Origin of the sequence: Mobiluncus porci (assembly GCF_009695935.1) — a bacterium.
Lineage (GTDB): Bacteria > Actinomycetota > Actinomycetes > Actinomycetales > Actinomycetaceae > Mobiluncus > Mobiluncus porci.
The window spans coordinates 1-57,671 of record NZ_VUMY01000003.1 but is presented as its reverse complement, the minus strand read 5'-3'; the positions used below and the strand labels follow the sequence as shown (position 1 = coordinate 57,671).

The window sequence follows — 57,671 nt, the reverse complement described above, 5'->3', positions numbered from 1 at the left end:
GAGCGGGTGGAAACCAACAACATTCCCGTTGCCGTTCACGAAGACATTGAGGATGGACGTCAGACCGTCTACTCCCCAGAAATCAAGACCACACTCGTTGACGAAGACGGCGACAAATATGTCACCGCTGGTGCCAACGCGAAGGTCGTTGATACCGTGACCTACTCGGGTCTAGACCCGAATAAGTCCTATCTGCTCAAAGGCAAGCTCAATACGGTCAAGGACGGCAAGGCGACCGGTATGGCTGCAGAAGTCGGCCCGATCCCTGTGAAGGCCGGAGAGATCTGGACTATGCCATTCACCTTCAAGGCGGAGACCGGGGTTAGCTATGTCGCTTTCGAGTACCTTTACGAGGACACCAACAAAGACGGCAAAGTTGACGACGGTTCGAAGCCTGTCGCTTCCCACGAAGACCCGACTGATCCGGCCCAGACCGTCTACACCGGCAAGGTCACCACTGACGCCACTGAACAGGGCGACAAGTATGTTGACGACGTGACGGCAGGCTTTACGGTTGACGACTTCGTCACCATCACCGGTTTGAAGCCGAACACGGAATACGACGTCACCGGCGAACTGTATCGCCAAGGCGAGAACGGTGAAGAGATCGCGACCGGAGTCAAACCCGCCTCCGGGCATGTCTCCAACGCAGACCAGGCGCTGCTGTCTGAACTGGCAGTGACTGACGGTGTCGCCAAGGTGACGACCGACGCTGAAGGCAACGCATACGCGATCCTGCACTTCCCGGTCAGCCCCGAGATTGCCGCGACCCTCGTCAACCAGCCGGTTGTCGTCTTCGAAGATGTTTTGCAAGACGGCAAGACTGTAGCCGTCCACCATGACATCAATGACGACAAGCAGACTGTCTACAACGGCAGCATGGCGACGACGGCGGTTGATGCCGGAGACGAGAACCAGACGATGGTTCCGGGTCAGGAAAACGCCGAGATCAAGGACACGGTCGTGTTCACCGGCAAGTTCGAGCGTGAACACACCTACACGCTGGTGGGTGAACTCCACTACGTGACTGTCGGAGCCGATGGCTCTAAGACCGATGGCGGCAAAGTTCCCGGCGCGACCGCGCAACCCGTCACCGTCAAGTCCGATGCCTCCGGCGTGATCGCCGATCAGGTCATGGTCTTCACCGTCCCGGCGGACTCCATCGAGGCTGGTAAAGACATGGTTGTGTTCGAGTCTCTGCATGACGGCGACGCGGACGGCAAGGTTGTGGTGGAACACCGCGACCCCGCTGACCCGGCGCAGACCGTCACCGTGACTCCGGTTGAAATCACCACCACCGCCTACGACGGCGCCTCCGGTGATACAGACGACAAGAACCTCGATTCGTCCAACGACAAGGTGTCGATCTTCGACCTGGTGGATTACAACGGCCTCCAGCCGGGCAACACCTACACGGTCACCGGCACCCTGCACTACCAGGCTGACGCGGTTCTCGCTGACGGCACCCAGGTCAAGCGCGGCGACGCGATTGACGCCAAGTACGTCACGGTCACCCCGGTCACCTTCAAAGCCAATAAGGCTAACTCGACCGACCCCGATGCCTATCAGGTCATCGTGAAGTTCGAGGTTGACAAGGCTGGACTCGCGACCGCTCCGGTCGTCGTGTTCGAAGACCTGCTGCAGGGCGAAACCCCGGTGGCTTCTCACCACGACATCGACGACAAGAACCAGGTTGTTTACAACCCGTCGCTCGAAACCACCGCGACCGTTGGCGGAGCGAAACTGATTCAGCTCCAGAAGGATCAGACCGAAGTCACGGTTGATGACGATGTCACGATCACGAACGCTGCTCCCGGAACCTACACGTTGAAGGGCACTTTGATGGCTGCTGACGGAAAGACCGTCGTCGCCACGAAGAACCTCGAAAACGTCACCGTCGCTGGCGCCAGCCAGGTCGAGAAGGTGCAGTTCCAGGTTCCGGCCGAGAAGATCGCCAAGGGCGCGAAGTTCGTCGTCTTTGAAGAACTGGTTGACGCCAATGGCGAAACCGTTGCGGAACACAAGGACATGCTGTCTGAGGCACAAACCGTTCGGGTTGGGTCTCTCGACACTACCGCAACCGATGCGGCTGACGGAGATCACACTGCTAACAACGTAGGCACCGTAGCCACCATCAACGACCGGGTGGATTACTCCGGTCTAGACCTCAACGCCAAGTATGCCGACGGCACCCCGGTGGCCTACCTTGTCAAGGGCGAGTTGATGGATAAGGCAACCAACCAGCCTGCACCAGGGATCGCGCCCGTAGAGCGGGTTATTGGCCCAGCTGGCTCGGTCTATCGCGCTGAGGGTGAAGCGGGTCGTCCGGTTGAAAGTGTTATCACCTCCGGTACCGGTTCGGTTACCTTAACCTTCGAAGTTCCGGCCAACCTGTTGGCTGGAAAGGTGACGGTAGTCTTCGAGACGGTTTACCGCGAAGGTAAGGAATACCTCATCCACCATGACATTAATGATGCTGACCAGAGAGTAAACCTCCCGAAGCTGGAGACTTCGGCTCGCGGTTCCGGCGAACTAGGCCAGGTTCTTGCCGATGCCGATTCAACCGTGAAAGATAGTGTCACCTTCCATGCGATGCTCACCGGAAAGGAATACTACGTTTCCGGCATCCTCATGGATAAGGCCACCGGCGAGCCCGTGAAGACCGCTGAGGGCAAGACCATCACCGCGGTTTCTGAGAAGTTCACTGCAAAGGACGCTGAGTTCACAATGCCTGACCTGATGACCTTCGAGGTTCCGGCTGGAACTCTGAAGGAAGGTGCGGAGCTCGTCGTCTTCGAGACCCTGTGGTTCGCTGATGAGGTGACGGTCAACACCGACACCAAGACAGTTACCCCGAAGGACTCGACCTTCCAAGATGCGACCGGTAGCGACGTCACTAAGCCGTTTGAGCCCGCCGCAACCCACGAGGACATCAACGACGCGAAGCAGACTGTCGGAACCGGTGTCAAGCCCGGATTCCGGACGATTCTCTCCGCTGATGGCGCTCGCACTTGGGCCGAGAACCCGACTATTCCGACCGTCCCGACCGCGTCCAAGACGCTGGTTGACGTGGTCGAATACTGGGGTCTCACTCCGAGCGTGACCTACCGCTTGGATGCGAAGCTGATGGAAATCGGCCTTGACGGCAAGGTTAGCTCCGAGCCGATAGCGGTTGGCACTGCCACGATTGCGGCACCCCACGAGGCTGCGGGCACCCAGAACGTGACTTTCACAGTTGCTGACGGTGCGCTGAAGTCCGGCTACAAGTATGTTGCTTATGAATACTTGACCCGAACCGATAAGCCCGAAGATCCGGTGGCTCCGCCGCATGAGGATCCGAACGATCCGAACCAGACAGTCCAGACCGACAACAACATCGATTTGGTGACCGACCTCGACAAAGACGGCGCGAAGGTCTTTGGACTCGGTCAAGACGTGACCTTGACCGATACCATCACGGTAACGGGAACGGGTCTCATCCCCGGAAAGCAGTACCAGGCATACTCCCAGTTGAGGTATCTGGGCGGCCCCGGAGATGCCCCCCAGGTGGTTTCTGCTGGAGTTTCCGACCCCTTCACCGCGAAGGGCGGAGCGAATGAAACCACCAAGGTGACGTTCAACTTGACCAAGGAGCAACTCGCAATCTGGAGTCAGCAGGCGAAGACCCGCGGCTTGAACCAACTCGCGTTGGTGGCCTACGAGTACCTCGCCCAGGTAGACAACATTGCCAGCGTAAATTCGGGCGATGCATTGAAGAGTCCGGATACGGCTGTGACTTTCCAGGAAGGCAAGACTTGGGACGCGAGGCACGAGGATCCGAATGACGCCCGTCAGACGGTCTCCGCAGTGGAAACCCCGCAGATTGCCACGACCTTGCGCTACAAGGGCGATGCGAATAAGCCCGGTGCCGATGTGGTGTGGGAAGGCAACAATGTTGTCCTGACCGACTACGTGGAGTACTACAACCTTGAGCCGAATAAGGAATACACGGTTGCGGGCAAGCTGATGGCAGTCGATGCGAACGGCAACGCTACCGAGTCCGGTGTAAACGCGACCGCGACCTTCACGACTCCTGCTGCTGAGGGCGGCGCGCTGCGCGTAAGCGGCACCATCAAGGACGGCACCGCTGTTCAGGTGAAGTTCACTGTTCCGCTCTCGGTCTTGAAGGCCAATGACAAGCTCGTCGCCTACGAGACGCTCTACGTGGGCGCCACCGCTACCGGTGAGCCTGCTGCGCCGCCGCACGAGAACCCGAACGACGAAAACCAGACCGTGAACGTGAAGCATCCGGCGGTGACGACCGATGCTTCCGATAAAGCGACCGGTTTGAAGTCGATCGCGGTTTGGGAAGGCGAGAATGCTGCAGGCGAAACTGCTCCCGATACCTACACCGTTACCGACAGGGTGCGCTTGTACAATGTCGAGCTCGGCAAGACCTACGGTTTGGGTGGACAGTTGTTCGACCAGGTGGCCTACCAGGGTGGGGAAACGAACCCGCTCGTGAAGGCAGCGACGACGGTCAAGATCGACGCCGCCATGGCGAAGCTTCCGAACGAAACCGAGAAGGCCAAGTACGGAGCGGACGTAAAGGTTTACGAAACCACGATGGACTTCGTGGTGAGCCGGAGCCAGGTTGTTGAAAACCACACATTGGTGGTCTTTGAACAACTCTGGGCCGAGGGAACCTACGACGGAGTCACCGAAACGGACGTGACCCCGAAGGGCGGTAACGAACCTGTCGCGACCCACAACGACATCACCTCCACGGCTCAGTCCGTCGCAGTCAACGAGTTCAAGTTCGGCTCGCTGACCTTGACCAAGACCGTGACCGGATGGGACTCTGCTTTCGCTACGGTTCAGCAGCAGAATGCGACCTATCTCTTCACCGTTTCCTGCACCGAGAAGGGCTTCACCAAGACCTATCCGGTGAAGGAAGGCGAGAGCGTGACCGTGACCGGCATTCCGCTGGGTGACACCTGCACCATCACCGAGGACGTTCAAAACGCCGTCAACCAGGCCGGATTGAAGGACACTGTGACCTTCACCGAGGCCAATGGCGTGACCGTGGAATCCGCGGAGAACGGCAAGGGTGTAGTCAGGATTGGTGCTACCGGCACAGATGGCACGACTGCGGTGTCTAATGTCACCGTGACCGCGAACAACCTGTTCACTCATGAGCCGGTTATCGGAACCGATACCTCCGCACTGGACGGCAAGAACGCCACCAACGGGGAGACGATTACCGATAACGTTTCCTACAAGCACATGCCGGCTGGCGACTACCTGCTCCACACCTACTTCGTTGAATACGTCAGCGAGGGTGGCCAGATTGTCCCGAAGAAGATTGACTGGCTCGAGTCCTACGCCTCCGACGTGAAGGTGGAAGGAATGGGTTCAGTTGATGGCTACAACGGCGCTTGGCCAGTGAATGTAACCATCCCGAAGAACCTTGTTGAACTCAACAAGAAGGTCGTTATCTGGGAAGACCTCTACCAGGCTCCGGCTCCCGCAGAACGTGAGGCGTTCATCGCCTCGCTCGGCAAGCTGGCGACTGGCCAGACTGGTGAAAACCTCGTCGCTAAGCACCACGAAAACATTTCGACACTTGGCGAGGGCTACCAGTGGTTGAACGTCACCGCGAACTTCGGTGGCTTCCAGGTCAACAAGATAGTGGATGCGGCCGAGGAACTCCCGGCTAATGAAAAGGCTGGACTCCCGACAACCTTCCACTTCAAGTACGATGCGGTGATTCCGGATGGGACGGCCGTGAAAGCTGGAACGGCTTTGACCGACACCTTCGACTTGGTGTGGGATCCTAACGACCCGACCAAGGCTGTTAGCCCGAAGTTCGAAGGTTTCCCGGCTGGAACCACAGTCACCATTACGGAAACTGGTGTGGACGGCGCCTTGCCGACCGGTGTCGCGATGAATACGACCTGGGCCGCTGGCGAGTGGACTAACGCCGTTGCCGGTAACTCGGTGAACATCAAGATTGTGGCACAGGGCGACCTCCAGGTGGCAGCCACGAACCACTTCACCTATAAGACCCCGACCCTGGCGACTGTGGCCTCGGTTGTCGGTGGCGGCAAGATGTTGAAGCCTTCGGAAGACACTCCGGTTCTCGACACTGTGACCTACACCGGCTTGGTAGAAGGACGCGAGTACTGGTTGAAGACCGAACTGGTCTACACCGATAACTCCGCTCCGGTGATCGGACTCGACGGACAGCCACTGGTTCGCTGGACCAAGGTGACCGCGGGCGCTGACAACAGCAAGTGGATTGTGGACGAGAAGAACCCGCTGGTGGTTCCGGCTACCTCCGATGCGACCCGTGACGTGGTCTTCTTCGAGAGCCTCTTCGAGGTTCCGGAAGGTGGCGACACGCCTGGTGACGGCACTCCGCCGGTAGTGGAACACCGCGATCCGAAGGATCCGCCGCAGATTGTCACCCGCCGTCCAGAACTCTCCATGGGCACCGTGGCTACGGTGAAAGACGCGACAACGGTCACCTCCGGTACAGCCGCGACCGTGGTTGACACCGTGACTTACAACGGCTTGAAGGCTGGCGAAACCTACACGCTGGTCGGCAGGTTGATGAAGAAGTCCGACGGCACCCAGGTTGGGGCCACCGTGACGGCTGCAGGCCTGAAAGCGTCGGCAACCGGTTCCGGTGAGTGGACTATGGAGATCCCGTTGACAGCGGCTGAAACCGGCGCCTTGGCTGACGGTACCGAGTTGGTCGTCTTCGAAAGGGCCTATGTCGGTAATCTGCCCGAAGCAGGTGCGGCTCCGGCTGGAACCTTGACGCCGGTCTTAAGCCACGAGGAGATTGGCTCCGCGCCGCAGACTGTGGTTGTGAAGAAGCCGACGACTCCGCCGACGAGCACTCCGCCGACGAGCACTCCGCCGTCAACCCCGCCGAACCCGCCGGTGAGTCCGTCTACCACGACGCCGTTTACGCCGCCGCCTTCAACGAGCACCACGCCTCCGGTTCCTCCGGTAGCGCCGGCTACGACAATACCTCCGATTCGGGCAAAGGTGCCGCCAACCTTGGCTAGGACTGGCGCGCAGGCCGCGATGGTAGGGGCGTTGTCCCTGGCAATGATTGGCGCTGGTGGGTTGATCGGACTCTTGGCCGCAAGGCGCAAGCGTGAGGCTGAGGCCGAGTAAGGCTCAGGCTTGGCTTGAAAGCCGGAGGACCTCAAGGTTCGGCTCGGCTCGAGCTAGACAGGCCCCGAACAAAAGCCCTTGAGGCTGTAGTACTGTTGGCGGCGAGATGCTTGAAGCATCTCGCCGCCAACAGTACTAGGTGTAGGGTATTTCAATTTCAGACGATAGTCTGACTCGGTTAGCTCTGTTATCTTTTACCTCCCGTGAAGATCCAGATTCCTCAGGGGAGCCGCGAATTTGGCATTGCGCGAATCTAGGGGTGTGGGAAGCTCAACGACACTATTGAGAACCTTGGCGGACAGAGCGTAGAACTTGAAGCAGGGAAACTCGATTGTAATTGGAAACTTCACCGATAAGCCTTTCTTAACCTTAAATACTGAAAGTTTCAAAGTATTTCCAGTAAACTGTCTCTGAGCGATGGACTTGGAGTAGGTGCCCAGTCTTGTGGAAATTCGAAGTGGATCACTATGACGAAACAGACAACAACCCTTGCTGAACCGACTGATAGGGTTCCACCCCAGCTAGCTAAATCCGTCGGTTCACCTCCCCCTGACGTATCAGATAAGACACAACGTATCCCGATTTCGGCGAAAATTATTGCCAGCGCCTTGGTGATGTTCATTGTTGTCGCCACTATGGCCGTAGCCTCCATTCGCGTCCTGGTAATGGTCGGGAGCCAATCCTCGCTATCGGATCGACTCAATCAATCCATGAGCCAAACAGGCCAGATGCAAGCCGACTGGGCCGGACTCAAGCTTGCTCAAGCCGATCTCGTTGATGCTATGCTTTCCCCGGAAGTCGCTAGGCTCCAAGACATTGACCCGGTTATACTCGAAAACTTTGAAACCCGACTCGCTGACATGAACGCTCGGGTCGAAATACTTGATCCCGGAACCGATGACAATGCTACTAACCAAGCTTGGGGGGAGGTCAAAGCTGCTCTGAAAAAGTACAACACCTATATTACGAGCCTCCAAGGCGCGGTTAGTGCCGGTAAGGCTCCGCTTCTTGAAATCTTGGCGCAAAATACGGAAACCGAATGGGCCTTCGTTAACCAAGCCGACTCGTTCCTCGTGGCGTTGCACAATGAGGATGCCCAAATCGAGGAGTATCTTGACAGCCAGGTCATGCTGCTCGGAACCTTTATCATAATTCAGCTCGTAATTTCGCTGGTGATTATTTTCATTGTAAACAAGGTGACTGCGAAGTCTATTGTTCCGATGACGAAAGAACTTGCCAGAGGCTTCAATGAGATCGCTGCGGGGAACCTGGACGTGAACGTGAAGCGACTCAACCGCGATGAAATTGGGGGAATGGCGAACACTTTCAACACGAACACGGCAAAACTCGAGCATTCCTTCAATGTCACTATCGATTCGACAGTCGCAGTCGAATCGAAATCGGGGGAAACTCTCGGAGAACTCGTCGCGGTTCGTGATGACATGAACCAAGTCACTGAGGAAATCGGGAAGACTGAAACCGTTGCCACCGAGGTAAACACGAATATCCAAGCTATTGCAACCGGAGCGGCCCAGATGCGGGAATCCATTGAGGAAATCTCCCAAAACGCTAACTCTGCCGCCTCTGTCGCAAGGCGGGCAACCGAGGTTGCGGCCCAAGCCGGGGCAACCGTGGCGCAGCTCGGTGAATCCTCACGCCAAATTGGGGAAGTCATCGAAACTATCAACGAGGTCGCAGAACAAACTAACCTTCTCGCTTTAAACGCTACTATCGAAGCTGCGCGCGCCGGAGATGCAGGTCGTGGGTTTGCCGTAGTGGCCTCGGAAGTGAAGGACCTTGCTTCTGAAACGGCGCGCGCAACCGAGGATGTGGCTGCAAGAGTGGAGGCCATTCAAGGTGACACAACTCACGCGGTTGGAGCCATCGAGGAGATCACGAGGATTATCGGGGACATCAACGCTTCCCAAACTACCATTGCGGCCGCAGTGGAGGAACAGACCGCGACAACCGCAGAGATCTCCTCCTCGATTAATCGCTCAGCTCAGCAGACCGACCAGCTGGCTCACGACATCACCGAGATGGGCGAGCAAACCAGAGAAATCAGGACAATCTTTATGGAATCGGGGGCGAAGATGCGAGAGCTCACTGAGGCCGCCAAAGATCTCCAAGCGATGTTGCAAAACCGCGGGGAAACTAGCGACCCCGAAGGGAAGGGGGCCAGTCATGAATGAGATGGATCAAACCCGAACCGCTGGAGACAACACTGCTTCCTCCGTCGTGACCGTTCCGGCGCTCGCACCCGAGGTGACACCGCCTGTCGCCTCGAAACGCAGACCCATCTTGAAACAACTCCAGGTTTTGCGCAATATGGGTCTTGTCACTATCGCTGTGGTTCTTGTTATCGTGATTTTCTGGGCTGTGTGGCTAACCGTCCAGTTGAACGGGCAATCCGACGTGTACCTTCGTGACGGGGAGGCCTGGAAAATCACTGAGCTGAGCGCCAGAGTCGTTGCTGAGGAAAGCGAATTGTCCAGCGCGCTGAACCAAAGGCTGCCTGCTGAGCGGGTCACCGCTCGCCTCGAGGCCTTGAAAGCCACTTCTGAGGAGCTGAGTTCAGCTCTGAAAGCGGTTCCTGCTGAGATCAAAAATGACGGTCTCATGACAGTGACGGAACAGGCGGGGAAGATTAGTGCCAATGTGGCGACAGTCCTGAACAATCCTCACGCGCAAGCCATTAGCTCTGATTTTAAGGCGAATCTCCAAATCCAACAGGAGCTTCGGCCCCTGACTGATGCGCTGTCAAAACGCAACCAGGCAGAGGCTGCCGACACGGCCGTAAGTGCTCATCGTATGGTGTTTATCGGGGAGGTTTTACTGGTGGCCGCACCTCTGGCAGCGCTGATTATTGGGGGAATCATGACCCACCAGATTCGGACTCGAATAACTCGATCTGTCAATAACATGACCCGCGCTTTGGAAGCGATGGCCACTGGTGACCTGACCGCGCGGGCAGAAACACCGATTAATGACGAATTGCGTGACACTGCCGAGGCCTTGAATTCGGCTCAGGCGGCGCTTAGCACGCTCATGCAGCACACTTCCAGTACCGCCGACCGGGTTGCCGCCTATAGCGCTGACGTGAGTGCTGGGGTGAGCTCGGTTCGGAATACAACTCGTGAACTCACTGGGAAAGCCACGGGTATTGTCGCGGCGTCCAACGAAATTGCCACCTATATCGAGACTATGGCTGCCGGAGCGGAGGAGATGGGAGCCTCAATTCGTGATATTTCAAGCAACGCCACCGAGGCTTCTCGGATTGCCCAGGAGGCAACCGAGGTTTCGGCACGCGCCGGGAAAACCGTTGGGAAACTCGGAGAATCTTCGGCTCAGATCGGGGAAGTCATCAAGGCGATTACGAGTATTTCGGAACAGACGAACCTCCTTGCCTTGAATGCCACCATTGAGGCGGCACGTGCCGGAGATTCCGGAAAGGGTTTCGCGGTGGTCGCTAACGAGGTTAAGGAATTAGCGGAGGAAACCGGGAAGGCCACGGAGAGCATCGCCGCAATGATTTCCCGGATTCAAGCTGATTCTGAGGCAGCCAGCGCGGCGATTTCCGAGATCAACTCTATTATCAACCAAATTAACGGCTACCAGACGAGCATTGCTTCCGCAGTAGAAGAACAAACCGCCACCACCGCGGAGATAACACGTTCCATTACCGAGGCCTCCGGAGGATCTCAGGATATCACCGCGTATGTGGGAAATTTTGCCTCTTCAATCCAGGCTTTGGAAGGCAAAATCGCGGTAGCCGCCGGTTCCGCTGCGGAACTCCAGGCTGAGGCTAATAATATGCACGACCAGGTTGCGGCCTACCGCTTCTGAGCTAAGCGCTGGGTCGTGTCACGCATCTCGTAAAACGCCTCGCTTAATCGCGAGGCGGGGAATAGTGGTGACGACTCTAAGCACTCAACTGAAGAATGGCGTAAATCGCTTCGTAGTTGAAGTGGTAGAAAAGCCAGTTGCATCCAACGAGGATAGCGAAAAGTCCGAGATAAACTGCGACATCGCGAGCTATCTCTTTCGGGGTCACCACCCGCTGCAAGAGAACAGCGGAGCCGTTGGTCTCGGAGGATGCCCGAGAACTGGGACGGATAGTAGCGTCCGTGGAGCTGGGATTATTGGGGAGGTCCTCGCTCGGCTCCGGAAGGTCTGACTCTGACGGGAGGTACTGCCCGAAACCTGGCTTGGATGGGGAGCTATCTGATTGCTCGGAGTCTCCGGAGTTCTCCGGAGTGATCGGCACCGTCACGAATTGGGCCTGGCGCAAGGACCAGCCGGTATAAGCGCCAATCACAAGACCCACCAGGAGTCCTCCGAGGTGGGCAACCCAGGCCACATTCGGAAGGAAAAACCCGAGGATAAAATTGATGCCGATGAGAGCGGCCATCTCGCTCCACGGGAGACGTAAAACCCTTTGAATCGCGAGCACAATCCCGAAAAACCCGAAGACGGCTCCGGAGGCGCCGACCGTGAGGGTCACCCAAGCCTGAGGATTAATCAGGGAAACTAAGCACTGCGCAAGCATGGCTCCGATGGCGCAGATAACGAACGCTGCCAGAAGCCGCAAACGTCCCAAGACTGGCTCTAACGCTCGTCCGACGACCCACAGCGCCCAGCAGTTAAACGCCAAGTGGAAGGGCATTGGAATCGAGTGGAGGAAAGCCGCAGTAAGGAAGCGCCACGGCTCGAAAATTCCGATGGCGGGAACGAAAGCGAAGCGGGGAAGTAACTGGGGAAAAATCAGCTCCAAAACCCAGACAACGAGCATCACAATGCAAAGCGTTGAGGTGACATACGCTTTCGGGGGCTTGGGAGTGGGTATATGTTCGGTGTTCATTTTTGACTAGGGCGTAGCCTGCGGGGACGGGGATTAATTGGGCTTGGCTGGAGCGAAGCCAGCGGAGACGGGTCTTTCTGACTTCATCTATAACTACGCCAGAAGATCCCGTACCCCAGCGGCTCCGCTTATTCAGAAATCTCGATTGTCTCTATCATCACGTCATCAAGCGGACGATCCGAGTGGTCGGTTGCGACGGTCGCAATCGCGTCAACGACCGCCCGGGAGGCGTCATCAACAACCCGCCCGAAAATCGTGTGCTTGCCATTCAACCAGGTTGTGGGGGCAACCGTGATGAAGAATTGGGATCCGTTCGTGCCCCGGCCTCCGCGGGTGCCGGCGTTTGCCATTGCGAGCAAATACGGCTCGGTGAAGCCGAGCGCGGGGTCGATTTCATCATCAAAGACATAGCCCGGGCCGCCGGTTCCGGTTCCAATCGGGTCGCCGCCTTGAATCATGAAACCGTCGATGACCCGGTGAAAGACTGTGCCGTTGTAGAGCGGCTCGGTCGAAACTTCGCCGGTCATCGGGTGGGTCCATTGGCGCGCGCCCGTGGCGAGGTCAACAAAGTTTTTCACCGTTACCGGCGCGGACTGGGGGTAAAGTTCGAGGTGAATATCACCTGCAGATGTGTGCAAAATAGCTTCCATAACCCTTATCTTTTCATGCCCGCCCCTCTCCGCGCAACGATTGTTTTTTCCTCGCCCTCAAAATAAAAAGATTTCTTCCCGTTCACCCTGCAAGATTCACAAAAAAAGGGCAAAATAGAAATCACCGCAACCGGCTGTCAGGAAAGGAAGGCTAATGCTAGATAATTTTACAAAATGCCTCGACATGGATTGCATGAAGCGCGCCTCCGGTGATGTAGCGCAAAACGCCGCTGATGCAATGGGGCTGGCTCGCGAAGCCGTGGAAGACTTCGGGGCAAAAATGAAAGATGATTTTCTTCCTCGTGCCCAAGCGGCTCAGGATGCAGTAACCAAGGCGGTTGCTGGAGAAAAAACCCTCAAGGATAAAGTAACGAAAGCGAGTGATGGTCTCATGTCAGCCTTGAATCCCCCGAAGAAGAAGTGCCCTGTCGGCCACCCGTGGCTGTTGACCTTTGTGTTGGCTGGTGCCGCCGCAGCGGTCGGCTTCGTCCTGTGGAGCCGTACCCGTCCGGTCGAAGATCCGTGGGCCGAGGAATCTTGGGAAGACATCGACGACGACGATTTGGTTGTTGTCGCTGACGAATACAAGTAAGCGTCCAGAAAGCAAGGAGGGAGCCGCGAGGCTCCCTTTTTGTTATGCCTTACTTCCACCACATTAACATGATGAAACCGACCATGATGACGCCAAAACCGATGGCGATGTTCCAGTTTCCGATGCCGAGCATATTAATCCCGAGATTCAGCGCGAGAGCGTAGTGAACCACCATCCACAGCAGCCCCACCAGCATAATCGTCACCGCCAGCGGCGCGTACCACCGCGGCGATTGCTTCATACCTTCGCTCCAGGTGGGGTGCAATTCGCTGTTGGATTGGACTTTCTTGGTTCCGCGCTTACGCTTCTTAGATTCAGGCACCGTTTCCCCTTTATCGGTTTCTTCAAATGACTGTTCCTATCATATCTTCCTGCCGCGACACGCGGAAATTGGTAAAATCGGAGTGTTAGTTTTTCGAGTTTTACTGCGGGGGTGTTTCACAGTGCCAGAGCCTTTGCAACCGGCTCAATTTCCTTCTCGTCGCCAGCGTCGCGAATTGGCTGGTGAGGGGCAGGACGGGCGGATGATGCCGGCGCGTCAGTTGGAGCCGGAGAGTTCATCAATAAGCCAGCAGAGCTCCGCAATAGGCCAGCAGCCTAGTCGCAGGGTCTCTCAACCAGTCGGCAAGCCCTTGATGAATCCGACAGTCGCGCAGCCCGCCGACAAGCCCTTACGGACTCCCGCGCCCCGCCCCGCACCGCAAAGGCCAACTTCCTCCCAGCCTTCGGTCGCAGTTTCCCCACAACCACCTCTCCCACCGGATTCAGTTTTGAAATCCCAGAACCAGAAACGGAAAACCAAGCCTTCGATCCTCATCATGTCCGGCATCGGCCAGACGATGTTGACCCTTGGCGTCGTTCTCGCGCTGTTCGTCGTGTGGCAGCTTTACGTCACAACCTGGCAGGTTCAGGGCGCGACTGCGGCGGCGGTGGAGTCTTTCACTTCCTCAACGGCCAATGACGCGACTGAAACCACCGAGGTGCAACGCACGGATCCGCCGCCTCCCGTGACGATCCCCGCGGTCGGCCAGACTTTCGCGACTTTGCATGTTCCGAGATGGGATTCTATGGTCATTCCCGTCATGCAAGGAACCACAGAATCCATTTTGAACACGGGTTATGCCGGACACTACACCGACACCCAGGGTCCGGGAGAACTTGGGAACTTCGCCTTGGCAGCCCACCGCCGCTCTTACGGAAACTCTTTCCGCCGCGTGGAGGAACTCGTGACGGGCGACCCGCTGGTCGTGGAAACGTCCCAGGCCTGGCTCGTCTACCAGGTCACCTCAACCGAGGTTGTCTTACCAACCCAGGGGGATGTGATTTATCCGGTGCCGCACCAGCCCAAGGACACCGTCCCTAGTGAGCGGTTGATGACTCTGACGACTTGCCATCCGGAATACGGCAACACGGAGCGGTTTATTGTCTATTCGAAACTGTCCTATTGGGTGCCGCGAACCCAGGGGCGTCCGGTGGCGCTGCAAGGACTCGAGGCGATGAACGCCGCTGGCCAACAAGCGCCAGCGGAATCGGGATCGCCGACTGCGCCTCCCGCCCAGCAGCTCACCCCCGTTCCCGGCCAGCCCAATCCGGGACAAGGCAACGGCGAACTCGCTGGCTGAGGTCGCTGGGAAGTTCGGAAAATCAAGAGGAAAGGCAAGAAATGTACGCTTGGGTTTTTTCAATTCTTCCTGGCCCAAAGTGGCTGCGTGTCATCGAACTGGCGATTATCGTGTTAGCTGTGGTTGCTGCCCTCTTCCAGTGGGGCTTTCCCTGGGCGGTAGAGACCTTCAATTTGAGTGAAAACACAGTTAGTTAGGAGAAAGTCATGCGAGTGATGGTGGTTGGAGGTGCCGGATACATCGGCGCCCATGTGGTGAGATTGCTGGAAGAACGGGGAGATGAGGTTGTCGTAGTTGACGACCTTTCCTATGGTTCTAAGGATCGTATCGGTTCGGCCGAGCTCGTCCAACTCGACTGCGCGGACTCCTCCCACTATCCCGAGCTTCTGGGGGCCCTGGAGGGCGTGGACGCGGTGATTCACTTCGCAGCCCGTAAGCAGGTTGGTGAATCTGTGGAGAAACCCGCCTGGTACTATCAACAAAACATTGGCGGGCTCGCCTTGGTTTTGGAGGCGATGGCTGAAAAGGGCGTGAAGAAGATGATCTTCTCGTCCTCGGCCGCGGTTTATGGAATGCCGGACGCGGAGATTGTCCCCGAAGACATTGAGAAACATCCGATTAACCCTTATGGCGAGACGAAGCTGTTCGGGGAGCGGATGATGGCGGCTTGCGAGCGGGCGCACGGGTTGAAATGGATTGGGCTTCGCTATTTCAATGTAGCGGGGGCGGGAGCTCCCGACCTCGGGGATCCTGCGATTTTGAATCTGGTTCCGATGGTGTTTGAGCGGATTGTGGCCGGAAAGAATCCTTTGATTTTTGGAGATGACTATCCGACTCCGGACGGGACGTGTGTGCGCGACTACGTCCACGTCCAAGATCTTGCCGTGGCTCACCTCGAGGCTTTGGAATACATGAACCGCTGCGAGGAAACCGGCAAGGATATGGAATATCACGCTTTCAACGTCGGAACCTCGACCGGTAACTCTGTCAAGGAGGTCATCGACATGGTGGCCAAGGTTACGGGGATTCCCTTCACTCCCGAGGTTAGCGAGCGCCGCGCCGGAGATCCGCCGCGGTTGATTGCCGATTCCTCGCGGATTCGCGAGGTTATGGGCTTTGAGCCGAAGTACGGCCTGGAGGAAACCGTGCGCTCCGCTTGGGAGGCTTGGCAGGTCAAACCCGGTAAACGCTGATTCTTCGCGGAGTAAATTCGCTGGCTAGACGCGTCCTCATTAGAGCTCGCACCCGGATTCGGGTACAGGCTTAGTTGTGAAAGAATAATTGCTATGGAAGGCGAGATTGAGAGACGTCGGTGGATTCTTACAGGGATTGTTCAAGGCGTCGGCTTTCGCCCCCACGTGGCACGTGTGGCCTCCCACTATAGTGGCGAGTTAACGGGCTTTTGCGGCAATGATACGCTTTCCGTGTTCATCGAAGGCCAGGGTCCACGGATTGTTTTAGACGCCTTCATCAAAGAGGTAGTGGAAACTGCGCCGCCTCTGTCGTCTATCTTGACTTGCCAAGATTCTCTAGTTGACGTGGTTGACACAGAACCAGGATTTCGAATCGTGGCTTCAGAAGGCGGCAGTGGGGCTAGAACCCTCATCCCCCCTGATGTGTCTATCTGTCCGGATTGCCTAGCGGACATTCGCGACCCCCGCAACCGCCGCTTTGGCTATGCGTTCACGACCTGCACCAACTGCGGTCCTCGGATGTCGATTATTGAAGACCTGCCCTACGATCGCCCGAATACGACCATGCGGGAGTTTCCGCTGTGTGAGGTCTGCTCCCGTGAATACCGAGATCCGGATGACCGGCGGTTTCACGCCCAGCCCATTTCCTGTTTTGATTGCGGGCCGCATATTTGGATGGTAGAGACGGAGGAGATTCCGGACGGGGTTGGCGATCCCTTCAGTTCAGTAGCATTGCCAGTTGATCTGGTTGACGGAAGCCGCGGGGGAAGATCGCGCGAAAATCAAGATGCCGTACTCGACGCAGTGGCGGCGCGGATTCTGTCGGGTGAAGTCGTGGCTGTGAAAGGAATCGGTGGGTTTCATCTCCTGGTTGATGCCACGAATGAGTCCGCAGTCGCGCGCCTACGTAAGCGCAAACATCGTGATGGGAAGCCTTTGGCGCTGATGGTGAAAGACCTCGATGCGGCTCGCGAGCTAGTGGAACTTGGCGAAGAGGGAAGCCCTGCCGAGTCGCTGTTGATAAGTCCGGCTCATCCCATTGTCCTTGCCGAGCGCCGCTCTGGCCGACCAATCGCCCCTTCTGTCGCTCCGGGCCTGAACACTCTCGGGATTATGCTGGCCTATACACCCTTACACCTGTTGTTGCTGGAACGAATCGGACGTCCCGTGGTCGCAACCTCGGGCAACCTCTCCAGCGAGCCGCTTTGCTTCGATAACGCCGAGGCGCTGGCGAGGCTCGGGAAAATCGCCGACGCTTTTCTCCTCCACAACCGGACTATTGCCGTGCCCGTTGAAGATTCGGTGGTGATGGCTGCCAAAACTGCGTTTTCGAGGGTGAGGAAAAAACTCACCTCCGAAAGTGACACCCCGCAGGTTGAGGACATGACGGGGGGTTTGACGCTTCTGCCGGCCAGGCGCTCGCGCGGCTATGTTCCCGTGCCGGTGGCGCTCCCCGCTCGGGTCAATCCCGATTCTTCCGCAAGGGCAGACGGAGACAACTTGGTCATTCTCGGGGTTGGCGGGGAGCTCAAAAATACCTTCACACTGGTTCGAGGCGGGATGGCTTTCACCTCCGCACACATTGGTGACATGGGGTCTCTAGCCTCACAACAGGCTTACGAAAGAGCCATCAAACAGCTCACCAAGATTCACGATGAAAATCCGAGCGTGGTTGTCCGCGATTCACATCCGAACTACGCCACCACCGCCTGGGCGGAGCGTTACGTGGGGGCAGCGCGGGAAGAGGGTCGGGAAGTTCAACAAATTGCTCTCCAACATCATCGCGCACATGCATATTCTCTGCTGGCAGAAACCGGTGTGGAACGCGCTATCGTCATCGCCGTTGATGGCACCGGTTACGGGGACGACGGGAAAATCTGGGGTTCGGAGATTTTTCTGGTTGAGACGGAGCCGGCTGCGCCACGCCGTTTGGGTCAGACCCTTCCGGCTACATTCCCTTCGGTCATTACGCCGGAGAAGTTTGACCCGCAGGCTTCGCTTGACCGGAGTGCAGCCAGTGAGGACGGTTCCACTTTGCTCCACTCCCTTGGGTCGTTACGCAAAGACGAAACCGTCTCCGCAGGCGTAGCGGGTCAAATCCAAACCGCCCCGCGACTCGCACATCTGCCCTATTTTCCGTTGCCCGGAGGGGATTTAGCGGTGAAGGAACCGTGGCGGCAAGCCGCGGCACTCTTGACCACATTTGGTATTGAAACTACCGGCCTCCCGCTGCAAGATAGGCTCAACACCACAGTGGGGAAAGCGGTTTTGTCTCAGATTCCCCAGAGTCCCGAAACTTGCGCCTTGGGTCGTTACTTCGACGCGGCGGCAGCGATTCTTGAGATTTGCCCGATTTCGACCTACGAGGCCGCCGCGCCGGTCGCGCTGCAGACCGCCGCGGAGCACTGGCTCGCTGAAAACCCCGCCGAGAGTGTAGCTATGCTCAGAGCGCCGGCATATATGGCAGTGACTCCTGAAATTTCTGCACTTTCGGCAGTAGAGACGCGGGTTCTTCCCGTACAAAACATCGTCTCGGAGCTCACCCAGGGCATGAAACAAGGAAAAAACCCCGGTGAGCTCGCCTTCCGGTTCCACGTCCAGATAGCGAATCTCCTCGCCTCCGCCGCCATCAAAGCCGTCAATAAATACGAGTGCGCTGCCGTCGGTATCACCGGCGGCAGCGCACTCAACTCGCTTCTTACCTCGATAATTGGCCGCCAAATAGAGGAATCGGGGTTGACATGGTTGACACATCAGCGCGTTCCCGCGAATGACGGCGGGCTTTCGCTGGGTCAGGCCTATTACGGGTATCTCCTCAGCCAATAAATAGCAGGACTATGGGGTAAGGAATCCCTTAGTGTTTCCCGAATTTAGCGATGGTCACGAGCTGCAGAATCCGCCAGTTGAAGTTCGCAAAAGAAAACAACTGCAAGAATGGATTTTGGCGGCGGCGCAACGTGGCCTTGGACGGATTCGGGGCCTTGCCGATCCGTTCGTTGACCTCGGGACTCATCTCCTCAACAGTCTGAGTTTCACTCATTTTCAATCCTCTCGTTCAAAAACTCAAATCATCTAGCCGGAAAATCATTCCGGAATAATCCACCAGAACGGCTTCCACTTGGCCTTGTAAATAAACCCGACATGGAGCAGGAACTTGGTCCAGTGCCCAAACAACCCAATCTTCCCGAAACTCAGATTCGGGTGGCGGCCGGCATTCTCCGGATATTCATCAAAATTCGGGACAATCGGGAACATTACCATCGCCGCGGCGGAACCCTTCTTGAAGCCGGTGCCGGTGGAGGCCACACAAGCCGCCCCTAGAACCGCCATCGAAGCCTCGTGGAGTTTCGCATTCGGCCCCTTGTTGATGAGATCCACAATCGACATGGCGACTTCCTTGCCAATCGAACCCGAGGGCATTCCGGTTCGTGGCGGTGCCGGGGTGATGTTTGTCCCGTTCGGGGTCTTGTGGGGTTTAGAGATGCCGTGCGGGGGCGCAAAAGCGATACCGGCGGCGAAAATGTTCGGGTAGAGCGGCGACTGGTAGGTCTTCGGCCAATCCTTGTGGGACCATTCTTCCGGAGACTTCGGAGAGTAATCGCCGTCCACCTTCATGAAACCACCCGCGTTAAACATCTCGGGGATATCAGTCCCATCAGCCTTCTTGGCCTCGAGCGGAATCCCGCTAAACGGCGGGAGCAGCATCGCGAAGTCGAAAGGCAACTCGTGCATATTCCCGTCAAAGTCTTCCCAGGTTAGGTCGTTTTTACGCACCTCGCGCACGCCCGCACCGGTGATAGCCTTCACCCCGCGCTCGCGGAACAGCGACTCGGTCCACAACTGGGAATCGGTCGCGTATCCGTTGTCTTTGAACATCATGCCGTTCATCCCGAAGTCGCCGAGCTGCGCTTCGTTGGTGATGTAAACGACCTCAGCCTTGTCGCGCACGCCCGCTTGCCTCAGGTCGTATTCCGTGTTGAAGCAGTATTCGAAAGCCGCGCCCTGGCAGGTGCAAGACCCGTTACCGGTTCCGATCAGGAAGCGCTTCTTCGGGGCACCTTCCGGCATTTCCTTCATCGCTGCTACGATTTCTTGGAAAGCCTTGCCGGTCTGTTCGGCGTGGTCAGCGGTGCAAACGGAGTAAGAGTTGCCCGCGTCCGGTCCGAGACCCGGGGTGGCTTTAAAGTTCAGCAAGGGGCCAGTGGCATTGATGAGGTAGTCATAGTGAACCAAGGCGCGCCGACCTTCATTTTTTCCACCGGTGAATTCGATCTCAACCTGGGGTTTTGGATCGTCACCGCGTCCCTCTGGGTAGATAATCTTGGCAGCAGCTTGATGAAAAATCACACCCTTGCGTTTGTAGAGCGGCGCCAAGGGGAAAACGACTTCTTTCTTGTTCATTTTGCCGGTGCCGACCCAAATATTGGACGGAACCCAGTTCCAGTCTGCGCGCGGCGAAACCACTACGACCTCGTGCTTATGCCTCGACAGTTTACGGCGCAAATGCATCGCGGCAGTATGACCCGCGATACCCGCACCCAGCACAACAACTCTTGCCATCAGGAGCTCCCTTTTCTATCTTCTTTGATTATTCTTGAATCTACGGCGCTTTAAACCACGGAGTTTAAAGCCCGCTTGTTGCTTATTGTAGCTTGAAAAATTGCGTTTAATTACACTCTGCGGTTTGGATGGTGGGCTAAACTTGAGAAAGACTAAACCCTGCGAAGGAGAACCCATGACCGATTCCACCGTTTCCCCTGATTCCAAAGTGTTTACCGTGGGGCCGACCTGGCGCGCAGTCGGTCTCGAGATGACGACGGAGGCTCGCGCGGACGAGGTGCTGGCGGCTGCCTCTGATCAATGCACTCCCATCGAAGGCGACATGGAAAAGGGAGTGTTCCACTACGAGGACCGCTCCGGAGCCGTGGTGGTGTTTGACGTGGTGGAGGAAAAAATCGTCGATATCCACCAGGATTTCAATGCTTCGGACGAGGTTCCGGCGCAGTGGGTGGAGATGGCAGACAGGTTCGCTTTGGCCGATTTACAAGAGCCATCCGGCGAGACAGTCGGTCAAGCCTGCGTGGCTTTGCGCAGCGGTTTGGTGAATGAGGCCGGACGCGGAAACAACGGGAAACTCGGGCTGGCCGCTTTGGCAGGGCGAGTGGAACTCTACGATGGTCCACTGTCCTACGCCGCCAGCGAGACGGCGAAGCTTTTTGCCGAAGCTGAGGAGGGCGAGAAAGCCCCGAAAGACACCTTGCCGACGTTTATTTCCACCGGTGCAGTCTCGGTTTTACAAAAGCAAGGCGCCCATGCGGGAGCGGTTTTAGCCGCGAAGATTGAGGCCGCGGAACTGCATTCCAACACTTTGACCGGCGAGAATTTTTGGGTTTTGGAGGTCAATGCTGGCTTTCCCCTGACGGTTTGTGTGGGGGAGGGCGATGTTCCAAGTCGGCCACGAGCCGGCCAGGTTGTGGCCGGAGAATTCATGATTTTGGCGGCATCGAAGTAGGGGTGCAAAAAGATTCCCCGCACACCCAACAGAGCATCCTTATCCTTGCTGCCTTCCGGCCCTGGGGAGGTTCAAATGATGTTGCCGCACGGGGAACCGAATCTAATTTACCAATCCCCCGACCTGGAAGCGAATTGTCGCATCCGGAAGGGGCCAAAGGCCCGAAGTGGTCAAAAATCGTCGAAGACCCCGTTGGAAAAATGCGCATTTTGGAGTTTTTCACGCCAGTTGCCGACGTTGAATACGCCCAGAACCATCGCGATTAGGAAGTACAGACCCATGCCCAGGAAGCTGAGAGAAACTACCAGGAAGACTGTGGATAAACCTGTATCGTAAAGCATATTGGAGTGCTGGCCTGCAGTTCCCTCGGAAAGCCTTTTTATCGCGGAAAGAAGCGAAAATCCCATGACCAGCGAGCCGACACCGCCAAGGAGAGTGGAAATCGATCCGATAAAAAAGAAACCCACCGCCGCCTTCTTCCAATAATTTTGCCCGCGCAAATGCGGATCGTGCGTGAATTCTCCTCCGCTGAGCAAGGCGTCGTAGTCCGCGGCGATACGTTCCCGTTCCAAACTGTTCCCCCGGAAGGCTTTGAGGGATTTCGCAACGTGATAGAGCCCGACAAAGAAAAACAGCGCGCCGCCGCCAAGACCAATACCAAACCACATGTAGAGAAAGAACCTCGGCGCTAAGTCCAGAGGCGGGGAATTGCGGACAAACCACGAGGCAAATGCGATGCCGGCAATCATGGCGCCAATGCCGATGATGATGCGGGCGACCGCGCGTTGTTGCCAGGTTTTCAAGAATAGATCAAGCAAAGTGCCTCCCGATAAAGTCTCTAATATCATCATTCACCTTGCAAGAAAGAAATAGCAACTGAAAAAGGTTGAATTAACGCGGATTTAACACGCAAAGAGCGAAGTCGCCCGCATATGAATCTTGCTAATTTTCGAAAAACCCTTGCCAAGCGCTGTGTCAGTGTGTAGTATTACCTACAACGGAAACGTTTCCGTCAAGGATTTCCCAGCACTGTCGCCGGGAACTTACAACTGAGGACAACAACATGACTAAGAAAATTGTACGTATTGCGGCACTTGCGGCCGCGGCTGCGACCGCCCTGGCTCTTGCTGGCTGCCAGAGTGCGGATAATTCGGCATCTGGCGATAGCGGCAAAGGTCAGGTCTACTACCTGAGCTTCAAGCCGGAACAGGATGAAATCTGGCAGAAGGTCGCCAAGGCCTACACCGAGGAGACCGGCGTTCCCGTCAAGGTCGTCACGGCTGCTTCCGGAACCTACGAGCAAACTTTGAAGGCCGAGGTGACCAAGAAAGACGCCCCGACCCTGTTCCAAATCAACGGACCTATCGGTATGAAGTCCTGGATGGACTACACTGCCGACTTGTCAGGGACGGACTTCTACAATGCGCTGCTCGATAAGAACATGGCCGTTGGCGAAGACGGAAAAATCTACGGCGTACCCTATGTGGTTGAGGGCTATGGCATCATCTACAACAACGCCATCATGAGCAAGTACTTCGCCTTGCCGGGCGCGAAAGCCGCTTCGATGGACGAAGTGAAGAGCTTCGACAAGTTGAAGGCCGTGGTTGAGGATATGCAGGCCAAGAAGGCAGACCTTGGTATCGACGGGGTCTTTGCTTCAACCTCGTTGAAGCCCGGGGAAGATTGGCGTTGGCAAACGCACCTTGCAGACCTGCCGGTTTACTTCGAATACCAGGACAACAAGACCGACGATATGGCGAAGCTCGACTTCAAGTATGAGAAAGAATTCAAGAATATCTTCGACCTTTACCTGAATAACTCCACGATTGCCCCGACCTTGGCCAGCTCTAAAGCGGTTACGGATTCCATGAGCGAGTTCGCTTTGGGTAAGGCTGCGATGGTTCAAAACGGTAACTGGGCATACGGCCAGGTCACTGAGGAATCCGGTAACGTTGTCAAGGCGGAAGACGTCAAGATGCTCCCGATTTATACGGGTCACGAGAGCGAAGAAACCCAGGGTATCAATATCGGAACCGAGAACTTCTTCTCCATCAACTCTCAGGTTTCAGAAGCTGACCAAAAGGCCTCCATTGACTTCGTCAACTGGCTGATTAGTTCCGAGAAGGGCAAGAAGTTCATGGTCGAAGACCTCGGCTTTATTCCGCCGTTCAACACGTTCACCGAAGCGGAACAGCCTACCGATCCGCTCGCGAAGGAAGTCATTTCCTACATGTCGAATCCGGATTTGAAGACAATCCCGTGGGTCTTTACGACTTTCCCGAGCCAGACTTTCAAGGATAATTTCGGCCAGGCTTTGTCGCAGTACGCGGCCGGCCAGATGCCGTGGGACAAGGTTGTAGACCTGTTCAAGACCGAATGGGCTGCTGAGAAGACCGCCTAAACTCACGCCTTCCCCAGGGGCGTCACTCCTCGAAACCTAGAGACACAGAGAAGCGACGCCCCTGTGGCTAGGCAGTTAGACAATTTCAAATATCGGGAAGAAAATCCATGGAAAAAAGCTTAAAACAATGGGGTTTGGTTTTTACCGGTCCAACGCTATTGGCGTTCCTAATTGCGTTCCTTGCTCCGTTTGCTATCGGTATCTATCTTTCTTTTACAAAGTTTACGACCATAACAAACGCGACTTTTGTTGGAATCGAAAACTATCAAAAAGCCTTTGAAGAACGTCAGGGATTTCTCCAGGCTCTCGGCTTCACTGTACTCGTAACAATAATCGCCATAGTGACAGTCAATGTTTTCGCTTTCGCAATCGCCTACCTTTTGACTCGAAAACTCAGGGGTACGAACTTTTTTAGAACCGTATTCTTTATGCCTAATCTTATTGGCGGGATTGTTCTGGGCTACACCTGGCAAACGATTATCAATGCCATTTTGCGGAACTTTGATACAACCCTGGTTTCGGATCCGAAATACGGTCTCTTTGGGTTGATCCTTTTGCTGAACTGGCAACAAGTGGGCTACATGATGGTGATTTATATTGCGGGTCTGCAGTCTGTTCCTCCTGAGCTTATTGAAGCGGCAGAAATAGATGGGGCGGGCAAGTGGCAGGTCATGCGAAATGTGACTATTCCCATGGTGATGCCTTCTATCACTATCTGTACTTTCCTAACTTTGAGTAACTCATTCAAACTCTTTGACCAAAACTTGGCACTCACCAATGGGGCGCCATTGAACCAAACCGAGATGGTGGCCTTGAATATTGTCAATACTTTCTTTGGTCGCATCGGATTCGAAGGGGTTGGACAAGCGAAAGCCGTGATGTTCTTCCTCTTAGTAACCATCATCGCCTACATTCAACTCAGAGCTACTCGTTCTCGGGAGGTCGAATCATGAGTGAACCATCCATTTCTACTATTGCCGAACCGGTCGTTGACTCAGAAAAAGCGACCCGAGGGTCGGCGGCGACAACTCCCGAACCAAGCCAGGGAAACCATAATCGTGCGGCAAAAATTTTGATTTACGCTGTGTTGATTATCCTGACCGGTGTTTTCATTGGACCGTTGCTGTTCATTTTGATGAACTCTTTCAAGAACCGACTCTATATCTCTGATAGTCCTTTCGCTCTACCGACCGGAGAGTTGTTTGCGGGACTGACAAACTATGTGGAAGGCCTGGTGGTTACCGGATTTTTCTCCGCTTTCGGATGGTCCGCATTCATCACGGTCTTTTCGGTCATCATCATCACTTTCTTTGCCTCCATGACGGCCTATTACATCACTCGCGTCAAGGGCTGGTGGACGAACCTCATCTATCTAGTATTGGTGTTTTCGATGGTCGTGCCGTTCCAGATGGTGATGTTCCCGACCGTGAAAATTGCCGACACGCTCCACCTGGCCAATCCGGTCGGGATGCTGGTTCTCTATCTCGGTTTCGGGGCGGGACTTTCCGTTTTCATTTTTTCCGGATTCGTGAAAAGTATTCCCAAAGACGTGGAAGAAGCCGCGATGATTGACGGTTGTGGGCCGCTCAAAAACTATTTCCTGGTGGTTTATCCGATGCTGAAACCGGTGCGAATCACGGTCGCGATTCTGATGGCGATGTGGGTCTGGAACGACTATCTCCTGCCTTATCTCGTCATCGGGCTTTCGACGGAATACAAGACGATTCCGGTCGTGGTCCAGCAACTCGTCGGCTCTCACGGTTCCAACGACATGGGAGCCATGATGGCCATGCTGGTTTTGGCGATTATCCCGATTGTTGTGTTCTACCTGTTCTCTCAGAAATACATCATCGAGGGCGTGGTTGCCGGGGCGGTAAAGGGTTAAAGTGACTGTCGTGAACGAGACCTCGCGCCGACGTGCCGGCATCCTCCTCCCCGTGTTTTCACTTCCGGGGAGTCGCGGAATCGGCACGCTCGGCGCGGCCGCGCGGCAGTTTATCGACTTACTTGCAGATCACGACCAGCAAATCTGGCAGATTCTCCCGCTGTGTCCCCCGGGATACGGCGGATCGCCCTATTCGAGCTACTCGACTCACGCCGGCAACACCTTGTTCATTGACCTTGACCAACTTCTCAAAGCGGGGTGGCTGACCCCCGAGGAACTGGAATCGCTTGACTGGGGGGCGGACCCGAGGAAGGTTGACTATGCCGCACTCGAAGCGTCCTCGCAGGCAGCGCTACGTAAGGCCTTTGCGCGCTGCCCCAATTTCCAGACTGATCCGGACTATCTGAGTTTCGCCAAGCGCAGTTTCTGGCTCGAGGACTATGCCATGTTTCGAGCCATCAAGCAGTCTCAGGGTGGAAAATCTTGGATTGATTGGCCCGAGCCCTTGCGGAATCGGAATCCGGAGGCGCTGCATCAAATCGGCAACGAACTCGCCGCCGAAATCGCGTTTTATCGTTTTGGGCAGTGGATTTTTGACCGGCAGTGGGACGATCTTCACGCCTACGCCCAAAAGCGAGGGGTGAAAATTCTCGGGGACATCCCAATCTATGTTTCCTTGGATTCGGTGGATACCTGGGTCAATCCCGCGCTGTTCCAGCTCGGGAAGGATAAGCGGCCGCTGTTTATTGCCGGGGTTCCTCCGGATGGGTTTTCTGCTGCCGGACAAGTTTGGGGCAATCCGCTCTACAACTGGCCGAAGCACCGCGACACGAGTTTTGAATGGTGGACACGGCGCGTAGAGGTGCAGCTCAAACGCGTCGATATGTTGAGAATCGACCATTTTCGGGGATTGGAATCTTATTTCGCGATTCCCTCTGAGGCCGATTCCGCAGCGGAGGGCCACTGGGAGCAGGGGCCCGGAATCGAGTTCTTCCGAGTTCTGTCAGAGCGTCTGGGTGGGTTGCCGTTTGTGTTGGAAGATTTGGGTTATCTCACAGATGAGGTGCGCCGTTTGCGAGAAGATACCGGATTACCAGGGCTACAGTTGATCCAATTCGCTTTTGATTCGCGCGAGCCTGCCAACTACTGGCCTTTCGAGATGCCCCGGAATTCGGTGGTCTACACCGGCACCCACGACAACGACACGCTCCGCGGCTGGTTTGCTTCGCTGTCTGAAAAAGACCAGGAGTTAGCGCGCACTTACACCGCGTCACAGTCCGTACCAGAAGCCGATTTACCAGAGGTTTTTGTGACCTTAGCGCTGACAAGCGTGGCCGATACTTGTATTATTCCAATGGCTGATTATTTAGGTTTGGATAGTTCCGGGCGGATTAATACTCCCGCAAAAGCCGACGGTAATTGGTCTTGGAGAATGACAGCCGCAGACCTCACAGCAGCCCCGTGGGAGGCAATCGGTGAGCTGACGCGAATTTCGGGACGCGGTGCGGTGACTCCTTAAGCTCGCCTGGGGGAAAGATGAAACGTAAACAACGCGCCACCATCAAGGACGTGGCCTGTGCCGCCGGTGTCGGTATTGTCACGGTTTCCCGCGCGTTGAACGGTAAAGTGGGGGTTTCTGAGGCCACGCGGGAGCGGATTCAACAAATTGCTACGGAACTTGACTACGAGCCCAATCGTCATGCCCAGTTTTTGAAACTAACCGCCAGCAGATCCATCGCTGTCTTCGTAAAAGGTCTCGACAACCAGCTTTTTTCCCCGATTCTAAATATTTTGGAACACGAGATTCGCGAGCGCGACTACCTGCTCAACGTCGTGGCAGTTCCGCACTGGGCCGATGAATTCGCCCAGGCGGTCAAAATCGTGGAAGAAGATTCGATTTCCGGAGTGGTTTTCCTCGGAGGGCGCTTTCAACACAATGCTTCGTATTTCGACAAGCTGAAGGTTCCGCTCGTGTTGTCCACTATGAGCGGAGCCAATCAGGCGCTGAAAGACCGCTATTCTTCCGTGGCGGTTGATGATTACGGGGAGTCGCGGCGAATCGTGGAGTATCTTCTGAGTCTAGGCCACCGTCGCATCGCGATTATCGGTTCTGGGATGGAGGATTTTTCGGTGGGGCGGCTGCGTCTCGAAGGCTACCTTGATGCCATGGAAAATGCGGGAATAACGCCGCTTCCCTCGTGGCAGCGATCCTTTGACGCCCGCGCCGACACGCCCTACAACTTTTCGACCGGCTACCACATTACCCTGGATTTACTAAAAGAAGCCCCCGAAGTGACTGCGATTTTTTCAGTCGCTGACGTGATGGCCATCGGGGCTCTGCGAGCTGCTTCCGAGATGGGAAGGCGCGTTCCCGAGGATTTGTCGATTTTTGGTTTTGACGGGATTCCGGTGGGGAGATACCTGGTTCCCAAACTTTCGACTCTGGAACAACCAGTGGAAGAGATCGCCCGTCTGACCTGCGAGCTTTTGTTCGACAGTATCGAAGGGAAGGCACCACGTCACGTGACCGTTCCCGGAATCCCGCATTGCGACGCAACCGTGGGGCCGGTGGCTGAGGTTTTGTGATGTTTTCTCCGGATTCCAAGCTTTACCAGGCCTTGACGTCTCTTTCTACTTTGGTGTTGGCGAATTTGGCGTTTGTGGGTCTCCTTCTTCCCGCCATCAGCGGCGGGGTGGGGACGCTGCTTCTCTTCACCGTCGCCGCGGACCACTTTCGCGAGGGGACAGTGAGCTGGTCGAAAGTTTGGCGGACGTGCCGCAGGGGCTGGGGGCTCGCCACGGCCTGGTGGATTTTCGATTTGCTTTTCGGCCTCGCGTTGGTTTGGGAATGGACGTTCATGAGTCAATTCGCGGAGGGATTCCGGATCTTTGTCGGCGCGTGGCTGATTTTGGCAATGTTTTTGGTGGGAATGATTAATGTGTGGCTTTGGCCGCAGTTGGTGAGGCGCGCGGAGGCGGGGCCGGTGGGATTGCAACCCGAGGAGACGGGGCCGGTGGGGACGGAATCGGCGGCATTGGTGAATCCGGAAGTGGCGAGAGAGAGCTTTTTCGCAATGTTCATCCGTTCGATTCGCCTAGGTTTCAGACATCTGGCCCGAACGGCTCTCGCTCTGGGGGTGCTGGCCGCGCCGGTGCTGGCGGCGATATTCATCAAGGGCCTGTTTTGGACGGTAGTGGGATGGATGCTTCTCTTGGGCTGTGCTTTTGGAACCTATGTTGTGATTCTGCTGGTGGGGAGGCCCTTGGGATTTGTTCCTGCGCTTGACGGCGAAGCAAAATTTTCGGATTGAGGGTTCGCGATAGAGTGGAACCATGATGACTGCGTTGTACCGTCGCTACCGCCCCGACACTTTTGAAGAGGTCATTGGTCAAGAGCATGTGACCAAGGCGCTCCAGGCCTCCTTGGCTAACGGGCGGATTAACCATGCCTACCTGTTTTCCGGACCGCGAGGCTGTGGGAAGACCACCTCGGCGCGAATTCTGGCGCGCTGCCTGAACTGCGCGGAAGGGCCGACGCCGACGCCGTGCGGGAAGTGCGATTCCTGTCGCGATCTCGCGACGGGTGGGCCGGGGTCGCTGGACGTGGTCGAGATCGACTCCGCCTCCCACAACGGGGTGGACGATGCTCGTGAACTGCGGGAACGCGCGACTTTTGCTCCGGCGCGGGATCGATTCAAAATTTTCATCCTCGACGAGGCTCACATGGTTACCCCGCAAGGGTTTAACGCGCTTTTGAAACTCGTGGAGGAACCTCCGCCTCACATCAAATTCATTTTTGCAACCACTGACCCGGACAAGGTCATCGGGACGATTCGCTCCCGGACACATCACTATCCGTTCCGTCTCGTCGCGCCCGAGGTTTTGCGGGAATATTTGGCGGATTTGTGTGAGAAAGAGGGGGTGCAAGTTGAGGACGGGGTTCTCGGACTGGCGGTTCGCGCCGGCGGAGGCTCGGTGCGGGATTCGCTGTCGATTTTGGATCAATTGATGGCCGGCGAGACGGAGCCGGTCTTGCACTATGAGCGAGCCGTGGCTTTGCTCGGATACACGGATTCCGGCTTGTTGTCTGGGTTGGTTGATGGGCTGATTGCCGGCTCCGGTGCGGAGGCTTATGGGGTTGTGGACCGGATGATTCAAACGGGTCATGAGCCTCGGCGTTTTGTGGAAGATTTGTTGCAATATCTGCGGAACCTGGTGATTATGCGGCTTGCGGGAGCCGGGGCGGATACGGTTTTGGGCGATGTGCCGGCCGCGGAGCTCGAGAAGATGCGGGTCCAGGTCGCGGCGCGACCGGCGCGAACCTGGACGCGGGCCGCGGAGCTCATTGATGGGGGCCTAAGCGAAATGGGCGGGGCCACTTCTCCGCGCCTTTCCCTGGAACTCCTCGTGGCGAAGCTGCTCTTGGAGTTTGGCGGCGCCTCGGAAAAGAGCGGAACCGTCCCCACGCCGGAGCTTTCTGACCCGCCGGCTTCGCCAAAGCAGTCTGACCCGCCGGCTTCGCCAAAGCAGTCTGACCCTCCGGCTTCGCCTGAACCTACGGAGAAGGAAGCTGCCTGGAAGTTCGAGCCAACCCCCTGGGGTATCCCCGGCGAATCCGAAAGCGTAGCCCGCGCCGTCTCTGAAACGGAGCAAAGCGGAACTGCCCCCACGCCTGCGGAGTCGACTGAACCGGCTGCGCCGGGGGGTCAGACCCTTCCGGCTCCGCCTGAGCGTAGCCACGGGGTCGGACCTCTTTGGCCTAGTGAGCAAAGCGAACGGAACCAAAAGGGTCTGACCCCTAGTGGCGCAGCGGAGGAAGCGGTTAATTCAGCTTCGCCGGTACCCGCTGGAGACGATTATGAAACCATTCGCTCGCGGTGGGGAGAAATCATGGAAACTCTGCAGGCGAGCCATTCCGCGACCGCAAGCCTGCTTTCCGAACATGGCCAGTTACAAGGAATGCGCGGCGCTACGGTTGAGATCGCTTTCCAGAATCAGGGAATGCTTCGGGCCTTCGGGGAACGCCACACTTCCGCACTGGCTGCCGTGATTGCCGAGGTAACTGGGATAAACGCTTCGGTTCAAGGTGTTATCGCCGGTTTTGGCGCGCCGAGTGCGGAGCGTAGCCACGGGGTCGGACCTCTGGGCGCGCGGGCGGCAACGAACGAAGTGAGTGAGAGTCACCGCGATGACGGCGAAGGCGTTAAAAAACGCGGCAGCGTTTTATCCCAAGCGCCTCAAACAGCGTTTGCGCCGTCCCAAAGCGAACGGAGCCAAAAGGGTCTGACCCCTGGTGGCGCAGCGGAGGAAGAATCGCCAGCACCTTGGGGGATTCAGGGGGAATCTGAACCGGCTTCGCCGTTGGGTCAGACCCTTCCGGCTGCACTCCCTTCGGTCGTTACGCCGGAGAGGTCTGACCCGCCGGCTGCGCCAAAGCATTCTGACCCGCCGGCTGCGCCAAAGCATTCTGACCCGCCGGCTCCGCCGGAGCCAGGGATCCCTGTTGTCGATGACACCCCCGGAATCGACGTGGCCCAGGCCGTTTTGGGCGGGACCATTATTGACCCGAACCAGAGCCCTTCGGGACACGGATTTGGAGCTAACCGATGAGCCAAATCTTTACTGAGGCGCTCCAAAACCTTATCGATGCGCTGGGAAAAATGCCCGGGGTAGGGCCTAAGTCTGCCCAGCGCATCGCGTTTTGGGTCCTGCAAACTGAAGAGGAAAACATCAAAGCCTTGGCTCAAGCTCTCCAAACCGCCAAAGAAACCGTGCATTTTTGTGAAATTTGTGGAAACATCACGGAAAATCCGGTCTGTGCGATTTGCTCCGACCCGCGCCGCGACCAATCCCTAATCTGCGTGGTGGAAGAGGCCAAAGACATTCCCGCCCTGGAGAGAACCCGCTCCTACCGCGGGCTTTACCACGTCCTCGGAGGAGCCATCGATCCCATCAACGGCATTGGTCCCGACCAGCTCCGCATCAAAGGCCTCATGGAACGCCTGCAGAACTCCGAAATCAAGGAAGTAATCATCGCGACCGACCCGAATATCGAAGGCGAAGCCACCGCGGCCTATCTCTCGCGCCTCCTCGCGACCCTAGAAATCCCCGCTTCTCGTCTCGCGAGCGGGCTACCGGTCGGCGGCGACCTCGAGTATGCCGATGAAATCACCCTCGGACGCGCCCTGGAAGGAAGACGCTTTCTCGACTAGAAACTTCCACTCCAGTAAAACCCAAGTTGGAAACGATTTGAACTGGTTTCTACTCGAAACTGTTTACTCGATAGCATTTTCGAGTAAACAGTTTCGAGCAGCGCCGAAGCGATCCCCCACTTCCACCCTTGGGGTGACTTAATAACTCACACTGCACGCCGCATCGCCCCCAATTTCGGCGCGAATTAAAGGAATTCCGTAAATGCGCGGTAAATTAGCTTAGTCAGCAGTAAAGGCGCCGCGGCCATTACTGCGCCGCGCGTCTTTTCCGAACATTAAAGAGGTTCCTATGACCCTAGTGGTTCAGAAATACGGCGGTTCCTCCGTTTCCGACGCGGAGGCCATTCGGCGTGTCGCCAAACGAATCGTTGATACCAAGCGTCTTGGTCACAACGTTGTCGTGGTAGTTTCCGCCATGGGAGACACTACTGATGATCTCCTTGACCTGGCCGGCAGCATCACCGATCACGCTCCCGACCGCGAAATGGACATGTTGCTGTCCGCCGGAGAACGCATTTCCATGGCTCTGCTCGCGATGGCCGTAAACGAATTGGGCGTGCCCGCCATGTCATACACCGGCCAACAAGCCGGCGTCCGGACTGATAACCACTTCGGGAAAGCCTCGATTGTCTCCATGGTTCCCGAGCGAATCGCCCGTTCGATCCAGGACGGTAACGTGGCGATAGTGGCCGGTTTCCAAGGGGTTGATGACCAGGAGGACGTGACAACTCTCGGTCGCGGTGGCTCCGACACCACCGCGGTCGCGCTTGCTGCCTCGCTCCACGCCGACGTTTGCGAAATCTACACTGACGTGGACGGCCTGTTCACCGCCGACCCGCGCATCGCCCCGAACGCCAAACGTATCCGAACGATTGACTACGAGAGCACCTTGGAGATGGCAGCGAACGGCGCGAAAATCCTTCACCTGCGCGCGGTGGAGTTCGCGCGTCGCTACCACGTGCCGCTGCACGTCCGCTCTAGCTTCTCGGAAAAAGAAGGCACTTGGATCTCCGATAAACCTGCAAATCCGGCGCTCAAGGGGATCGTTCCCCAAAGTGCCCTGAACTACTACCCCCAGGAGGATACCGTGGAAGGCCCCATCATCTCCGGCATTGCCCACGACCGTTCACAAGACAAAATCACGTTGGTGGGGGTGCCCGACAAGCCGGGTTCTGCCGCCCACATTTTTGAGATTATTGCTGCGGCGGGCGCAAATATCGACATGATTGTCCAAAACGTGTCCACAATCCAGAAAGGCGCGACCGATTTGACGGTCACGATGCCGCATGATGACGCCAAAGCGACGGTGGCCGCGCTCGAAGCCGCTAAAGGGGAAATCGGTTTCGCCGCGGTGGTTCACACCGGCAATGTCGGGAAGCTTTCCCTCGTGGGGGCGGGAATGCGAACCAACCCGGGCGTTTCCGCGAAGCTTTTCGGCGCGCTGAGCGAGGCGGGCATCAACATCGACATGATTTCCACCTCCGAGATTCGCCTCTCGGTTCTGGTGAGCCTCGACCAGCTCGATGACGCAGTTCGCGCGGTTCACACGGCGTTCGGGCTTGATGCGAGCGAAACAGAAGCGGTTGTTTACGGAGGGACGGGACGATGAAAGACAATCTTACAGTTGCAGTTGTTGGCGCGACCGGCCAGGTTGGCCGGGTAATGCGTTCGATTTTGGAGGAACGCAAGTTCCCGGCGTCGCGCTTCCGGTTTTTCGCTTCGGCGCGGTCGGCGGGGACAATGGTTAGTTTTGAGGGTCAGCAAGTGCCAGTCGAAGACGTGGCAACGGCTGACTTGTCCGGCGTGGATATTGCGATATTTTCAGCAGGGGCTGGCGCGTCGCGCGAGTTTGCCCCGAAATTCGTGGAGGCCGGAGCGGTAGTTGTCGATAATTCTTCGGCGTGGCGCAAGGATCCGGAGTGCCCCTTGGTGGTTTCCGAAGTCAACCCCGATGACCTCAAAAACCGCCCGAAGGGGATTATTGCTAACCCGAACTGCACCACGATGGCCGCGATGCCGCCCTTGAAAGTCCTTCACGACCAGGCGGGTCTGCGGCGGCTGACGGTTTCTTCCTACCAGGCGGTTTCCGGTTCCGGCCTCAAAGGGGTGCGTGAACTCGAGAAGATGCTCGGCGCAGTCAAAGTCCCCGAGGACACCGACGCGCTCGTTCATGACGGGCGGGCAGTTTCGTGGCCGACGCCGGAAGTTTACGTCGCGCCGATTGCTTTTAACGTGGTGCCTTTCGCGGGAAACTATGTAGACGACGGATCTCTCGAGACCGATGAGGAGCAAAAGCTTCGCAACGAGTCGCGCAAGATTCTCGGGATTCCGGATTTGCTCGTCTCGGGGACCTGTGTTCGCGTCCCAGTTTTGACCTCCCACACTTTGACGATTCACGCCGAGTTTGAGCGCTCGATTACAGTCGAAGAGGCGAAGGCCGCGCTCGACGGGGCGCCGGGGGTTGTCCTCCAAGACGTCCCGACACCACTCGACGCTGCCGGGATTGACCCCTCGCTTGTCGGGCGCATCCGCCAAGACCAGGCTGTGCCGGACAACAAGGGCCTCATCATGGTTGTCTGCGGGGATAATCTCCGCAAGGGCGCAGCTCTCAACGCCATCCAGCTCGCCGAACTCGTCGCGAGGGACCTGTAAGCGGAGCGGTTGGGGACGGTTCTCTTTCGCTCCGGCTATGCCTGGTGGGTCAATTGTGACACTCGGGCTAAAACGATTCACTGCATCGTTTTTAACGCCCTCGATTGTGACGCGGCGGATGTGTTCGCTTCGCTCACGCCGCCGTGCCCTGTCGCCTACGCTTCGAGCCTAAGGCGAGTTTTTACTCAAAGATTACCCAAAGGTCTGTCCAGAGAGTTCTCAAGGTAAAATTTGATTCAGGAAAACCTGAGAGTCTTTCAGTTTGCATTCACTATTAATCCAGAATGTTAATAAGTTATTGTCAGTAACAATTAAGTTACTAAATACATGCTTTTGTTTCGCTAATAAATATACTCTTATTGTCCATACAATTTCAGCAAATCTCAAGCATTGAAATCCCTTGAAATCACAACGAAAAACCTTGATACTTATAATTTCAAGAACAAAGTCCTTGAAATCTGGGAATAATCAAATACCATTGAAAGTAAGTGAATTAAGTGAACTGCTTAATACAAGGAGGTTATTAAGATGGCAAGGATGACTTCAGGGTCAAAGAAAGGACTCGGCGCGTTTAGCGCTATCGCCCTAGGTCTCGGCGCGGTTGTGACCATCAACATGGCAGCCAACGCCGACTACGTCAACCCCGGCGCTAATATCGAAACGGCAATTCCGGCAGACGCGCTGGCAGGGACAGGTTTCCGCAATTTCAAGGATTGGGGCGACCGTCTTGCCGCTCCAAGTGGTAATGACACCGAGGGTGGCTCCCGCGTTAGCGGTAACGCCGTCATCATGGACACCTCAACCTCGGCTACCGATGGAGGCGGAAATACGCCAATTCCGGAGGGAACCCCGATTTATTTGCGTTGGGTCGACGGTGACGGGGCGGTTTCCCCGATCTATACCGCGAAGACCCAGAACAATTTCAAGGGTTCTTCCCACGGGGGAACGTACGCCTTCTCCTTGCCTCCTTTCTCAGATGTGACCGGCAAGAAGCACTTCTATCTTCCCGGGGTCGCCAAGAAGCAAAAGACTCAGGTCTGGTTTGAGCCTTATACAAGCCCCACTTCCGGCCAGCTTGTGGTTCCGATTCGCACCGCCATTAATGGGCTGGGTAACCCGGCTATGGGCGCTGCGAGCCTGAGCGACTCCAATAACGTAGGCTCGACTTACCTTGACCTGCAATACATAAACCACGCCGCCCTGTTTGGATATGAGATGCCGGCGGAATATATGTCTACCCCGAAGAACCAGTGGATTAAGTCCTCTGCGGTTCACGCCGATACCATTCTGGGAATGAAAAACTACACCGTGAACGGCAAGGTCTGGATTGAAAACAGGGGCGCCACAGCCGGCCAGGGGCCGATGTGGCAGTCCAATGATTCCTCCGCAGAGGGCTTCACGGTGGTTATGAGTGCGCTCAGCCCAATTTGTCAGCCCAAGGCCGAGTCTATTCAGAAGGATTACCCGCGCGCCCAGTGGACTACTGAGATGAAGAAACTAATCCAAACCACACCGGGATGTGTGCTTGAGACCGTTTATGACCAGGTGGGCAAAAACGGTAAGTACGCCGTGCAGTTCTCTAAAGAGGCATATAACCACGGACGAACCCTTTATGGCTATGTAATCGATCCGACCGGACATGTGCTTCCCTCGTATTCATCTTTTACCGACAATTTCTTTAACGCCCCGAACGAGCGCGTTGGTCAGCTTGAGCCGCAAATAGTTCCAGGAACCACCGACACCATCGATAACCAGTACTGGTACAACGTAAACTTCGCGGTTGTACCCTACTATGGTCTGGGCTTGACCCTGGATAAAGACGTGATTGAGAATATCGGCGGCGAGGCGACTCCGAAAATCTCAGGCTACTCTTACTCTCCGGTTGGCAACATGATCCGCTGGACTGACAAGAACGGCAACGTGGTCAAGGAATGCAAGGGTCTGACCCACGAAAAAGTTGGAGCCGACGGTATTGTTGACACCTGCAAGTTTGCGGTTCCCGAAGGCACCCAGTCCGGTGACTTCTTCACCGCGACACTCTATGCTGGTGAAACCCCCGATACCATTCTGGGAACTGACTACTTCGAATACCAAGAGCGCGCCAAGGTGGAGCCCTCCTTCTTCGGAACCGCTCCGGAAGTGACCGGCATCGTTGATGAACTCCTCCCCGAAAAGATCGTCACAGTCAACAACCCCGACGGTTTCAAGGGCTTAACCTGTACCTCTCCGGATCTCGCCAATGGTCTCCAGATCTACTACGACGAAGCCAAGGGCGGCTGTGTGATTTCCGGCACCCCGACCGAGGTGACTCCGGAAGGCGCGACCTACACCGCAGTGCTTTCCTACGTGGTCGCGGATGGCTCGACGAAGTCTGTCCAACTCGAGGGCAACCAAATCATTACCGAACCCGGCGATGATGATGGCGACGGCGTGAACAACCACGACGACAAGTGCCCGGGAACTCCGGAAGGCGCGACCGTGAACGCGGAAGGATGCTCCGATGACCCGAGCGTAAATGACCCGACCGGTCTGGGCTTTACTGTGGCCGGCACCAAGGGCGAACCGATTACTCCGGTCGAGATTGTGATTGACAACCCCGGCAAGGCCACTATCACAGAGTGTGTGGCGGATGTTTACAAGCCCGTAACCGCAGCCGCCGAGACTGGCGCGAAGTCTAGCGGGACGACTACTGGTGGAACGGATCCGGCTCTGTCAGATCAAACCGCGACCGACCCAAATACCACTGGTACAAATACCACGGATACCACTAACACAGACACTACGACTACTGAGTCTTCTGGCGCAGGCGCTTCTTCCTCGGATTCCTCGGCTGATGCCGGTAGCGGGTCGGTTGCTCCTGCCGTTTCCGGCGGAGGACTCGCGGGAACCGGCGTGGTCATCGCCTACACCCCCGAAGATTCCACCACCTCCGGACTCCCCGAAGGCCTGAAGGTCGAGTGGGACGAGGCCAAGAGCGCCTGTGTCATTAGCGGCACCACCGACGTCTCCATCGAAGATCCGATGTCGGTGAAGGTCTATGTCAACTACACCAAGACCGATGAACCTGCGGATGCTATCACCAACACGACTCCTGAGCATGAGCTCGAAGCCCCCGGCACGGTTCAGATTCACGACACGGGTCTTGATGATGGCGACGACGACGGCGTCTTGAACAAGGACGATAAGTGCCCAGACACCCCGGCGGACACCCAGGTCAACCCAGATGGCTGCGCCGTCGCTCCGGTGGTTGGCAGTGTTGAACCCATCAACGGCACGGTCAACAATCCGATTGACCCCGTGACCGTGAAGATTACGAACACCGGCAATAACGAGCTCCTCGAATGCCAGGCCGACGGTTTGGCCAAGGGTCTCACGATTGGCTGGAACGCGGACAAGACCGCCTGCGTCATCGAAGGCACCCCGACAGAGCCGACCCCGGGAACCGAACCCACCCCGATTAATGTCTGGGTGACCTACAACTCCCCAGACGATCCGGCAACTGTGACCGACCCGCTCAACTCGGAAAAGGGCAGCAGCACCCAGAAAATCACCTGGGGTGACGGTGACGGTGACGGCGTAACTGATGACATCGACAAGTGCCCGAACACTCCTGCTGGTGTGAAGGTTGACGAAGCCACCGGCTGTGCTAAGAGCCCGCAGGTTGGCAGCGTCCCGCCAATCACCTGGTCCATTCCGGCTGATCCGAAGGCTGAAACCATTCCGGTGAACGTGCTTGTTCCGGTAGCAAATCCCGGCCAGGCAACCGACCTTGCCTGCCGCGCAGAGGGACTCATTGATGGTCTCACGATTGCGTATGACGAGGCACAAAACGGCTGTGTTATCTCCGGAACCCCGACGGGGACGGAAGCCTTTGAGGGCACTGTGAAGGTCTTTGTGGACTACAACCCGATCGATGACACCCCCGATGCCGGCACCATGACAGTGGGTCCTTCCGAAGGGAAGATTACCGTGACGAAGGAACCGATTCCAACGCCCGAACCGACTGTGACGACTCCGGCTCCGGAGCCGACCAAAACCACTGAGCCTCCGGTGCCTCCGGCTCCTAAGGATAGTGACAATGACGGCGTGAACGACGACGCGGATAAGTGCCCCGGAACTCCGGCCGGCGCCAACGTTGACGTCAACGGCTGCTCCGAAGTGCCGACTGTCGATACTTTCACGGTTACCGGCACCGCTGGTGAGCCGGTGAACGCTGATGTGCCCGTGAAGAACCCGGGCAAGGCGACTTTGACCGCTTGCACCGCGAAAGACCTGCCGGCAGGATTGAGCGTCGCGCTCAATGAGGCCAAAACTGGCTGTGTCATCACCGGCAAGGTTACCGATCCAGTTTCGGACGTTGCTGTCTCTGTTACCGTGGGCTACACCCCGGTTGACCGCGACGCCCCTGGTGAAGTCACTGGTACCGGCACAGTCAACATGGCTAAACCTGCTCCTGGTGACAAGGACGGTGATGGTGTGAACGATGACCTAGATAAGTGCCCGAACACCCCGTCCGGTTACCAGGTGGGAGCGGACGGTTGTACTGCTGATCCGACTCTCGGAACTGCGACTGACCTGACCGGTGTGGTCGGCGAGCCTATTACCCCGATTACTGTTCCGGTGAGCAACCCGGGAGGGGCTACTCTCGGTGACTGCACGGCGACCGGTCTTCCGAACGGTGTCGGCATCAAGTGGAATGACGACAAGACGGCTTGTGTCATCTCCGGCACTCCGAGCGAGGTCGCTGACGGTCCCTATACTGTAAACGTGCCTTTCACGCCGGTTGACCACGACCCGAGCACCGCAAAGACGGAAGCTAAGGTTAGCGTCACCGACCCGGATGATGATGGCGACGAAGTCCCGAACTCGAAGGACAAGTGCGCTGGCACCCCGAAGGATGTAACTGTTGACGCCAACGGTTGCTCCGTGAAGCCGAGCGTCGGGACTGTTCCGGACGTGAACGGCGAAATCAACAAGCCGATAGATCCGGTCGTGATTCCGGTAGACAATGCTGGCGGTGCTACGGGACTGGAATGCAAGGCGACAGGGCTGGCTGCGGGCTTGACCATCAAGTATGACGAGGCGAAGAACGCCTGTGTCATAGAAGGCACCCCTACCGAGGAAAAGACCGGCAAGATTACCGTGGAAGTTACCTACAATCCGGTTGATGACGGCACCGACACCCCGCAAGGTCCGGTGACGAGCGAAGGCACCATCTCCGTGGTCGATAAGGACAAGGACAAGGACGGCGTGGATGACTCCGTCGACCAGTGCCTAGACACTCCGACAGGAGCGGTTGTTGACAAGAATACGAAGTCCGAGACCTACGGCTGCTCCGTAGCCCCCGGTATCGGCGAGGTTCCGGCCATCGACGGCACCGTGGGTGAACCAATCGAGAAGATCACCATTCCGGTTACGAACGACGGCAAGGTAACCCTTGGTGAATGTGTCGCCGTGGGACTGCCCAAGGGAGTGACTATCAAGTGGGCTGATGAATTCAAGACCGCTTGCGTTATCGAAGGCACTCCGGAAGAGCCCGCTGGTGGCACCTACACCGTGTCCGTGACCTACGATCCGGCTGATGACAACACTGAAACCGACAAGAAGGTTGACAAAAACGGTGCCATCAACGTGACGAAGCCCGCTCCGGGCGACGACGATGGTGACGGCGTGAACGACGATCTGGACAAGTGTGCGAACACCCCGTCTGGTGCCAAAGTTGACGCCAACGGCTGCTCGCTGAGGCCGAGCCTCGGTAAGGTTCCGGATTTGACCGGCGAGGTCGGCACCCCAATCAAGGACGTCGAAGTTTCAATCACCAATGACGGAAACGCTCATGTCATCGCCTGCTCGGCAACCGATTTGCCGGCTGGTTTGAAGATTGCGTTGAACGACACGGCTTCCGCCTGTGTTATCTCCGGCACTCCGACGGCTCCGGTTGACGGCGCGAACTTCAAGGTTACCGTGACCTACGACCCGCTCGATGACGGCAAGACAGACTACGGCGAGGAGATTCCGAACCTGACCGGTGAAGGCTCGGCTACCATTAAGGCGGCGCCGAAGTCTCCGGCTGGTGGCACTACTGGTGGTGGATTCATCTGGGACTTCTTCTTCCCGACGGAGACTCCGGATAATCCCCCAGTTGCGTCGGATAACATGACTCCACGCTATGCCTTGCCAGGTCAGAATGATCTTCCTCCAGTGGCTGGCGTGAACGAGATGGCTCCGAAGATCCAGGATCCGATTGCTCCGGCGATGGTTCCAGCTCGGCCTTTGATGCCCGAAACCTTGGCGCGAACCGGCGCGATGGCGGTTCCGATGTTGACGGCTGTGGCGGTCGCCCTCATCGTGGGCGGTTTCCTCGTTCTGCGTCGCGGTCGGACTGAGGAAGAATGAGACCGTTAGGGTTGATAACTTCATAGTTGGGCGGGGGAGTGTTTAGGCTCCCCCGCCCACTTCTACCATTTAGATTCCCCACCGGTAGAAACCCAGTCCCAGTCGCAGAAGCGGTTATTGGCCGTGATGATGGGGATGTTGTATTTCTGTGACGATCAAATGGAAAAACTGCAAAAAGGTTTAAGCTATTTGGTGAGCCTCTGCTAGAATTACCACGAGAAAGGGGTTTCATTAATGGCAGTACGGGTCGTCACGCAAGACAACATGGCAACCGCGATGAGTGAAAATGACATCGTTGTCTTGGAGTTTTGGGCTTCCTGGTGTGCCCCGTGTCGGCTCTTCACCCCCGTTTTTGAACAGGCCTCCATCCGAAATCCCGATGTTTTTTTCGGAACCGTGAATACGGAGGAACAAAAGCCTCTCGTGAACGCCGCCGGCATTGTCTCGATTCCCACCTTGATGATTTTCCGTCAGTCTATTCTCGTTTTCCGCGAAGCCGGGCTTCTCCAGGGAACTCAGCTTGATGAACTCCTCCACCAGGTTCGAAACCTCGACATGACCCAGGTTTCCGCTAACCGCGGAGCCGCGGCGCAGTAGTGGGTTTCTTAGTTTCGCAAACCCACGCAACCCCACGAATAATTCAGGGACAGCTCTACCCGATTTCTGATCCGTTCGAAGCCGAGACGAAACCGTTCGGCTTACTGGAATTTGGGGAGGGCATCGCCGGTGTTGAAGCGGTTCAGTGTGGAATTCCCGAGAACAAACCCGTCCCCATCTTTGGTGTCCCAGCACATGACCGTATTGCCGCCTGCGGAATTTTTACAGGCAAAACCGCTGCTCGCCGCCACCTCATTCGCCCCGAGGCTGGATTCGGTGGGCATATTCTGAGGCGCGATGCAATCTGCCTGCAAAGTGTTGGTATTAGTCAAAGTGAGAGTGTAACCGGTGTCTCCCTGACGGGTTTCGCAGTTGGTGGCAGCGTTGAGAACATTGGCAAAACACTGAACCTGGGTGTCAGCAAAGACGCAGCGAATATTGCCGTCTGCGGTCGTGAAACTCCGCACTTTCTTCGCGTTGGCCGGCGCCGCCAAGGGATTCTTTGGGTCAGCGCTGGGGGAAGCAGTGCTCGGAGCATTCGGGGCATCCGTATCCGGCACCACCACTAGCAAGGTCTCGCCCGGGGTCGGGCCGGGAACCTCAATCGTCTTGGTGGGACCCGTGTAGCCGGCCGGCAAACTCGGCAGCGGAGAGGATTCGGTCGGTTTTCCGTCCGGTCCCATAGTCACTGCCCCGGACGCTCCGGTCGTAATCGGCATGGGGTCTTCGGCAGGAATACTGGCGACATTCTCGGGCTTACTGCCGTTCATATTGACAATAATGACCACTACGATGAGAATCATGGCGAGGAGTCCCAGCAGCATCCACATCCACGTCCGGTTCGGTTTCCGAACTGCCTGGGACTCTTGTAGGGAGGCTCCCTGGTAGGCCGTGTCGGCTGAGCTCCACCTGCCTCGAGACACGGATCCCAAACCGGTCCCCGCTGTAGGATAGGCGTTGGAGCTATTCGCAGCCAAGCCCATTTCGGAGTCACTACCCGTTGCGGCAGTGGCTGCAGAGGCGGAGAGTCCGGCAGCGGCAATGGCGGCGGGAGACAGTTCCTCTTCCTCGGTTTCTTCCGCAGCAGCTCGGGGTTTAGCAAAGTGCGAGGCGGGTTTGGCAGGCTTCAGAGCCTTGCTGGTGGACCTACCAGCGACCCCTGCTTTTCCCGCGATAGCCTCCGCCTCTGCCGATGACCCCGCCGCTGCGGAAACTTCCTCCGCGTTAGATTCAGCCGCAGAGCTTGCCGGGGAGGAAGAAATCATTTCCGAGCTTTTGGAGCCAACTTTGTCAGGACTTTGTGACATTTGTTGGCGCAGTTTTTCGGCCTCGGCTCGCTTCGCCAAGGCGTTGTCAATCTCCGGATCCTCCAGGCTCCGCAACCAATCCAAGAGATCAGGATAGGTGGAGGGATTCAGTGCCAAAGCGGGTCGTAGCGCGGGATAATCTTGGGCAATCGCCTGCAAGGTGGTCAAGGGAGTGTTGGGGTCACTAGCCTTTTCCTGCATCTTCGCTAAATCGCTCATAAATCTTTCACCTGTCTATTCATTAATATGCTCTTTAATGGTAGCGAAATTCCTAGCATTCTCCAAGACAACTTTCAGTTTTCAATAATCGTGAAATTGGAGTATCTTGCCCCCTTGCGCTGCCTCCCCTTTGGCCGAGATTGGTAATAAACTTTCCTAAGGGCTTCAACAAGGGAATGCCACAGAATCTCCAAACGGTAGGAAATAATGGAAATCGCCATCCTGCAAGCAGACATCACCACTTTGCCGGTCGACGCTATCGTCAACGCGGCCAATTCCAGTCTCCTCGGCGGAGGCGGGGTTGACGGCGCCATCCACCGCGCTGCTGGACCTAAGCTCTTGGAGGCTTGTCGGGAAATCCGGCGGACGACCCTACCCGAAGGGCTCCCCGTAAGCCAGGCCGTTTCCACACCGGGATTCAATCTCCCCGCAAAGTGGGTCATTCACACGGTGGGCCCCAACCGCCACGCGGGTCAAACCGATCCCTATCTTTTGGAATCAGCGTTCCATAATTCCCTGCAAGAAGCCGTGCAACTCGGCGCGAGAACCATCGCGTTCCCTGCGATTTCCGGCGGAGTCTACGGTTGGGATTTGGAAGAGGTAGCGAGAATCGGAGTGGAAACGGTGGACCGCTTCGAGTCGAGCCTTCCCGAGGCATGCCCCGGGTGTCTCGAGACGGTCACTTTCGCTTTATTCAGCGATAAGGCTGAGCGATGCTTCCGCGAAGCGCTAGACCGGCTAAACTAAAAGAAAAGCTCGCGAAATACCCGATGAAGAATCGAGGGAAGATGACAGCAACGGAACCAGGCGGAAATCCCAGCGGCAATGCTTGGCCGCAAACCGGCGCTTCGCGTCAGGCGGCAACAAATCTCCGCTCGGGGTCGAATCGACCCGCGCCCACTGAGGTGGAACGGGCGCGGAAAAAGTGGACTATCGCCATCGTGGTGGCTTCCGTGATTCTCGTTTTATTGCTGATTGGCTTGGGGCTGGTGTGGTTCCTGGGGGGAGACGCGCAAGGGGCCAAATCGGCTTGCACCAAAGCCTCCCAAGATTTGACCAAGCAGTCCACTTCTTTGCAGGAGACCGTTACCCAGGCCGAACAGGTCATCAGCGCCACCGATGCCACCCAGCTCAGCGATCCGCAGTTGCTGCAGGATCTGAAACTGAAGTCCCAACAGGCAGGCAAAGTGGTTAAACCCCTGGATTGTGGGGCGGGACTGAAGAAAGAACAACTGGCTAGCAACGCTTCCGAGATGATGGCCACCACGGAGAAACTCGCGGCGCAGCAGGCAGATTTGGAAGACGCCATTTCGGCGGTGGAAAACGCGCAAAACGCGAAAGGTCTGGAACAGCAGAAGCAGGAACTCACCGACACTGTGAAACAGGGCGATGACCTGATGAAACAAGCCGAAGAAGCTAAGGTGGATGACACCGCGACCTTGGCTGCTTTGAGCGCGCAACTGGAGGATGCGAAGCGACTCCTGGAACAGGTTAATGACCTGAAACAGGTTTCTGACGACAAAGTGGGTGAACTTAACGAGTCGATGCGGGCCGCAAAGGATCGCCTGGACGAAGATATTGCCGCCGTTACTAAAGCCATCACTCAGAAGAAAGAAGAGCAGGCTAAGAAGGACGCCGAGGAACAACTCAAACAACTTGAGCAGCAACGCCTGGAACAAGAACGTCAAGCATCTGAACGCGCCGAGCAGCTCCGCCGCTCGCAAAGCCCCTCGCCTGACCCGTCGGGCAATAACGGCAGCAACCCAAATGGAACGAACGGTAAAAAAGATGCGACTTGTACCGTGGGGTCAACCATGACTGACGCCAAGGGCGAACAGTGGAAGTGCGTCACTATTCTTGACTCCAATACCGGCGTGGCTGCCCCGACCTGGGTGCAGGAAGGGTCTCCACAGGGCTGAGTTTACCCTTGAATTTCCTTTGATGTTCCCCTGAGTTTACCGACGTTGACCCGGTAGAACACTACCAGCCCTAGCCGTCATTACCGGCGGGGGAGGGAGACAATCCGGGGGAATCCGTGGTTGAAGGGGAAGACGACGGCGAGGATGGCGTCTCGGTCGGGGTCGGCGGAGCCACTGCCACAGTGGCGCGCAGTTGCGAACCCAAGGCCACAATCTGACCGGCTTTATCCAGGCTCAAGACAGTACCAGGAGCCGCTTCCGCGGTTTCTTTTTCCGAAGTTGTGAGACTCACGCGGTTTTCGGCCGCGAACTTCTGTAGAGCCTCGATGGTTCCGCCCTGGAGTTCCGAAGGAATCAAGACATTGCCAGAGGCCAGTTTCAAATCCACAGACTCGCCCTTCTTGATGGGCTCGCCCTCGGTGGGATCGGTAGACACAACTTTATCTTTATCGACCGTTCCTGAATTGACCGTGGATATGTCGCCCAAAGTCAATCCGGCTGATTTCAAGGCCTCCCGCGCTTGCTGCTGGGTCAATCCCACCAGGGAAGGCACACTCGTGTCTCCAGGTCCGGTAGAGAAAGTGACTTTCACCTTGGATTCTTTTTCCACCTTGGTGCCGGGAGCGGGAGAGGACTTCACAAACAGCCCTTCTGCGACCGTTTCCGAGTTTTCTCCTGGTGACATCGTCATCTGTAATCCGGCCTGACTCAAGGCGGCGCGAGCCTCTTCCTGGTTCATCCCCTTAAGCTCCGGGACGGCAACGAGGGTCGCGTCCGGATTATCCCCTTGCGCAAAGACAAAGTAGTACCCGAGCCCCAGCGCCGCCACAATCAGGAGAGCCAGAATCGCGAAGACGGCGGGAAGTTTGCTGGATTTTTCGCGCCGATTCGAGGCTGCGGTCATGGTTTGGGTGGAATAGCCGCCCGCGGTGGGAATCCCCCCAGAGGCGGTGGAGGTGTTCACCGGATAGCTTTGCACCGGAGGGAGGACGGTCGTGCCCACAGTAGCGGGGCTAGTCCAAATCTCGGTTTCGGGCGCGGAAATCTCGTGGCCGCGAATGGCCGCATTCAAGTCGGCGCGCATGGCTGCAGCATCGGGATAGCGGTCTTCACGGTTCTTTGCCAAAGACTTCATCACGACCCGGTCGAGGCTCTCCGGAATGTCCGGGGCAATCGAGGACGGCAAAGGCGGCAGCTGTGAGACGTGCTGGAACGCAACGGCCACCGCGGAATCGCCTTTGAACGGCGGTTTTCCGGTCAGAAGTTCGAAGAAAAGGCAGCCTGTGGAATAAAGGTCAGAACGGGCATCAACCTGTTCCCCGCGCGCCTGCTCGGGGGAAAGATATTGAGCCGTGCCGACGACCGCATCGGTTTGGGTCATCGTGGCCTGGGAGTCCGTCAGGGCCCGCGCAATCCCGAAATCCATGACTTTCACTTTGCCGGTTGTCGTAATCATGACGTTACCAGGCTTAATATCGCGGTGAACCAGATGTTGGTGATGGGCGTACTCGAGCGCATCTAAAACACCGGAAACAATCTCCACGGCCTCCGGAATCGGAACCGGATTCCCATCGGTCAAAAGTTCGCGAACCGTGTGGCCCTCGACATATTCCATCACGATATAGGGAACCTGAATCTCGGTGCCGTCGGACGCGGTGAAGGGTTCCTCACCGGTGTCATAGACCGCCACAATAGAAGGGTGGTTGAGATTCGCCGCGGACTGGGCTTCGCGGCGGAACCGCGCCTGGAAGATGGGATCGCGGGCAAGGTCTTGGCGGAGAATCTTGATGGCGACAATCCTATTGAGGCGGGTGTCATTGCCGATATGCACCTCGGCCATGCCACCGCGCCCGATGAGTTGGCGGATCTCGTAGCGTCCGCCAATGATCTTGTCAGTGTTCGTCAAAGGAATCCTCCTCATTTGTTGCTCCTGCGCTGCTGGCGAAAGCCATGACGCTAGAAGTATCACCATTATCAAGATTACCGACTGCGCTTGACCGATGGGTCGAAGTCACGAGGCCAATAATCAGCGCGAGCACCACCACAGCCATAATCACAATAGCGGCAATAATCTTGGACCGCTCGCCAGAGTGGCGGTTTCCGTAAGAGCTGGCCTCCAAGCGGTGTACCGCCGCTTGGTGCCTCGACGGTGAAATCGCGTTGTTTCCAACCGGAACCGCCGCGGCGAGACCCGCGGGGTCAGACTTCTGCGGAGCCGGTGGGTCAGACCTCTGCGGCGTAATGACCGAAGGGAATGGAGCCGCAAGGGTCTGACCTGACGGCGCAGCCCCTCCTGGCTCCCGCGGCGCCGCCTCTCCTTTCCTAGCAGTCTTAATGTCGGATTCTTTTCCGCTCCGTTCGCTTCGCTCACCTTGCGTAAAAGTCCCCGCCCCAGATTGCTCCCCAACCACGGGCATCTCCTGTGTCGGCTCCGCGGGCTGGGCACTCCGCGCGAAACTCATCCGCGGCGTAAAACTCGGCGGCACCTCGCCCTTCCACAACAGGCGAATCGTGTCCTGTACCTCTTTGGCGGAGGCGGGCCGGTTGCGCGGATCCTTTTCGAGCATCTTGTAAATCAGCGCGGCCACCTCGCTCGGAACCGAATCGGGAAGCGGCGGAACCGGATCTTTCACGTGAGCCATGGCGATATCGACCTGAGTCGGGCCGGTGAAGGGGCGTTTTCCGGCCAAAGCCTCGTAGGCAATCACCCCCAGCGCGTAGATATCCCCCGAGGCGGTTGCGGTTTCCCCCATCGCTTGTTCGGGAGGCAAATATTGCGCGGTTCCCATCACCATTCCGACCGCGGTCAAAGCCTCTGCTCGCGGAGCGAGAGAAATCCCGAAATCAGTGAGTTTCGCGACTCCCTTATCGGAAACCAAAATATTGGAGGGCTTCACATCGCGGTGGATGACGTGTCCCTCATGGGAGGCCTGGAGGCCGCCCGCAATCTGGAGCAGAATCGGCGCGAGCGTATCCCAAGGTAGGGTGTGGCCTCCGGAAAGTATATCCGACAGGGGGCGACCCTCCACGAGTTCCATGACAATCCAGCCTTGGCCCTCGGTTTCACCCCAGTCGAACACGGCCGCCAAGTTGGGATGGTGGAGGCGCGACGCGTTCACGGCTTCCGCGCGGAGCCGAGCCAGGAAAGTCTCTTGCCCAATCAAATCTTCTTTCAAAACCTTGATGGCTACCACGTTTTGGCTGCGTTTGTCCCAGCCGCGCCAAATCACTCCCATTCCGCCACGGGCGAGAATCGACACCAGTCTGTACCGGTCGTTCAAAACTGTGTTGGCTCCGATCATCAGTTCACCCCCGCCTGCAAAATGCCGCGCGCAAGAGGTGCTGCTGTGACCCCGCCGGTCCCGAGGACACCTTGGGGATCTTCGATAACGACGGCCACAGCGATACGGGGAGACTCCGCGGGAGCAAAGCCCACAAACCATTGATCCTTGCCGGCGCCGATGCCGGTTTCAGCAGTTCCTGTTTTACCCGCCACGCTGATGCCGGGGAGAGCAGCGGCTTTACCGGATCCGGATTGCACCACTTCCTGCATCATGGTTCGAATCGCTCCGGCAACCTCGGGGGTAACAGCTCGACCGGCTTCTTTGGGAGCAAACTGTTTAATGACCTGGAAGTCTGAAGAGAGTTCCTGGTTCACCAAATAGGGTTGCATGACCAGTCCCCCATTGGCTACCGCCGAGGCAACCATCGCCATCTGGAGCGGGGTCGCGCGCACCGACTGTTGACCAATTGCCGCATTGGCAAGGAAAGACGGCGCCTCCGGCAGGGGGAACTGCGAGGCTGCGCCGGTCATCGGGATCTCGGGGACAACTCCAAAACCGAAGGCTTCGGCCTGCTTCTTGAGGGGTTCCCCTCCTAGATTCATCCCGAGTTGACCAAAAGGCGTGTTACAGGATTGGGCAAAGGCATAGTGGAAAGGTACCTTGCCGTTCCCGCAAGACTCTCCCATGTAGTTCACCAAGGCTTTGTTGGAGCCGGGCAAGGGTAGAGAATCTGGGGCGTCCACCACCGTGTCGGGCTGAATCTGGCCACTAGAGAGCAGTGCGGCCGCAGTCACAATCTTGAAAGTAGACCCGGGAGGATAGAGTTCGGAAATGGCACGATTCAACAAGGGCTTGCTGGGGTCATTCCGCAAGGCTTCATAGGTGGAAAGCACCTGTTTCCCATCCGGAGAACTCAAGGTATTCGGGTCAAAACTGGGAGAAGAACACATCCCCAGAATCTCGCCGGTGGTGGGATTCAAGGCTACGGCAGCCCCGTTTTTCCCTTGCAGAGCCGCCACGCAGGCATCTTGGACCTTCGGATTTATAGTGAGAGAAACATTGCCGCCCTGGGGCTGGGAACCGATGAAAAGATCTTGGAGACGTTGAATCCACAGGGCATCGGATTGTCCGGAAAGAATCGGGCCGACTTCCTTTTCCATCTCAGTCACCTGGCCCTGCACGGCAGCCGGAAAATACCCCGTAATATGGGCGTACTTGGCTCCCTCGGGATAGCTCCGCTGATACCGCACATTAGTTCCTGTACCATTCGGTACAGACTGGGCGAGGACAACATCGCCGGCAACAATCTTGCCGCGCTCCTTACCCCAATAGGCATCGGTAACCCGCCGGTTGCGGTCGTTGGCGTTCAGATTGGGGGCGTCGATAAAGGAATGGTAGGTCATGGCCAGCATCAGCGCTAGAACCATGATGGTGAGGGCCACATAGAGTTTTCGAATCTGGGAGTTCACCGGCTCACCACCTCGGTGGGGGCGCTAAGAATGGGGGAATTAACCCCTGTTGTACCGTTCGTTCCATTACTGGAGTGGTCGGATCCTCCGGCTAAGTTAGCGCCGTGGGGCGAGAGGCTGGGAGTGGGAAGGGGGCGACGCGCCGAGTCTGAAATCCTCAGCAAGATAGCAACCCCGATCCAGTTCGCCACCAAAGAGGCGCCGCCAGCAGCGATAAAGGGCGTGGTCAATCCGGTAGAGGGGATGAGACGAGTGATGCCGCCCACCACGATAAACAACTGCGCACCGATGCCGAAAGACAGAGCAGTGGCGAGCAACTTTCCGAAACCGTCGCGAACTCCCATGGCGGCGCGAAGACCACGTTGCACCAAAATCAGGTACAGGAGGAAAATCGCGAGAATACCGGTGAGACCGATTTCTTCAGCGAGGGCAGAGACGATGAAATCGGAGTTGGCGAGGGCTGTGCGCCACGCTTCACCGCGACCCCAGCCGTTGCCCATGAGCCCTCCCGAGGCAATACCAAACAGCCCGTTGACGAGCTGGTAGGAGCCGCCAACGCGGTCAATGACCTCGGGATTGAAAGCATCGAGCCAGTTGGCAACGCGTTCTTGCACATGGGAAAACAGAGCATAGGCGAGGAGCGCCATCGGAATCATCAAGATGGCCCCGAAGATAATCCAAGAAGGCCGATCGGTGGCGACATAGAGAACCGCCACGAAGATGGCAAACATCAACAGCGCCACCCCGAGGTCTTTTTGGGCCACCAACAGGACCAAGGAGGCTGCCCAGGCCACTCCCAAGGGGAGAAAATCTCGCCAGCGCGGTAACTGCAAGAAGAGAATCTTTTTCCCCGCAATTGCCAGGGAGTCGCGGCGATACTCAAGATAGCCGGCGAAGAAAATCGCTAAAAAGAGTTTCGCAAATTCATTGGGCTGGATGGATAGACCGAAAATCCGGATCGAAATATAGGCCCCGTAGGATTTCACGCCGAGCCCGGGAATCAGCGTCGCCATCATGAGGAGAATCGCAATCACCAGGGAAGCCCAGGCGAATTTCCGGAAAGTGCGATGATCTCGGAATCCTGCCAGCATCGCAATCGCGGCCACTACCGCTACCAGGGTCATCAACAGCTGTTTCGAACCTGTTACTTGAGTGAGGCTTGCCTCGGTGTTAATCCGGAGATATTCCAGATCGAGGCGGCTTATCATCGCCAGTCCGATTCCGTTTAGAGCCAAGGCCACCGGCATGATGACCGGATCGGCGAAAGGCGCCAAGAAGCGCAGGGCCACGTGCAGGGCAATCCCGCTGAGGGCGATTCCGGCACAGTACCAGTACCAGGTCGCGGGAGCCTCGGGGTGAGAGGCCATTACGGAGAAGTAGGCCCCGATTCCGAGCAGGATGGAAATCACCAGTAAAAACAGCTCTGAATTCCGACCCGAACGAGCTGGGTATTGCACCACTGTTGCCACTATTCGCCACCCCCGTTCATTTTGGTTGGCGTAGTGAAATCAGACGAACCCTTCCCCGTCGACTTCGCCGATCCAGCCTTCTCCTTCACCAACCCCGCCTTCTCCCAAGACGCGATGAGCTCATCAGCCGCTTTTGCCGAAGGTAACGCGATAGTGGAATCAAGCCTTTGCTGAACCACCGGCGAAACCTCCGCGTAGCGCAAACCCTTCTTTTGAACCGAATGGTACAAATCCCAGGTGCCAATGGATTGGTTTATCCCCTGGTACAAAGTGACTTCCCCGTCTTGTACCCCGAGGAAATATTGCGTCTGGCTCCAGCGGTAGGCTGCGCCGGCTCCCAAAGCCAGTCCGGCCAGGAGGAGAATCACGAGGATACCGGTGATGAGTTTCGCGCGGAGACTCATTTTGCGGGGGTCGCGAACCACCCGGTCGGTGTCTTCCAGGGGGCGACGGCGTTGGAGCAACGCGGCGCGCTCGGCGGGAGTGGAGGCGCTAATACTGGCTCCGGCGGGACTGGTAGAGGCCGCGCCGACGACCTGGGCCGCGGTGCCGGTGAGCTCATCATCAGAATCGACCACATCGGCGACTACCGTGGTGACATTGTCTGGAGCCCCCGACTTCAAGGCCAAGGCTACGAGTTCTTCACAGCAGGCCTCAGGGGTTGGTTCTGTTTGTAAGACTTCGCTGATGGTCTCGGCGGAGACTACCCCGCTCAACCCATCGGAACACAGCAACCAGCGGTCTCCGACCACCGCCGCGCGAACCGACTCATCCAGGGTGACGTCCCCCTGTGAGTCTCCCAGAACCCGAAGCAACACCGACCGTTTCGGATGGTGAGCCGCCTCTTCGGGAGTTATTTCTCCGGTTTCAACCAGATACTGGACAAAAGAATGATCGGTAGTGACCTGGGTGAGGCTGTCCTCGCGGAGGAGATAGGCGCGGGAATCCCCGATATGGACCATAGCCATCTTGTTGCCGGAACGAAGAATCGCCACGCAGGTGGTTCCCAGGCCGGCCAGCTCCTCATGCGTTCCGGAAAGCTCCACCAGCTCTTGATGCGCAGCCTGAATCGCACCGCGCAAGAGGTTCAACAGGTCATCGGCGGCGTGCGAGTCCTGGTCAAGGGGAGCTAAATGCGCCACTGCCACGGAAGAAGCAATATCACCGCCGGCGGGCCCACCCATACCATCAGCCAAGACGAGCAGGTGCGGTCCGGCATATCCGGAATCCTGGTTGTTTTTCCGAACCAGGCCTACGTGGGAACGCGCCGCATAACGCAACTGAATCGACATCAGCGCAGCTCCACAATGGTTTGACCGAAACGAACCGGAGTGTTGGCACTCAGAGGTGTCGGGGCGGTAATGCGAACCCCTCCCACTACCGTGCCGTTGGTGGAACCGAGATCCTCTACATACCACCGGCCTTCGTGGAAATAGATGCGGGCATGTTGTGCCGAGGCATAATCATCATCCAAAACCAGCGTGGAAGTCGGAGCCCGTCCCACGATAATGGGACGATCGGTCAACTGGAGAGAAGATCCGGTCAGGGGACCTTCCGTGACGAGGAGAGTCGTGACGGCCTTTGGCTTGGGGCTGGTTTTCTTCCCGCGTTTACGGGGTTCGGCTCCCCGACCTCGTCTTGTGACCACAGTTCCGTAAATGTCTCGCCGCAGCACGAGAATCGCTCCCCCGACGAGAAGCCAGAGGAGGACGAGATAGCCCAGGCGGAGGAGAGAAAAACTCAGTTCATTCACTGGCCTGACCCTTCTTCCGCTGCTTGACGCCAGAAAATCATCTTGACGCGTCCCGCAGTCAATATATTGCGATCCAACAAGGTGGCCTCCGCGACCTTGTTGCCCTCCACGAAAGTGCCGTTGGTGGAACCGAGATCGTGGAGAACATAGTGGGTTCCCATACGGACAATCTCGAAGTGCTGGTGGGAAACGCTGGTGTCTTCGAGAGAAATATCAACGTTTTTCCCGCGTCCGACCACGGTTTTGTCCCCGACCAGGAGGTAGGTCTGGCCGCCCACAACTTCCAGCAGGGGCTTGTCCTGGTTTTCATCAAGAACCTTGTCGGCATTGGAACGATTGGTAGCCGCTGCGCTCGACACCGGACGGAATGAGGGAGAAATTTCTGGACCGCTTGTTACAGAATCATCCCTCTTTTTTTGACCACTTGGTACATTATTTTCGGGTGGAGCAACCGCCTGCGCGCTTTGAATGGTGTGGGATCGGACCTCGGTGCGACGAGCTCCCGGTTCGGCGGCAAGTAGCTCAATCTGAACCGAGCCCACCAGTGAATAGTGCTGTTCCTCAGCGTAGGCTTGGGCATCACGAATAAACTCGGCTTCGAGTGCAGCTTTTCCCCATTCTTCAAAGGCGGCGTCCGTTTCGGGGGTGAGGAAAACCTGGAAGCGGTTCGGGGCCACGGTGCGTTCGCGAGACATCGGGATGGCTTTTTTATCCATCTCTTGACGGATTGCTTGGGTGATATCGATGGGTTTATCGACTCCGGGCTGGCGCACTTTGGCTAGCACTCGGTCAAAAAGCTCCACAATCCCTCCCCTTTCTCGCGGTTGCTTCTAAAGCCTTGAGGGTGACTTCGCGAATTCTCTTGCTGAAAATTACTCTAGCGGGTTTCGTTACGTTTTCTAGTATTGGTCAGTAAATTTCTCTAACGGTGGTCGATGCGACGTGCAAACCAGTCTCCAATCGCTTGAATCACAATCACGATAATCCCGATAACGATGAGGGAAACCAACATCGTATCGGCCTGGTAGCGATAGTGGCCGTAGTTGATGGCCAGAGTGCCGATGCCGCCGCCGCCAAAGGCGCCGGTGATAGCACCGTAGCCGATGATGGTGATGATGAGAACGGTGGTTGATTGAATCAAAGACGGGAGAGCTTCTCGAACCTGAACCCCCCACATGATTTGGGTTCTGGAGGCCCCCATCATCTGTGCGGCCTCGATTTTTCCGGAATCGACGCCCATGATGTTCGATTCCACGAGACGGGCGAAGAACGGGGTGGCGCCCACAATCAGGGGGATGCAGGCTGCTTGCCAGCCGATAGAGGTCCCCACGATAAGGCGAGTGAGAGGCGTGATGAACACGGCAAGAAGCAGGAACGGTAGCGAGCGTCCGAGATCGACAATGAAGCCGGTCACTCGGTTCACAACCGCATTGGGGAACAGCCCGCCCTTATTGGTCGCCACACAGAGCAGCCCGATGGGAACACCGAAAAGTACGGTGAAGATGCCGGAAACAGCGGTCATTGCCAGGGTTTCCAGGGTTGCGGGGAGCATTTCATTCGTGATAGCAGGGTTATCTCCCCAGGTCGGATCTCCCGGTCCGGCAGGCACAGGAGCGAATCCAGAAATAATCTTGTCTGCGAAGGTAAATGGTTCCGGGAGGGACGCTACAAAACTTACCAACTCGTTAATCAAGGAGATCACCTGCTTCCGTTGCTTCCAAGTGTCGCTCAGAAGCAGCAATGCCCTTGGAGCGCATGGCGGCGAGGACATGAGCCACATTGCTGCGCGGTACCGCCAAGGCTAGCCGCCCGACCTGGGTGGAGCCCACGGTTTCGAAAGTCCCCGCGGCCACGTCCGCGCCTTCGGAGGCGACCAGTCCCATCACGGCCGAACCGGTGGGCTTCCCGGGAGTGGAGTTGAAGGCAATATCGACAACAGCAGCGTCTTTACCGTTTAATTTCGGAGCTTCTTCCAATCGCGGGGGAGGAACCAGCTCTAAAGCCAAGCGAGAATTCGGCTGCATGAGAATGTCTTCAACCGTGCCGGACTGAATAATTTTTCCGTGTTCCAAGAGAGTGACCGAATCGCAGATTTCTCGAACCACCGCCATTTCGTGGGTGATGATGATGACGGTGACTCCGAGGCTGTCGCGCAGGTCGCGGATGAGATGGAGGACTTGGCGGGTGGTTTCCTGGTCGAGGGCGGAGGTCGGCTCGTCGCACAGGAGCACGGGCGGATTGGTGGCGAGCCCGCGAGCGATACCGACCCGCTGCTTTTGGCCACCGGAAAGCTGGGAGGGATAGGAGCTAGCGCGGTCTTTGAGGCCCACAAGCTCAAGCAAATTCATGACTTGCTCATGGCGTTTTCCGCGGGGGACTCCAGCGAGATAGAGGGGATAGGCCACGTTTCCGGCCGCGGTGCGCGAATCCAGGAGGTTCGCGGCCTGGAAGACCATCCCGATATTTCGTCTCGCTTGGCGCAGTTGGGTTTCGTTGAGTTCGGTCATCTCTTGGCCGTCAACGGTGATGGAACCGGAAGTGGGCTGCTCTAAGGCGGTAAGACACCTGATGAGTGTGGATTTGCCAGCTCCGGATTGACCGACGATGCCGTGAATGGATCCCTTGGAGATTTCCAGGTTGATGCCATCAAGGGCGTGAACAGCCCCACCGACGGCGGATTTCACGTGGTATATCTTCGTGACATCACGAAGCGTAATCATCGGTTCTCTCGGTTTCATCGCGTTTTATCATACCTGGTTTTAGCCTGTCCTGATTAGTGCCAAACCGGCGTAGAGACGGTTTCTACTCAGCGGAGCCGGTGGGTCTGGGCTTCTGAGGTGCCGGTGGGTCAGACCTCTTGGCGTAGCGAGCGAAGCGAACGTAGCCAAAGGGTCTGACCCGCCGGCATAGCCGTTAAATGAGTTTTCCCCGGCCCACTGGATCGCAGCGGGTTCCGGGGAATGGCGCGCCCGAAGGGACTCGAACCCCCAACCTTCTGATCCGTAGTCAGATGCTCTATCCATTGAGCTACGAGCGCAACGATAGATTAGTTTAAGCCTAAATCCGTTCCAATCCAAATTGGAGTTAGACCAAACAAATTGGCGGAGACGACAGGAGCCTCCGATAAAATCGCCACTACCAGCACGAAAACCACAATAATTTAATTTTTGAGGGACGAGCCAGGGACATCAAATTATTTTTATCCTAGTTTTTATCCTATTTTTCGTCCTGTTTTTCCCCAGTTACCTCGCCTAGGGCAGGCACCTAATAGGCGCGGGGTTATATCCAGGCTAGATGCGGCCAGCGTAATAGGATTGCGCGCCTTGCCGGGTCATGCCTAAAAGCCCGCCAATAGCCTGCCAGGTAACACCTGCTTTCCGCGCAAAACGTACCGCGTCCACCAGTTCACGTTCGGCGGTTTCCAGGCGGTCACGCGCTACTTGGATGCGCCGCAAGGGTTCTCCTTCGAATACGGCGCGCGCGCTGTCCAGGATTACCCCCGGGTCAGTATTCTCGAACTGCGTGGCGTATTGCTCGTCTGTAAGTTTCATTGCAGTTTTCATGTGACTACCCCTTTTTATTGGAAAAACTTTGGCCTGGCGCTCATAGCGTGAAACACCGCGCCATCACGGTTAGTAAGGATTTCAAGGATATTCCCCGACATGGTAGGTCCTAGGAATAGGGTTACCCCTTCGTCTAGGTCAAGGATCCGCCAAGCATTACGCATAGCGTGAGCGATTTCGTCACGGTTATATCCGTGCTTGAAAGCGCTTTCCTTGAACTCCATAATGCAAGCATACTTGACAAAACTCTTGGTGTCAAGAAAACTTACCAAACCGAACCGACGTTCAAGCCAGTCAGGGTAAAGGCTGGCGGGTGCTGACCTGTTAAAAAAACCACGTCCACTCCGATGTAGCCGACGAGTTCGCTAAACTACAACCCACCCTGAACAGTTACCTCGCTCAGGTAACTTTCGGCACGGACGCAACCGTGACCGCGCCGCGTGATACCAGTGACCTAATCCCCGCCTAGCCCCGCGTTACACCATCAGGTTTCACTAACAACCTGATTCGCACTTCGATAGGCGTTTAGCCTACCATTCGTAGGAAGTCTCCAGGCAGAAAATGAAGGAGGTTCTAGCGTTGGGTGCGTTGAAACGCCTCAACAAGCCACAAGGGCTGCTCTAAGGCTTTGGCGATGCCGCCCGCGTGGCCACCAAGCTCGGCCTCCCAAAAACGATACTCGTCAAAATCAATAAGGGCATGAGCGACTGCTTGGTCGATGAATCGTTCCACGCTAAGGGGCTGATTTTCGTAATGTTCGTTGTAGATATGTACTGAAGCGTCCTGGGTTTTGTTCCGCTTCTTATACGGGGGTCAGCTCGCTGACCCGGGTCTGATTATACATGTCAATGATCTCGGCTGGTGTTCGGTATTCGAGTGCTTCGTGGAGGCGCTCGTTGTTCCACCAGTGGACCCAGTTCAACGTCGCGAACTCGACCTCGGTCA

Annotated in this window: 41 protein-coding genes, 1 tRNA gene and 1 other RNA gene (1 of these 43 running past the window's edge); 22 read left to right on the top strand and 21 right to left on the bottom strand. The window is 56.8% G+C overall.

Annotated elements, in window-relative coordinates; translation table 11 throughout:
* The 3 genes from FYJ63_RS02260 to FYJ63_RS02245 form a co-directional block, all read left to right on the top strand.
* A protein-coding gene (locus tag FYJ63_RS02260; RefSeq protein ID WP_154543393.1) for a VaFE repeat-containing surface-anchored protein crosses the window boundary here: on the top strand, positions 1–7,170 show its final stretch. 7,872 nt of this gene lie to the left of the window's left edge; the window shows 7,170 of its 15,042 coding nt (coding positions 7,873–15,042); its start codon lies off the left edge, out of view; it ends in the stop codon at positions 7,168–7,170.
* A gap of 467 nt (positions 7,171–7,637) precedes the next feature.
* Positions 7,638–9,362 carry a methyl-accepting chemotaxis protein gene (locus FYJ63_RS10995; protein ID WP_229769874.1) on the top strand — a complete coding sequence of 575 codons (1,725 nt, stop codon included), beginning with the start codon at positions 7,638–7,640 and terminating at the stop codon, positions 9,360–9,362.
* Positions 9,355–11,016 carry a methyl-accepting chemotaxis protein gene (locus tag FYJ63_RS02245; RefSeq protein ID WP_154543389.1) on the top strand — a complete coding sequence of 554 codons (1,662 nt, stop codon included), beginning with the start codon at positions 9,355–9,357 and terminating at the stop codon, positions 11,014–11,016. The genes FYJ63_RS10995 and FYJ63_RS02245 overlap by 8 nt, the downstream gene beginning before the upstream one ends.
* Positions 11,017–11,092: 76 nt before the next feature.
* On the opposite strand, the gene FYJ63_RS02240 is transcribed toward FYJ63_RS02245, so the two are convergent.
* Positions 11,093–11,962: a rhomboid family intramembrane serine protease gene (locus tag FYJ63_RS02240; protein WP_229769889.1), complete on the bottom strand. Its 870-nt coding sequence runs from the start codon at positions 11,960–11,962 to the stop codon at positions 11,093–11,095.
* A gap of 197 nt (positions 11,963–12,159) precedes the next feature.
* The gene (locus tag FYJ63_RS02235; protein WP_154543385.1) at positions 12,160–12,681 is read right to left on the bottom strand and encodes a peptidylprolyl isomerase; all 522 of its coding nucleotides are present in this window, start codon (positions 12,679–12,681) and stop codon (positions 12,160–12,162) included.
* 154 nt (positions 12,682–12,835) lie between these two features.
* On the opposite strand from FYJ63_RS02235, the gene FYJ63_RS02230 reads away from it, so the two are divergent.
* Positions 12,836–13,273: an acyltransferase gene (locus FYJ63_RS02230; protein ID WP_154543383.1), complete on the top strand. Its 438-nt coding sequence runs from the start codon at positions 12,836–12,838 to the stop codon at positions 13,271–13,273.
* Positions 13,274–13,322: 49 nt separating this feature from the next.
* On the opposite strand, the gene FYJ63_RS02225 is transcribed toward FYJ63_RS02230, so the two are convergent.
* Entirely contained in the window at positions 13,323–13,595 is a 273-nt protein-coding gene (locus tag FYJ63_RS02225) for a cell division protein CrgA (protein ID WP_287848323.1), read from the bottom strand.
* Positions 13,596–13,716: 121 nt separating this feature from the next.
* On the opposite strand from FYJ63_RS02225, the gene FYJ63_RS02220 reads away from it, so the two are divergent.
* The 3 genes from FYJ63_RS02220 to FYJ63_RS02210 all read left to right on the top strand — a co-directional run bounded on the left by FYJ63_RS02220 (position 13,717) and on the right by FYJ63_RS02210 (position 18,914).
* Positions 13,717–14,895 carry a class E sortase gene (locus tag FYJ63_RS02220; RefSeq protein WP_338106787.1) on the top strand — a complete coding sequence of 393 codons (1,179 nt, stop codon included), beginning with the start codon at positions 13,717–13,719 and terminating at the stop codon, positions 14,893–14,895.
* Between the two features lie 206 nt (positions 14,896–15,101).
* A complete protein-coding gene (gene galE / locus FYJ63_RS02215; protein WP_154543381.1) occupies positions 15,102–16,088 on the top strand; it encodes a UDP-glucose 4-epimerase GalE in 987 nt (328 codons plus the stop codon).
* 93 nt (positions 16,089–16,181) lie between these two features.
* Positions 16,182–18,914: a carbamoyltransferase HypF gene (locus FYJ63_RS02210; RefSeq protein ID WP_154543379.1), complete on the top strand. Its 2,733-nt coding sequence runs from the start codon at positions 16,182–16,184 to the stop codon at positions 18,912–18,914.
* A gap of 28 nt (positions 18,915–18,942) precedes the next feature.
* Here FYJ63_RS02210 and FYJ63_RS02205 read toward each other — a convergent pair whose 3' ends face one another.
* Both FYJ63_RS02205 and FYJ63_RS02200 read right to left on the bottom strand, forming a co-directional pair.
* The gene (locus FYJ63_RS02205) at positions 18,943–19,128 is read right to left on the bottom strand and encodes a hypothetical protein (protein ID WP_154543377.1); all 186 of its coding nucleotides are present in this window, start codon (positions 19,126–19,128) and stop codon (positions 18,943–18,945) included.
* 44 nt (positions 19,129–19,172) lie between these two features.
* Complete coding sequence (locus FYJ63_RS02200; RefSeq protein WP_154543375.1) at positions 19,173–20,648, bottom strand: NAD(P)/FAD-dependent oxidoreductase; 1,476 nt, start codon at positions 20,646–20,648, stop codon at positions 19,173–19,175.
* Between the two features lie 175 nt (positions 20,649–20,823).
* On the opposite strand from FYJ63_RS02200, the gene FYJ63_RS02195 reads away from it, so the two are divergent.
* Positions 20,824–21,600, top strand: coding sequence for a hypothetical protein (locus FYJ63_RS02195; protein ID WP_154543373.1), 777 nt, complete (start codon positions 20,824–20,826; stop codon positions 21,598–21,600).
* Between the two features lie 5 nt (positions 21,601–21,605).
* On the opposite strand, the gene ffs is transcribed toward FYJ63_RS02195, so the two are convergent.
* Both ffs and FYJ63_RS02185 read right to left on the bottom strand, forming a co-directional pair.
* Positions 21,606–21,701, bottom strand: an RNA gene (ffs, locus tag FYJ63_RS02190) — signal recognition particle sRNA small type.
* Between the two features lie 69 nt (positions 21,702–21,770).
* Positions 21,771–22,448, bottom strand: a complete 678-nt coding sequence (locus FYJ63_RS02185) for a hypothetical protein (protein ID WP_195839310.1) — start codon at positions 22,446–22,448, stop codon at positions 21,771–21,773.
* Positions 22,449–22,663: 215 nt separating this feature from the next.
* Between FYJ63_RS02185 and FYJ63_RS02180 the strand changes: the two genes are divergently transcribed.
* The 12 genes from FYJ63_RS02180 (at position 22,664) to FYJ63_RS02125 (ending at position 41,743) form a co-directional block, all read left to right on the top strand.
* Entirely contained in the window at positions 22,664–24,001 is a 1,338-nt protein-coding gene (locus tag FYJ63_RS02180) for an ABC transporter substrate-binding protein (RefSeq protein WP_154543369.1), read from the top strand.
* A gap of 107 nt (positions 24,002–24,108) precedes the next feature.
* Entirely contained in the window at positions 24,109–24,954 is an 846-nt protein-coding gene (locus FYJ63_RS02175) for a carbohydrate ABC transporter permease (RefSeq protein WP_154543367.1), read from the top strand.
* The gene (locus FYJ63_RS02170) at positions 24,951–25,886 is read left to right on the top strand and encodes a carbohydrate ABC transporter permease (protein ID WP_154543365.1); all 936 of its coding nucleotides are present in this window, start codon (positions 24,951–24,953) and stop codon (positions 25,884–25,886) included. Before FYJ63_RS02175 ends, FYJ63_RS02170 begins: the two co-directional genes overlap by 4 nt.
* A gap of 1 nt (position 25,887) precedes the next feature.
* Positions 25,888–27,405 (top strand): 4-alpha-glucanotransferase, encoded by a 1,518-nt coding sequence (gene malQ / locus FYJ63_RS02165; RefSeq protein ID WP_277026616.1) that lies wholly within the window; start codon positions 25,888–25,890, stop codon positions 27,403–27,405.
* 17 nt (positions 27,406–27,422) lie between these two features.
* Positions 27,423–28,472 carry a LacI family DNA-binding transcriptional regulator gene (locus FYJ63_RS02160; protein ID WP_154543363.1) on the top strand — a complete coding sequence of 350 codons (1,050 nt, stop codon included), beginning with the start codon at positions 27,423–27,425 and terminating at the stop codon, positions 28,470–28,472.
* Complete coding sequence (locus FYJ63_RS02155; RefSeq protein ID WP_154543361.1) at positions 28,472–29,197, top strand: hypothetical protein; 726 nt, start codon at positions 28,472–28,474, stop codon at positions 29,195–29,197. The genes FYJ63_RS02160 and FYJ63_RS02155 overlap by 1 nt, the downstream gene beginning before the upstream one ends.
* Before the next feature lie 22 nt (positions 29,198–29,219).
* The gene (locus tag FYJ63_RS02150) at positions 29,220–31,496 is read left to right on the top strand and encodes a DNA polymerase III subunit gamma and tau (protein WP_154543359.1); all 2,277 of its coding nucleotides are present in this window, start codon (positions 29,220–29,222) and stop codon (positions 31,494–31,496) included.
* Positions 31,493–32,098 (top strand): recombination mediator RecR, encoded by a 606-nt coding sequence (gene recR / locus FYJ63_RS02145; protein ID WP_154543357.1) that lies wholly within the window; start codon positions 31,493–31,495, stop codon positions 32,096–32,098. The genes FYJ63_RS02150 and recR overlap by 4 nt, the downstream gene beginning before the upstream one ends.
* Positions 32,099–32,387: 289 nt before the next feature.
* Positions 32,388–33,707: an aspartate kinase gene (locus FYJ63_RS02140; RefSeq protein ID WP_154543355.1), complete on the top strand. Its 1,320-nt coding sequence runs from the start codon at positions 32,388–32,390 to the stop codon at positions 33,705–33,707.
* Entirely contained in the window at positions 33,704–34,750 is a 1,047-nt protein-coding gene (locus FYJ63_RS02135; RefSeq protein WP_154543354.1) for an aspartate-semialdehyde dehydrogenase, read from the top strand. The genes FYJ63_RS02140 and FYJ63_RS02135 overlap by 4 nt, the downstream gene beginning before the upstream one ends.
* Positions 34,751–35,278: 528 nt before the next feature.
* Positions 35,279–41,146, top strand: coding sequence for a thrombospondin type 3 repeat-containing protein (locus tag FYJ63_RS11390; RefSeq protein ID WP_154543352.1), 5,868 nt, complete (start codon positions 35,279–35,281; stop codon positions 41,144–41,146).
* Between the two features lie 234 nt (positions 41,147–41,380).
* Complete coding sequence (locus FYJ63_RS02125) at positions 41,381–41,743, top strand: thioredoxin family protein (RefSeq protein WP_154543350.1); 363 nt, start codon at positions 41,381–41,383, stop codon at positions 41,741–41,743.
* 101 nt (positions 41,744–41,844) lie between these two features.
* On the opposite strand, the gene FYJ63_RS02120 is transcribed toward FYJ63_RS02125, so the two are convergent.
* On the bottom strand, positions 41,845–43,269 hold the full coding sequence (locus FYJ63_RS02120) for a variant leucine-rich repeat-containing protein (protein WP_154543348.1): 1,425 nt from the start codon (positions 43,267–43,269) through the stop codon (positions 41,845–41,847).
* Between the two features lie 207 nt (positions 43,270–43,476).
* On the opposite strand from FYJ63_RS02120, the gene FYJ63_RS02115 reads away from it, so the two are divergent.
* Positions 43,477–44,016 carry an O-acetyl-ADP-ribose deacetylase gene (locus tag FYJ63_RS02115; RefSeq protein WP_154543346.1) on the top strand — a complete coding sequence of 180 codons (540 nt, stop codon included), beginning with the start codon at positions 43,477–43,479 and terminating at the stop codon, positions 44,014–44,016.
* 41 nt (positions 44,017–44,057) lie between these two features.
* Positions 44,058–45,188, top strand: coding sequence for a coiled-coil domain-containing protein (locus tag FYJ63_RS02110; protein WP_195839309.1), 1,131 nt, complete (start codon positions 44,058–44,060; stop codon positions 45,186–45,188).
* 70 nt (positions 45,189–45,258) lie between these two features.
* Here FYJ63_RS02110 and pknB read toward each other — a convergent pair whose 3' ends face one another.
* From pknB to FYJ63_RS02045, 13 genes are all read right to left on the bottom strand, one after another.
* Positions 45,259–47,109, bottom strand: coding sequence for a Stk1 family PASTA domain-containing Ser/Thr kinase (gene pknB, locus FYJ63_RS02105; protein WP_420846009.1), 1,851 nt, complete (start codon positions 47,107–47,109; stop codon positions 45,259–45,261).
* Positions 47,081–48,490 carry a serine/threonine-protein kinase gene (locus tag FYJ63_RS02100; RefSeq protein ID WP_154543344.1) on the bottom strand — a complete coding sequence of 470 codons (1,410 nt, stop codon included), beginning with the start codon at positions 48,488–48,490 and terminating at the stop codon, positions 47,081–47,083. Before FYJ63_RS02100 ends, pknB begins: the two co-directional genes overlap by 29 nt.
* Positions 48,490–49,941: a peptidoglycan D,D-transpeptidase FtsI family protein gene (locus tag FYJ63_RS02095; protein ID WP_277026644.1), complete on the bottom strand. Its 1,452-nt coding sequence runs from the start codon at positions 49,939–49,941 to the stop codon at positions 48,490–48,492. The genes FYJ63_RS02100 and FYJ63_RS02095 overlap by 1 nt, the downstream gene beginning before the upstream one ends.
* The gene (locus FYJ63_RS02090; protein ID WP_338106786.1) at positions 49,938–51,410 is read right to left on the bottom strand and encodes an FtsW/RodA/SpoVE family cell cycle protein; all 1,473 of its coding nucleotides are present in this window, start codon (positions 51,408–51,410) and stop codon (positions 49,938–49,940) included. Before FYJ63_RS02090 ends, FYJ63_RS02095 begins: the two co-directional genes overlap by 4 nt.
* Positions 51,410–52,702, bottom strand: coding sequence for a PP2C family protein-serine/threonine phosphatase (locus tag FYJ63_RS02085; RefSeq protein WP_154543342.1), 1,293 nt, complete (start codon positions 52,700–52,702; stop codon positions 51,410–51,412). The genes FYJ63_RS02090 and FYJ63_RS02085 overlap by 1 nt, the downstream gene beginning before the upstream one ends.
* The gene (locus tag FYJ63_RS02080) at positions 52,702–53,163 is read right to left on the bottom strand and encodes an FHA domain-containing protein FhaB/FipA (RefSeq protein ID WP_277026649.1); all 462 of its coding nucleotides are present in this window, start codon (positions 53,161–53,163) and stop codon (positions 52,702–52,704) included. The genes FYJ63_RS02085 and FYJ63_RS02080 overlap by 1 nt, the downstream gene beginning before the upstream one ends.
* Positions 53,160–53,966: an FhaA domain-containing protein gene (locus tag FYJ63_RS11410; RefSeq protein ID WP_287848361.1), complete on the bottom strand. Its 807-nt coding sequence runs from the start codon at positions 53,964–53,966 to the stop codon at positions 53,160–53,162. The genes FYJ63_RS02080 and FYJ63_RS11410 overlap by 4 nt, the downstream gene beginning before the upstream one ends.
* A 119-nt stretch (positions 53,967–54,085) precedes the next feature.
* Complete coding sequence (locus FYJ63_RS02070) at positions 54,086–54,856, bottom strand: methionine ABC transporter permease (RefSeq protein WP_407717183.1); 771 nt, start codon at positions 54,854–54,856, stop codon at positions 54,086–54,088.
* Positions 54,849–55,901: a methionine ABC transporter ATP-binding protein gene (locus tag FYJ63_RS02065; RefSeq protein ID WP_154543336.1), complete on the bottom strand. Its 1,053-nt coding sequence runs from the start codon at positions 55,899–55,901 to the stop codon at positions 54,849–54,851. Before FYJ63_RS02065 ends, FYJ63_RS02070 begins: the two co-directional genes overlap by 8 nt.
* 223 nt (positions 55,902–56,124) lie before the next feature.
* A tRNA-Arg gene (locus tag FYJ63_RS02060) sits at positions 56,125–56,200 on the bottom strand.
* 253 nt (positions 56,201–56,453) lie between these two features.
* Entirely contained in the window at positions 56,454–56,726 is a 273-nt protein-coding gene (locus FYJ63_RS02055; RefSeq protein ID WP_154543334.1) for a hypothetical protein, read from the bottom strand.
* 14 nt (positions 56,727–56,740) lie between these two features.
* Positions 56,741–56,950 (bottom strand): hypothetical protein, encoded by a 210-nt coding sequence (locus tag FYJ63_RS02050; RefSeq protein ID WP_154543332.1) that lies wholly within the window; start codon positions 56,948–56,950, stop codon positions 56,741–56,743.
* Between the two features lie 349 nt (positions 56,951–57,299).
* Positions 57,300–57,458, bottom strand: coding sequence for a hypothetical protein (locus tag FYJ63_RS02045; RefSeq protein ID WP_154543330.1), 159 nt, complete (start codon positions 57,456–57,458; stop codon positions 57,300–57,302).
* Positions 57,459–57,671: the final 213 nt, after the last annotated feature.

Excerpts from the sequence above, each read along its gene's own strand:
- FYJ63_RS10995 (WP_229769874.1), top strand. The coding sequence starts at position 7,638 with ATGACGAAACAGACAACAACCCTTGCTGAACCGACTGATAGGGTTCCA.
- FYJ63_RS02245 (WP_154543389.1), top strand. The coding sequence starts at position 9,355 with ATGAATGAGATGGATCAAACCCGAACCGCTGGAGACAACACTGCTTCC.
- FYJ63_RS02240 (WP_229769889.1), bottom strand. The coding sequence starts at position 11,962 with ATGCTCGTTGTCTGGGTTTTGGAGCTGATTTTTCCCCAGTTACTTCCC.
- FYJ63_RS02235 (WP_154543385.1), bottom strand. The coding sequence starts at position 12,681 with ATGGAAGCTATTTTGCACACATCTGCAGGTGATATTCACCTCGAACTT.
- FYJ63_RS02230 (WP_154543383.1), top strand. The coding sequence starts at position 12,836 with ATGCTAGATAATTTTACAAAATGCCTCGACATGGATTGCATGAAGCGC.
- galE (WP_154543381.1), top strand. The coding sequence starts at position 15,102 with ATGCGAGTGATGGTGGTTGGAGGTGCCGGATACATCGGCGCCCATGTG.
- FYJ63_RS02210 (WP_154543379.1), top strand. The coding sequence starts at position 16,182 with ATGGAAGGCGAGATTGAGAGACGTCGGTGGATTCTTACAGGGATTGTT.
- FYJ63_RS02205 (WP_154543377.1), bottom strand. The coding sequence starts at position 19,128 with ATGAGTGAAACTCAGACTGTTGAGGAGATGAGTCCCGAGGTCAACGAA.
- FYJ63_RS02200 (WP_154543375.1), bottom strand. The coding sequence starts at position 20,648 with ATGGCAAGAGTTGTTGTGCTGGGTGCGGGTATCGCGGGTCATACTGCC.
- FYJ63_RS02195 (WP_154543373.1), top strand. The coding sequence starts at position 20,824 with ATGACCGATTCCACCGTTTCCCCTGATTCCAAAGTGTTTACCGTGGGG.
- FYJ63_RS02185 (WP_195839310.1), bottom strand. The coding sequence starts at position 22,448 with ATGATATTAGAGACTTTATCGGGAGGCACTTTGCTTGATCTATTCTTG.
- FYJ63_RS02180 (WP_154543369.1), top strand. The coding sequence starts at position 22,664 with ATGACTAAGAAAATTGTACGTATTGCGGCACTTGCGGCCGCGGCTGCG.
- FYJ63_RS02175 (WP_154543367.1), top strand. The coding sequence starts at position 24,109 with ATGGAAAAAAGCTTAAAACAATGGGGTTTGGTTTTTACCGGTCCAACG.
- FYJ63_RS02170 (WP_154543365.1), top strand. The coding sequence starts at position 24,951 with ATGAGTGAACCATCCATTTCTACTATTGCCGAACCGGTCGTTGACTCA.
- FYJ63_RS02160 (WP_154543363.1), top strand. The coding sequence starts at position 27,423 with ATGAAACGTAAACAACGCGCCACCATCAAGGACGTGGCCTGTGCCGCC.
- FYJ63_RS02155 (WP_154543361.1), top strand. The coding sequence starts at position 28,472 with ATGTTTTCTCCGGATTCCAAGCTTTACCAGGCCTTGACGTCTCTTTCT.
- FYJ63_RS02150 (WP_154543359.1), top strand. The coding sequence starts at position 29,220 with ATGATGACTGCGTTGTACCGTCGCTACCGCCCCGACACTTTTGAAGAG.
- recR (WP_154543357.1), top strand. The coding sequence starts at position 31,493 with ATGAGCCAAATCTTTACTGAGGCGCTCCAAAACCTTATCGATGCGCTG.
- FYJ63_RS02140 (WP_154543355.1), top strand. The coding sequence starts at position 32,388 with ATGACCCTAGTGGTTCAGAAATACGGCGGTTCCTCCGTTTCCGACGCG.
- FYJ63_RS02135 (WP_154543354.1), top strand. The coding sequence starts at position 33,704 with ATGAAAGACAATCTTACAGTTGCAGTTGTTGGCGCGACCGGCCAGGTT.
- FYJ63_RS11390 (WP_154543352.1), top strand. The coding sequence starts at position 35,279 with ATGGCAAGGATGACTTCAGGGTCAAAGAAAGGACTCGGCGCGTTTAGC.
- FYJ63_RS02125 (WP_154543350.1), top strand. The coding sequence starts at position 41,381 with ATGGCAGTACGGGTCGTCACGCAAGACAACATGGCAACCGCGATGAGT.
- FYJ63_RS02120 (WP_154543348.1), bottom strand. The coding sequence starts at position 43,269 with ATGAGCGATTTAGCGAAGATGCAGGAAAAGGCTAGTGACCCCAACACT.
- FYJ63_RS02115 (WP_154543346.1), top strand. The coding sequence starts at position 43,477 with ATGGAAATCGCCATCCTGCAAGCAGACATCACCACTTTGCCGGTCGAC.
- FYJ63_RS02110 (WP_195839309.1), top strand. The coding sequence starts at position 44,058 with ATGACAGCAACGGAACCAGGCGGAAATCCCAGCGGCAATGCTTGGCCG.
- pknB (WP_420846009.1), bottom strand. The coding sequence starts at position 47,109 with ATGAGGAGGATTCCTTTGACGAACACTGACAAGATCATTGGCGGACGC.
- FYJ63_RS02100 (WP_154543344.1), bottom strand. The coding sequence starts at position 48,490 with ATGATCGGAGCCAACACAGTTTTGAACGACCGGTACAGACTGGTGTCG.
- FYJ63_RS02085 (WP_154543342.1), bottom strand. The coding sequence starts at position 52,702 with ATGTCGATTCAGTTGCGTTATGCGGCGCGTTCCCACGTAGGCCTGGTT.
- FYJ63_RS02065 (WP_154543336.1), bottom strand. The coding sequence starts at position 55,901 with ATGAAACCGAGAGAACCGATGATTACGCTTCGTGATGTCACGAAGATA.
- FYJ63_RS02055 (WP_154543334.1), bottom strand. The coding sequence starts at position 56,726 with ATGAAAACTGCAATGAAACTTACAGACGAGCAATACGCCACGCAGTTC.
- FYJ63_RS02050 (WP_154543332.1), bottom strand. The coding sequence starts at position 56,950 with ATGGAGTTCAAGGAAAGCGCTTTCAAGCACGGATATAACCGTGACGAA.